Here is a 55,782-nt window from a genome sequence, read left to right on the forward strand (position 1 = left end):
GGCTCATCAACACGATGCGCGAAACCTTGCCGCTGGCCAGCAGCCGCTGGTAGGCCTCGTGGTAATCCTTGGGGTGCAGGCCCGCCCGGTGCATGCCGCTGTCGAGTTTCAGCCAGGTGGTCAGGGGCTTGTGCACCTGAGTCCTTTCGATCGCCTCCAGTTGCCACAGCGAGTGCACGACACACCACAGGTCATGCTCGGCGATCAGCGCCAACTCGCTGGCTTCGAAAAAGCCTTCGAGCAACAACACGGGTGCCTTGATACCCGCTGCACGCAGCTCCAGCGCCTCCTCGATGCAGGCCACGGCAAAGCCATCGGCTTCCGGCTCCAGCGCCAGGGCGCAGCGCACGGCACCGTGACCATAGGCGTCGGCCTTGATCACGGCGAGGGCCTTGGCACCGGACAGTTCACGGGCCAGGCGGTAATTGTGGCGGAGGGCTTGCAGGTCGATCAGGGCGCGGGCGGGTCGCATGGCGGCTGCCTTATGGTGTTCGGGTTGTCATCGGTGTTGGATTGATCGCCGGCAGGCCGGTTCTCCTCAGGACCAGAACTTCAGGCTGATCCTGCAGGAGCCGGCTTGCCGCCGATGAGGCCGGGTCAGTCGACCTTACTGCTGATGGGCTGGCGCGGTCTGACCCTGCTTGGCAACCTCACGGCGGTTGCCATAACGAGAGATATCCAGGCCTTCGGCGCTGATCTGCGGCTTCTTGCGCGCGATCAGGTCAGCCAGCAGGCGACCGGAGCCGCACGCCATCGTCCAGCCCAGTGTGCCGTGACCGGTATTGAGGAACAGGTTACGGAACGAGGTCGCACCCACGATCGGCGTACCGTCCGGGGTAGCCGGGCGCAGGCCGGTCCAGAAACTGGCCTGGCTCAGGTCGCCGCCGCGAGGATAAAGGTCGTTGACGATCATCTCCAGCGTTTCGCGACGACGCGGGTTCAGCGACAGGTCAAAACCAGCGATTTCAGCCATGCCGCCGACACGAATACGGTTGTCGAAGCGGGTGATGGCGACCTTGTAGGTCTCATCGAGGATGGTCGAAGTCGGCGCCATGTCAGCGTTGGTGATCGGCACGGTCAGCGAGTAACCCTTCAGCGGGTACACCGGGGCCTTGATACCCAGCGGCTTGAGCATCTGCGGCGAGTAGCTGCCCAGGGCCAGCACATAGCGATCGGCGGTTTCCAGCTTGCCGTCGATCCACACGCCATTGATGCGATCACCCGCGAAGTCCAGGCGCTGGATGTCCTGGCCGAAGCGGAACTCCACGCCCAGCTTCACGGCCATCTCGGCCAGCTTGGTGGTGAACAGCTGGCAGTCGCCGGTCTGGTCGTTGGGCAGACGCAGGGCGCCAGCGAGAATGTCTTTCACGCCCGCCAGGGCCGGTTCGACGCGGGCGATGCCGTCGCGGTCGAGCAGCTCGTAAGGCACGCCGGACTGTTCGAGCACGGCGATATCCTTGGCCGCGGCATCCACCTGGGCCTGGGTACGGAACAGCTGGGTAGTTCCCAGGCTGCGGTTTTCGTAGGCGATGCCGGTTTCAGCGCGCAACTCGTCGAGGCAGTCGCGGCTGTACTCGGACAGCCGCACCATGCGCTCTTTGTTGACCGCGTAACGGCTGGCGGTGCAGTTGCGCAGCATCTGCGCCATCCACAGGTATTGGTCGACATCGCCGGTCAGCTTGATGGCGAGGGGCGCGTGGCGCTCAAGCAGCCACTTGATGGCCTTCAGCGGTACGCCAGGGGCAGCCCAGGGCGAGGCATAACCAGGCGAGATCTGACCTGCGTTGGCAAAACTGGTTTCCATGGCCACCGCGGGTTGGCGGTCGACCACCGTCACTTCGAAACCTTGACGGGCCAGGTAGTAGGCGCTGGCGGTTCCGATCACACCGCTACCAAGTACCAGAACTCGCATCGTTTATTCCTCGCACGCGGCGCACCGCTGTCTTTTGTTGAAATGGCATGGATGCGCGCAGTATAAAAAGGTAGGCCCAGTGCAATTCACTATATAAAAGCCTATTATTGGCGAGAATTCTCGGCAAAATCGCCTTTCACGGAGGGGCATCCCCTATGAGAACCCAGCACCAGAGTAAGCGTGAGCTGGACAAGATCGACCGCAACATCCTGCGCATCCTGCAGAATGACGGGCGTATTTCCTTCACCGAACTGGGCGAGAAAGTTGGGCTTTCCACCACCCCTTGCACCGAGCGGGTCCGCCGCCTCGAGCGCGAGGGCATCATCATGGGCTACAACGCCCGGCTCAACCCCCAGCACCTCAAAGGTAGCCTGCTGGTGTTCGTCGAGATCAGCCTGGACTACAAGTCCGGCGACACCTTCGAGGAGTTCCGCCGCGCCGTGCTGAAACTGCCGCATGTGCTGGAATGCCACCTGGTTTCTGGCGACTTCGACTACCTGGTGAAAGCCCGTATTTCGGAGATGGCTTCATACCGCAAGCTGCTGGGCGACATCCTGCTCAAGCTGCCGCACGTCCGTGAGTCGAAGAGCTACATCGTGATGGAAGAGGTCAAAGAGAGCCTCTGCCTACCGATTCCGGACTAAGGCTAGACCAGCACCTGACGTGTGGTGGCGATGAACTGGTGAACGAGCTGCTCGGCCTGCGGCTCGATCATCTGTTCAGGCCCACGACCACGGGGGCAGGCCATGCGTGGAGTTGTGCCAAAGAGGCGGCAGATCATCGGGCGCTCTTCATACACCGTGCAGCCATCGGGGCCCAGGTGTACGCAGTCCAGGCGCTCCAACGCCGCATCCTGCTCGGCCTGGGACTTGCGCGGCAAGCGCGCCATCTCCTCAGCCGAGGTGGTGACCGGACCACAACAGTCGTGGCACCCGGGCTCGCACTCGAAAGAGGGAATGAGTTCGCGCAGGAAGTGAATCTTGTGGCGGTTGCAGGACATGGCCGGATACAGGATTGACGATCGAATATCGATTATAGGACCAATTGCCCGCCAGCCGGCTGCCCAAGTCACACGCGCCCCTGAGCGGCAGTCGGCTTGCCGGCGAGGAGGCCAGTTGCCCCACCGCAAAACCCCAGCTTATCCTCCCCCTTTCGCCCAACGCCCAGGAACCGCCCGATGATCCACAGCGCGCAGCACGCCGCCTCTTACTACGCCGCCAGCAGCGCGCCTCATCCCGATCATCCCTACCTGCAGGGCGAACATTCTGCCGACGTGTGCATCGTTGGTGGCGGCTACTCAGGCTTGAACACTGCCATCGAACTGGCCGAACGCGGCCTGTCGGTAATCCTGCTGGAGGCACGCAAGCTTGGCTGGGGCGCCAGCGGCCGCAACGGCGGTCAGTTGATTCGTGGCGTTGGCCATGGCCTTGAGCAGTTCTTGCCGGTGATTGGCCAGGAAGGTGTGCGCAGCATGAAGCTGATGGGACTGGAGGCCGTGGACATCGTCCGCGAGCGCGTCGAACGACACGCCATCGACTGCGACTTGACCTGGGGTTACTGCGACCTGGCCAACAAACCCGGCGAGCTGCAAGGCTTTGCCGAGGATGCCGAAGAACTGCGCAGCCTTGGCTACCGCCATGAAATGCGCCTGGTGCAACAAGAAGATATCCACAGCGTGGTCGGTTCCGACCGCTACGTCGGCGGCCTGATCGACATGGGTTCAGGCCACCTGCACCCGCTCAACCTGGCATTGGGCGAAGCAGCCGTGGCCAGCCGTCTAGGCGTCAAGCTGTTCGAGCAGTCCGAGGTCACACGCATCGACTACGGCCCCCTGGTTCAGGTACACACTCCCCAAGGAAGAGTGCGCGCCAGGACCTTGGTGCTGTGCTGCAACGCCTACCACAACGACCTCAACCGCGAACTGGGTGGCAAGGTATTGCCCGCCGGCAGCTACATCATCGCCACTGAACCGCTCGGCGAAGAACGAGCGCGCCAGCTACTGCCGCAGAATATGGCGGTGTGCGACCAGCGCGTGGCGCTGGATTACTATCGTTTGTCTGCCGACCACCGCCTGCTGTTCGGTGGCGCCTGCCATTACTCGGGCCGTGATCCAAAAGACATCGCCGCCTACATGCAGCCGAAGATGCTCAAGGTGTTCCCACAGTTGGCCGACGTGCGCATCGAATATCAATGGGGCGGCATGATCGGCATCGGCGCCAATCGCCTGCCGCAGATCGGCCGCCTGGCCAGCCAACCGAACGTGTATTACGCCCAGGCCTATTCGGGCCACGGGGTCAACGCCACCCACCTCGCTGCGCGCCTGCTGGGTGAAGCCATCAGCGGTCAGGAAAGCGGGCGCTTCGACCTGTTCGCCAACGTGCCGCACGTCACTTTCCCCGGTGGCAAGCACCTGCGCTCGCCGCTGCTGGCGTTGGGAATGTTGTGGCACAGGCTCAAAGAGCTGATCTGACCGCTGACGTACCTTTCAGGAGCGTGCTTGCCCGCGAACCAAGCACTGCGATGTACGACACTGACTTGGCCGATGCTCGCGGGTGAACCGCTCCTACACGGTGATGCGCTGCCGTTCCCAGCGCTTTGCGTCAGTCCTTCCAGCAGGGCTTTCGCCCTTCGGTCCGGGCCTGCTCCCAGCTCAGCCCTACATCACGCAACTCCTCATCGCTCAGTTGCAACAGCGCCCTGCGGGTGTGCCAACGGTGCAGTAGCAGGCCCCAGCGGCTCAAGCCGGCCGGTGCATTGAACACCTTGGGCCGCTGCTCGTCCTCGAGCTCCTTGGCCAACAGTTGCAAGCGCACATCGCTCAAGCCACCCATTGCTGCATCCTCCCGATCAGTTCATACCGTGGAGACAGCATGCGCGCTGGCAGGCGTGACGATACAGATCCAATAATGGCTTATTATTCCCATACAGAATTGGCGAACCGGCCGCTGAATGCTGTATTTTCCCCACAACTGTACTGGTCGCTGCCAGCCTTGAACGCGGGAGTATGCCGTGACGCTCTATCTCAACCTCGCCGAATTGCTGGGCGCCCGCATCGAGCAGGGCCTGTATCGCCCTGGTCAGCGGCTGCCATCGGTGCGAGCCCTCAGCGAGGAACATGGCGTCAGCCTCAGCACCGTACAGCAGGCTTATCGCATGCTCGAGGACAGCGGCCTGGTCTCGCCACGCCCAAAGTCCGGGTACTTCGTCAGCGAAGGACGCCACCTCCCCGCCCTGCCCGCCGTCAGCCGGCCGGCGCAGCGCCCTGTGGATATCTCCCAGTGGGAACAGGTGCTGGAGCTGGTGCGTAGCACGCCCCGCAAGGATGTGATCCAGCTCGGCCGCGGCATGCCCGACATCGACAGCCCCACCCTCAAGCCGCTGTTGCGCAGCCTCGCCCAGTTGAGCCGGCGCCAGGACATGCCCGGCCTTTACTACGACAACATCCACGGCAACCTGGCCCTGCGCGAGCAGATCGCCCGGTTGATGCTCGATTCCGGCTGCCGCCTGGGGCCGGCTGACCTGGTGGTGACGACCGGCTGCCATGAAGCGCTGTCCTGCAGCATCCGCGCGGTGTGCGACCCGGGGGACATCGTCGCGGTTGACTCGCCGAGCTTCCACGGCGCCATGCAAACCCTCAAAGGTTTGGGCATGAAAGCCCTGGAGATCCCCACTGACCCCGTCACCGGAATCAGTCTGGAGGCGCTGGAACTGGCCTTGGAACAATGGCCGATCAAGCTCATCCAGATCACCCCGAACTGCAACAACCCGCTCGGCTACATAATGCCCGAGGCCCGCAAGAAGGCGCTGCTGAGCCTGGCCCAGCGCTATGACGTGGCGATTCTCGAAGACGATGTGTATGGCGACCTGGCATATACCTACCCTCGCCCGCGCACCCTCAAGTCGTTCGACGACGACGGCCGCGTGCTGCTGTGCAGCTCCTTCTCCAAGACCCTGGCCCCGGGCTTGCGCATAGGCTGGGTCGCGCCGGGGCGTTATCTGGAGCGGGTGCTGCACATGAAGTACATCAGCACCGGCAGCACGGCCACCCAACCGCAACTGGCCATCGCCGACTTCATCGCCGCCGGGCACTACCAACCCCATGTGCGCCGCATGCGCAGCCAGTATCAGCGCGGTCGCGACCTGATGAGCGACTGGGTCACCCAGTACTTCCCGAGAGGGACGCGTGTGAGCCGGCCACAAGGGGGCTTCATGCTGTGGGTCGAATTGCCTGAAGATTTCGACACGCTGCGGCTGAACCGAGCTTTACTGGAGCAGGGAGTGCAAATCGCGGTAGGCAGCATCTTCTCGGCCTCGGGCAAGTTTCGTCACTGCCTGCGCATGAACTTCGCCTCGCGCCCCACACCACAGATCGAGGATGCCGTGCGCAAGGTCGGTGAAACCGCCCTTCGTCTACTGGATCAGGACATCACCTGAGCGTAACTTTGCGCCGCCCTCCACAGTCCAACCTTCAGGCCCTTGCTGCACAGGACGATCCACCCTTGAGATTCACGCCTGCCCTGCCTCTGTTGCTAGCGCTGCTGCTCGGCCTCGCGGGCTGCGCCAGCGTCGGTACGACCCGCGAAGTCAGCCAGGCGCTGCCAGCGAACGAGTCGGCCTTCGGCCGCTCCGTACTTCGCCAGGCCGCACCCTATGACGGCCGCTCCGGATTCCGGCTGCTGCCTAACAGCAACGAGGCCTTCCGCGCCCGGGCCGAGCTGATCCGTAACGCACAGGCCAGCATCGACCTGCAGTACTACATCGTCCATGACGGCTTGAGCACGCGGGCGCTGGTCCACGAACTGCTGCGCGCGGCCGACCGTGGCGTTCGGGTGCGCATTCTCCTCGATGACACCACCAGCGATGGCCTCGACACCATCATGGGCACCCTCGACGCCCACCCCAACATCCAGATTCGCGTGTTCAACCCGCTGCACCTCGGCCGCAGCACAGGCGTGACACGCGCCGCAGGACGTCTGTTCAACCTCTCCCGACAACACCGGCGCATGCACAACAAATTGTTCGTGGTGGACAACGCCATGGCCATCGTCGGCGGACGTAACCTGGGTGACGAGTATTTCGATGCCGAGCCCAACCTCAACTTCACCGACATCGACCTGTTGGGAGTCGGCCCCGTGGCCGAGCAGCTCAGTCATGGTTTCGACCAGTACTGGAACAGCGCGCTGAGCCGTCCCATTGGAGACTTCCTATGGCGCCAGCCAGATGCCAGCGACCTGCATGCCAGCCGTCGACGCCTTGAGGTGTCCTTGGCCGAAGCGCGGGTCAGGCACAAGGCCCTGTACGACAGGTTGATGGCCTACCAGACGCAGCCGCGCCTGGATATCTGGCGCAACGAACTGATCTGGGCACATAGCCAGGCCTTGTGGGATGCGCCGAGCAAAGTCCTGGCCGACGACGAGCCAGACCCGCACCTGCTGCTTAGCCAGCAACTGGCGCCGGACCTGGACAACGTGCATCACGAGCTGATTCTGGTTTCGGCCTACTTCGTGCCGGGCAAGTCAGGCCTGCTGTACCTGACCGGCGCTGCCGATGCGGGCGTTTCGATCAAGCTGTTGACCAACTCCCTGGAAGCCACCGACGTGCCGGCTGTGCATGGCGGGTATGCGCCCTACCGCCGCGCCCTGCTGGAGCACGGCGTGCAGTTGTACGAACTGCGCCGCCAACCTGGTGACACCAACGCCAGATACCGTTTGAGCTTCCATGGCAGTTCGGATTCGAGCCTTCACAGCAAGGCAATCGTCTTCGACCGGCGCAAGACCTTCATCGGCTCGTTCAACTTCGACCCGCGATCATTGCTGTGGAACACCGAGGTTGGAGTGCTGGTCGATAGCCCGGAACTGGCTGAATACACCCGTTTTCTGGCGGTACAAGGCATGGCACCCGCACTGAGTTACCAGCCCAGGCTGGTGGACGACAAGCTGGTCTGGGTAACCGAGGAAAATGGCAAGCGCCGCATGCTGACCTCCGAGCCTGGCGGCCTGTGGCGGCGTTTCAATGCCTGGATCAGCAAGGCGGTGGGGCTGGAGAAGATGCTCTAGCCCCATGCCTCAGGCGGAGGCTGGCTCGAACGCCCCGCGCCGCCGGGTCAACAGCACCAGAACAGCCGCCCCTGCAGCCATCAGCAACAGCAACGCGTGCCCGCTGATCCACTGGCTGCCTGCTCCGGCCAACAATGGCCCGAGCAGGCAGCCGATACCCCAGAGCTGCGCCACATGGGCATTGGCCCGCACCAGCTCATCGTCGCGATAACGCTCGCCAATCAGCACCAGCGACAAGGTGAACAGCCCCCCGGCGCTAGCCCCGAACAGCACCCATAACGGCCAGATCACAGGTGTGTGCAACAGCAATGGGATCGCCAGGCTTGAGACCAGCAAGGTTACCGCACAGCCCGTGAACAGAGCCCGTCGCGACATATGGTCGGCGAGCGCACCGATCGGCAACTGCAGCACAGCATCGCCCACCACCACGGTACTGACCATGAACAAGGCGATTTCGGTACTGAAGCCTTGCTGCAGGCAATACACCGGCAGCAAGGTGAGGATCATCGCCTCAAAGGACGCGAACAGGGCAATCGCCCAGGCAATCACTGGCAAACGCCGGCAGAACGCGAGCAGGTCGCCGAAGGTCACGCTGCAGGCTTCGGTGCTCGGCGCACCGCCACGGCCTAGCAGGACCAGCGGCGCGGCTAGCAGCAGGCCAGTCGCCGCCCAGAAGCCGAAGTCATCATCCGAGCCGAGAAAGCCCAGTACCAACGGCCCGGCCAGCTGGCTCAGCGCGTAGCTGCTGCCGTACAGCGCCACCAGCCGTCCCCGCCATTGCTCGACCACCAGTTGGTTGATCCAGCTCTCGCCCAGGATGAACACCACAGTCAGCGACATACCGATCATCAGCCGCAGCAGCAACCACAACGGGTAGCTGGGCAGCAATGCAAGCAGGCCGATCGACAGCGCCCCGCCCCACAGGCAAAGGCGCATGGCCGAGGGCACGCCGACCCACCCGGCCAGACGGCTGGCCACACTGGCACCTGCCAGTACACCCAGCGCCGGCATCGCCGCCATGACGCCGATGGCGAAGCTGCCGTAGCCCCAGGCTTCCAGGCGCAGGGACACCAGCGGCATGCTCACGCCGAGCGCCAGCCCGACACTGAGCACCGATGCCAGTACGGCGAAATAGGTTCCCCAACGCATTGCAGCCTCCCAGGCAGTCTTCATGAATTGCAAAGACGACAAAGCCGGGGCGGTGTGAACCGTCCCGGCTGTGGTTCGTCGCCACGACAAGCTGGCGATTGGGCCGCTAAGCGGCCCCCTGGACTTACAACTTGATCCAGGTCGCCTTCAGCTCGGTGTACTTCTCCAGCGCATGCAGCGACTTGTCACGGCCGTTGCCCGACTGCTTGAAGCCACCGAACGGCGCGGTCATGTCGCCGCCGTCGTACTGGTTGACCCAGACACTGCCCGCGCGCACGGCACGAGCGGTCTTGTGGGCCTTGGAGACGTCCGAGGTCCAGATGCCCGCAGCCAGGCCGTACGGGGTGTCGTTGGCGATGGCGATGGCTTCCTCGGCGGTGTCGAAGGCGATCACCGACAGCACTGGGCCGAAGATCTCTTCCTGGGCGATCTTCATGGCGTTGGTCACGCCGTCGAAGATGGTCGGCTCGACGTAGGTACCGCCGGTCTCTTCCAGGGTGCGCTTGCCGCCGGCCAGCAGTTTGGCGCCGTCCTTGTGGCCGGCGTCGATGTACGACAGCACGGTGTTCATCTGCTGGGTATCGACCAGAGCGCCGACAGTCGTGGCAGGGTCCAGCGGGTTGCCTGGCTTCCAGCCCTTGAGGGCTTCGACCACCATGGGCAGGAACTTGTCCTTGATCGAGCGCTCGACCAGCAGGCGAGAACCGGCGGTGCAGACCTCGCCCTGGTTGAAGGCGATGGCGCTGGCAGCAGCCTCGGCGGCGGCTTTCAGGTCCGGAGCGTCGGCGAAGACGATGTTCGGGCTCTTGCCACCGGCTTCCAGCCAGATACGCTTCATGTTCGACTCGCCCGCATAGACCATCAACTGCTTGGCGATCTTGGTCGAACCGGTGAACACCAGGGTGTCGACGTCCATGTGCAGGGCCAGGGCCTTACCCACGGTGTGGCCGTAGCCTGGCAGCACGTTCAGCACACCTGCCGGGATGCCAGCTTCAATGGCCAGCTGGGCGATACGGATGGCGGTCAGTGGCGACTTTTCGGACGGTTTGAGCACGACCGAGTTACCGGTGGCCAAGGCCGGGCCGAGCTTCCAGCATGCCATCAGCAGCGGGAAGTTCCACGGCACGATGGCACCGACCACACCAACAGGTTCGCGGGTGACCAGGCCGAGTTGGTCGTGCGGCGTCGGCGCGACTTCGTCGTACACTTTGTCGATGGCTTCGGCAGTCCAGTGGATGGCGTTGGCCGCGCCCGGAATGTCGATGGTGGAGGAGTCGCCGATTGGCTTACCCATGTCCAGGGTTTCGAGCAGTGCCAGCTCTTCGACGTTCTTTCGCAGCAAGTCGGCGAAGCGAATCAGTTTGGCCTTGCGCTTGGCCGGGGCCAGTTGCGACCAGACGCCGGAGTCGAAGGTAGCGCGGGCGTTATCCACGGCACGGTTGGCGTCAGCCAGGTCACAGCTGGCGACCTTGGCCAGGAAGCGTCCGTCGACCGGGCTCAGGCAGTCGAAGGTTTCACCGGATGCGGCGTCGGTGTATTCGCCGTTGATGAAGGCGCGTCCTTCGATCTTCAGTTGCTGGGCACGCTGTTCCCAGTCCGCACGAGTCAGGGTGGTCATACGAAACTCCTCCTCTTGTTAAGGTGCAACGCCGCACTGAGGACTCACTGGCGTTGTCAGAAATCTGGCCGGGCGACAAGCGCACACTGGCACGCGATACCCTAAACCAGCCGATGCAAACTATCAATATATTTGACACGAAAGGCCTAAAAGCCTACTGATGTGCATTTTATTAAACAACAACAGGAGCCGCACCATGAGCATCGCCAGCATCATCGACTTCGCCCAGGCCCTCACCGAGGCCGAACGCTACCGCCCGGCTGCGGAAAAAATCATCAAAGGCGAGCCGGACCAGACCGTCTACAACCACTACTCCAGCCCCTGCGGGCAGTTCGCTGCGGGCGTGTGGGAAGGTGAAGTGGGGCAATGGAGCGTGAACTACACCGAGCACGAATACTGTGAAATCGTGCAAGGCGTTTCGGTACTGCGCGACCAGGAAGGCAACGCCAAGACCCTGCGTACCGGTGATCGGTTCGTTATCCCGGCCGGCTTCAAAGGTACCTGGGAGGTGCTGGAGCCCTGCCGCAAGATCTATGTGATGTTCGAGCAAAAGTAACTATGTAGCGCAGGCGCCTTGCACCTCTGGAGGAGGATGCCCCTGCCCATGTCGGGCTGTCCTCCTACCAAAGGAAATACATCATGAACAACGAAGAAGTCCTGCAAGCCCTGGCTCACCTGATCGGCACCCCGTACGAGCCATCGATCAAGGACGCCATCACAGCGATCACCGGCCGCCCTCGGGTCGTCGGCCCCAATGAAATCACCACTCGCGAGTACGACATCAACCGTGTTCACATCAAGACCGATGCACACGCCGTGATTCAGGGCTTCCGCTTCCAATGACCGGCATCCGGGCATAAAAAAACCCGCGTCCTTTCGGATGCGGGTTTTTCTTGGTCGCCGATCAATTACTTGATCTTGGCTTCCTTGTACACCACGTGCTTGCGAACAACGGGATCGTACTTCTTGATCTCGATTTTGTCCGGAGTGGTGCGCTTGTTCTTGTCGGTGGTGTAGAAGTGGCCAGTGCCAGCACTCGAAACCAGACGGATCAATTCACGCATGACGTTCTCCTTAGAACTTTTCGCCGCGAGCACGCAGCTCGGCCAGCACTACGTCGATACCACGCTTGTCAATGACGCGCATGCCTTTGGCAGAAACGCGCAGACGCACGAAACGCTTCTCGGACTCAACCCAGAAACGGTGGTGCTGCAGGTTCGGCAGGAAACGACGACGGGTTTTGTTGTTTGCGTGGGAAATGTTGTTCCCGGTTACTGGACCCTTACCAGTAACTTGACAGACTCTCGACATGACTCAGCCCTCTAAAACCTCATGCCCAACCCGGCATGGGTTGGCCGCTTAATCTCTCAGTCTTTGGCGCCAGGCGCCGTGATTCTGGAGGTCTTATCGACCGGATCCGCTGATGCGACAGGCCGAGCCCCTAGAAAAGAGCGCTGCTTTATACCAGAAAGACTACGCCGCAACAACAGAAGATGAGCATCTGATTGCTGCCGATGGCGCGCGGGCAGCATAGCGACTCGCGCGCCGGCCTGTCGACCGCTCGTCGCAGACTGGCATAAAAAGGGGGTGGCCATTTCCCGACGCGCGCACTAGGGTAGGACATTTCCAGACTGCACTGGCAGATGGGCCACTGACTCGCCAAGGAGCTTTGATGCGTGCCGCCGCCCTTTCCTTAATGTTCACCTCCCTGCTTGCAACCGGACTCGCCCAGGCGGCCCCGCTGAGCGTATGTAGCGAAGCCAGCCCCGAGGGCTTCGACGTGGTCCAGTACAACTCGCTGACCACCACCAATGCCTCGGCTGACATGCTGATGAACCGCTTGGTGGAATTCGATGCGACCCAGGGCAAGGTGGTGCCGGGACTTGCGCAAAGCTGGACGGTGTCGGCCGATGGCCTGGTCTATGACTTCACGCTGCGCAACGGTGTGAAATTCCACACCACGCCCTATTTCAAGCCCAGCCGTGATCTGGATGCAGACGATGTGCTGTTCAGCTTCCAGCGAATGCTCTACCCCGCCCATGCTTGGCACAAGACCGCTCCGGGTGGTTATCCACACGCTCAGTCGCTGCAACTGGGCAACCTGATCAAGTCGATCGAGGCGCCCGAGCCACGCACCGTGCGCTTCACCCTCACTCATCCGGATGCCACCTTCCTGGCCACCCTGAGCATGGGCTTCGCCTCGATCTACTCCGCCGAGTACGCCGACAAGCTGCTCAAGGCAGGAACTCCCGAGAAACTCAACAGCCAGCCGATCGGCACCGGTCCGTTCGTCTTCCAGCGCTTCCAGAAAGACTCCGTGGTTCGCTACCGCGCGAACCCCGACTATTTCGACGGCAAGCCCACGGTCGACCCACTGATCTTCGCCATCACGCCTGACGCCAACGTCCGCCTGCAGAAACTCAAGCGCGGAGAATGCCAGGTAGCCCTGTCGCCCAAGCCGCTGGACATCGCAGAAGCAGGCAAGGACGGCAACCTCAAGGTGGCGACCACTCCGGCCTTCATGACCGCATTCGTGGCTATCAACAGCGAGCACCCACCGCTGGACAAGCCTGAGGTACGCCAGGCGATCAACCTGGCGTTCGATAAACAGGCCTACCTCAAAGCCGTGTTCGAAGACACCGCCACCGCCGCCAACGGCCCCTACCCGCCGAACACCTGGAGCTATGCCAAGGATCTGCCGGGCTATGCACTGGACCCCACCAAGGCCAAGGCCCTGCTTGCCAAGGCTGGCTTGCCGGATGGCTTCACCACGACGATCTGGACCCGTCCGTCGGGCAGCCTGCTCAACCCCAACCCCAGCCTGGGCGCGCAGATGCTCCAGGCAGACCTCGCCAAGGTGGGCATCAAGGCCGAGATCAAGGTCATCGAATGGGGCGAGCTGATTCGCCGCGCCAAAGCGGGCGAACATGACCTGCTGTTCATGGGCTGGGCCGGTGATAACGGCGACCCGGACAACTTCCTGAGCCCTCAGTTTGCCTGTGCTGCGGTGAAGTCGGGGACCAACTTCGCACGGTTCTGCGACAGCCGGCTGGACCAGTTGATCAGCGCTGGACGCACCACCAACGACCAGAGCGTGCGCAGCCGGCTTTACCAGCAGGCGCAGACGCTGATTCAGCAGCAGGCGCTGTGGGTACCGCTGGCGCACCCGACGGCGACGACACTGCTGCGCCAGGGCGTCGAGGGGTATCAGGTCAGCCCGTTCGGGCGACTTGATTTCAGCAAGGTTTCGGTGAACCGCTGATTCCGCGGCTGACTTGAGGGGGAGAGCCTGTGAGATCGAGCGCCGCCCGTGCGGCGCATCGCGAGCAAGGCTCGCTCCTACGCCTGTTTCGGGCCAATTATTTCTGTAGGATTTGCGCGCGACCGCTTGGGTGACTTGGCGCAATCCACGTCGTACAAACAAGGCGGTCGTGCGTTTGCCCTTGGCGTTACTGGCCAAAAACAATCGTAGGAGCGAGCCTTGCTCGCGATGCGCCGCACGGGCGGCGCTCGATCTCACAGGCTCCCCCTCCAGCAAGACAAGCACTTCCCCCCTAAGCCACGATCCACCCATGCTCGACCATCGACAGCGGCTCCCCGTCGCCGATGATGATGTGGTCCAGCACCCGCACATCGATCAACGCCAACCCCCGCTTCAGCGATAGCGTCAGGTGCACATCGTCCTGGCTCGGTTCGCAGTTACCCGAAGGATGGTTGTGGCACAGAATCAAGGCCGCGGCGTTATGCAGCAACGCCCGCCGGACCACTTCACGCGGGTAGACGCTGGCCCGGTCTATCGTGCCCCTGAACAAGATCTCGAAGGCCAGTGGCCGATGCTTGGTATCCAAGAACAGGCAACCGAACACTTCACTGGCCTCATGGCGCAACATGGCCTTCAGATAACGCCGAACCGCCGATGGGCTCTCCATGGCCGACTCGCGCTCGATAGCCGTAGCCAGATGCCTTCGCCCGATTTCCAGAAGCGCCTGCAACTGACTGTACTTCACTGGCCCAAGCCCAAGTTCAGCCATGAATGCCTCTCTATCGGCCTCAAGCAACTGGCGCAGACTTCCGAATTTCACCAACAGCCCTCGCGCCAGCTCCACAACATTCCGACCGCGAACACCAGAGCCAAGGAACACCGCCAATAGCTCAGCATCCGATAAGCTACCCACTCCCCGTTGCAGCAACTTCTCCCTCGGCCGCTCTTCAGTCGGCCACTCCCTCATGTTCATGCCCCCTCCTGGCAACCTACTGCGGCGCGTTTCGGCCCTGTGTTAATCTATTTCGCCTCGTACATGCGACGTTCTGCCGCAGGCAGTCTTCGTCGCCGCCCGCTTTCACTGGAAAAAGGCAAGCCTATGCAGCGGCTGTATCGCAAGCGCATCGTTCTCGGCGTGGGAGGCGGCATCGCCGCCTACAAGAGTGCCGAACTGATTCGCCGACTCCTGGAGCACGGCGCGCAGGTGCGCGTCGTCATGACCCGTGGTGGTGCCGAGTTCATCACCCCGCTGACCTTGCAAGCGCTCTCCGGGCACCCCGTGCACATGGATTTGCTCGACCCTGCCGCTGAAGCGGCCATGGGCCATATCGAACTGGCCAAGTGGGCCGACCTCGTGCTCATCGCCCCCGCCACCGCCGACCTCATGGCGCGCATGGCCCAGGGCATGGCCGATGACCTGCTGACTACCCTGGTGCTGGCGACCGACGCCACCGTGGCCGTAGCCCCCGCAATGAACCAGGCCATGTGGCGCGACCCTGCCACCCAGGCCAACCTCGACCTGCTCAAGAGCCGCGGCATCCAGGTGTTCGGCCCGGCCTCCGGCAGCCAGGCCTGTGGCGATGTCGGCCTCGGCCGCATGCTCGAACCCACCGACCTGGCCTGGTGCGCCGCCGAGAGCTTCAAGCGCGAGGCCCTGACCGGCAAGCACGTACTGATTACCGCCGGCCCGACCCAGGAAAACATCGACCCGGTGCGCTACATCACCAATCATAGCTCCGGGAAGATGGGCTTTGCCCTGGCCGAGGCGGCTGCAGAAGCCGGGGCTCGGGTGACCCTCGTCACCGGCCCTGTCCACCTGCCAACACCCGACCGGGTGACCCGTATCGACGTGGTGAGCGCACGGGACATGCTTGCGGCCTGCGAAGCGGCCATGCCGTGCGACCTGTTCATCGCTTCGGCAGCGGTTGCGGACTACCGCCCGGAAGTCGTCGCCACACAGAAACTCAAGAAAGATCCTACGACTGGCGACGGCATGCTGCTGCAGATGGTGCGCAATCCGGATATCCTCGCCACCATTGCTGGCCGTGACGACCGCCCGTTCAGCGTCGGCTTCGCCGCCGAGACCGAGCACTTGCTCGATTACGCCACGCGCAAGCTCAAGGACAAGAACCTCGACCTGATCGTCGCCAATGATGTGGCCAACCCCAGCATTGGCTTCAACAGCGAAGAGAATGCCTTGACCGTGATCGACCGCCAGCAGCACCAGACCCTCTTCGCGCAGACCAGCAAGGGCAAGATTGCCCGCCAGTTGGTCGCCTTCATCGCCGAACGGCTCAACCAGGTTCAATAAGTTACATGCACGCTCTTCAAGCCAAGATTCTCGACCCACGCCTGGGCACTGAATTCCCCCTGCCGCAGTACGCCACCCCCGGCTCCGCCGGCCTGGACCTGCGCGCACTGCTCAAGGAGGACACTGTCCTCGAACCCGGCCAGACCCTGCTGATTCCCACTGGCCTGTCGATCTACATCGGCGACCCAGGCCTGGCCGCCATGATCCTGCCGCGCTCGGGCCTGGGTCATAAACACGGCATCGTGCTCGGCAACCTGGTTGGGCTGATCGACTCGGACTACCAGGGTGAGCTGATGGTGTCGTGCTGGAACCGTGGCAATACCCCCTTCACCATCGCCGTCGGCGAGCGCATCGCGCAGTTGGTGCTGGTGCCGGTGGTGCAGGCTCACTTCGACATCGTCGAGGCCTTCGATGAGACCCAGCGTGGCGCGGGCGGCTTCGGTCACTCCGGCAGCCACTGAGCCGACCGACAACCGTTCAGGCCAAGGATGGCGAACTCTCTGGCAATTCCACCGTCCAAGCGTTCAGTTTGTGCCTGCCCAGAAAGCCTTTGACTAATGGAGCTTCCCGAGATGAATGACATGGCCCACCTGGTACCCGCACTGCCCGAGAGCATCTTCCGCGCCTATGACATTCGCGGCGTGGTCGGCAAAACCCTGCATGCTGAAACGGCTTATTGGATTGGCCGCGCCATCGGTGCCCAAAGCATTGCCCAGGGCGAGCCAAAGGTTTCGGTCGGCCGCGACGGCCGTTTGTCCGGCCCGATGCTGGTCGAACAACTGATCAAGGGGCTGGCCGATGCTGGTTGCCATGTCAGCGATGTCGGTCTGGTGCCGACCCCCGCGCTGTACTACGCCGCCAATGTACTGGCCGGCAAATCAGGCGTGATGCTGACGGGTAGCCATAACCCATCGGACTACAACGGTTTCAAGATCGTCATCGCCGGCGACACCCTGGCCAACGAGCAAATCCAGGCCCTGTTGACCCGCCTGCAGACCAACGACGTGCCGCGCGCCCAGGGCAGTGTGGAAAAGGTCGAGATTCTGGACCGCTACTTCCAGCAGATCGTCAGTGACGTGAAGCTGGCCAAGAAACTCAAGGTGGTGGTGGACTGCGGCAACGGCGCCGCAGGCGTCATCGCACCGCGACTGATCGAAGCGCTGGGCTGCGAAGTCATCCCGCTGTTCTGCGAGGTGGATGGCAACTTCCCCAACCACCACCCGGACCCAGGCAAACCCGAGAACCTCAATGACCTGATCGCCAAGGTGAAGGAAACCGGTGCCGACATCGGCCTGGCCTTCGACGGTGACGGCGACCGCGTCGGCGTAGTGACCAACACCGGCAGCATCGTCTACCCAGACCGCCTGCTGATGCTGTTCGCCCAGGACGTACTGGCCCGCAACCCTGGCGCCGAAATCATCTTCGACGTCAAATGCACCCGCCGCCTGACCCCGCTGATCGAACAGCACGGTGGCCGCGCGCTAATGTGGAAGACCGGTCACTCGTTGATCAAGAAGAAGATGAAGCAGACCGGCTCCTTGCTCGCGGGCGAGATGAGCGGCCATATCTTCATCAAGGAACGCTGGTATGGTTTCGACGACGGCATCTACAGCGCCGCGCGCCTGCTGGAGATCCTCAGCAAGGCCGACCAGGATGCCGAAAGCCTGTTCGCCGCGTTCCCGAACGATATTTCCACGCCGGAAATCAATATTGATGTGACCGACGAGGGTAAATTCAGCATCATTGATGCACTGCAACGCGACGCCGACTGGGGCGAAGCCAGCCTGACCACCATCGACGGTGTCCGGGTGGACTATGCCCGCGGCTGGGGCCTGGTTCGCGCCTCCAACACCACGCCGGTGCTGGTGCTGCGCTTCGAGGCCGAAAGCGACGCCGAGTTGCAACGTATCAAGGATGTTTTCCGCACTCAGTTGCTGCGGGTTGCCCCTGAGCTGCAACTGCCGTTCTGACCGACTATCTGTTCCTTACTGGAGCCCTGCATGACCCTCGATCGCGATGCCGCTTCCCATGTAGCCGAGGTTTTGTCCGAAGCGCTGCCCTATATCCGCCGCTTTGTCGGCAAGACCCTGGTGATCAAGTACGGCGGCAACGCGATGGAGAGCGAAGAGCTCAAGACCGGCTTTGCGCGTGACATCGTGCTGATGAAGGCCGTCGGCATCAACCCGGTGGTGGTTCACGGCGGCGGCCCGCAGATTGGCGACCTGCTAAAGCGCCTGTCGATCGAAAGCCACTTCATCGACGGCATGCGCGTTACCGACGCGGCAACCATGGACGTCGTGGAAATGGTGCTGGGCGGCCAGGTCAACAAGGACATCGTCAACCTGATCAACCGTCATGGCGGTAGTGCCATTGGCCTGACCGGCAAGGACGCGGAGCTAATCCGCGCCAAGAAGCTCACCGTCACCCGTCAGACCCCGGAGATGACCACGCCGGAAATCATCGACATCGGCCACGTCGGCGAAGTCGTGGGCGTGAACACCGACCTGCTGAACATGCTGGTCAAGGGCGACTTCATCCCGGTGATCGCGCCAATCGGCGTGGGCGCCAATGGCGAGTCGTACAACATCAACGCCGACCTGGTGGCTGGCAAAGTGGCCGAGGCGCTCAAAGCCGAGAAGCTTATGCTGCTGACCAACATCGCCGGCCTGATGGACAAGCAAGGCCAGGTCCTGACCGGCCTGACCACCGAGCAGGTCAACGAACTGATCGCCGACGGGACCATCTACGGCGGCATGCTGCCGAAGATCAAGTGCGCCCTGGAAGCGGTCCAGGGTGGCGTGAACAGCTCGCACATCATCGACGGCCGCGTGCCGAATGCGGTGCTGCTTGAGATCTTCACCGACAGCGGTGTCGGCACCCTGATCACCAACCGCAAGCGTCACGGCTAACCGGCGAAAGGGCCGGAACAGGCGACACAAAAAAGGCGACCGTCTCACGAAGGTCGCCTTTTTCATTACCGGGCCAGGATCAGATCCCGTACTGCGCCCGATACGCCTCGACAGCCGGCAGATGCTGCTTGAGCTGCGGGTCATCGGCCAGGAACTCCAGCACCTGGGTCAGCGAAACGATGCTGACCACCGGAATACCGAAGTCGCGTTCCACTTCCTGGATGGCCGACAGCTCGCCATTGCCACGTTCTTCACGGTTTAGCGCGATCAGCACGCCCGCGGCCTTGGCCTGCTGGGCATTGATGATCTGCATGACTTCACGAATGGCGGTACCGGCAGTGATCACATCGTCGATGATCAGCACGTCGCCGGCCAGCGGCGCGCCAACCAGGCTGCCGCCTTCGCCGTGGTCCTTGGCTTCCTTGCGGTTGAAGCACCATGGCACATCGAGCTGATGCTGCTCGGCCAGGGCCACGGCAGTGGCCGCTGCGAGGGGAATACCCTTGTAGGCTGGGCCAAACAGTACGTCGAACGGGATCTTGCTGTCGACGATGGCCGCCGCGTAGCAACGACCCAGCTGCGCCAGGGCGGAGCCTGTATTGAACAGGCCTGCATTGAAGAAGTACGGGCTGGTACGCCCCGATTTCAGGGTGAATTCACCGAAACGCAGAACCCCGCGATCGATGGCAAAACGAATGAAGTCGCGCTGATACGGCTGCATAAATGTCCCGGGCACCACGGATTTAGCTAAATGAGTTGAGCTCGGGTATCATACACGCACGAGATTTTTGGGGCCATTTATGCGGATCATCAGTGTGAACGTGAATGGCATTCAGGCTGCGGCCGAGCGAGGATTGCTCAGCTGGCTGCAAGCCCAGAATGCCGACGTCATCTGCCTTCAGGATACCCGCGCCTCGGCCTTTGAACTCGATGACCCAGCTTTCCAGCTCGATGGCTATTTCCTTTATGCCTGCGACGCGGAAGTGCCTGCCCAAGGTGGCGTGGCACTGTATTCGCGGATGCAGCCCAAGGCAGTCATCACGGGCCTGGGCTTCGAGACAGCCGACCGCTACGGGCGTTACCTGCAGGCCGACTTCGACAAGGTAAGCATCGCTACCCTGCTGCTACCTTCGGGAATGAACGGCGACGAAGATTTGAACCAGAAGTTCAAGTTGATGGACGACTTCGCCAAGTACCTGGACAAGCAGCGGCGCAAGCGTCGTGAATACATCTATTGCGGCTCGTTCTACGTGGCGCAGCAGAAGCTCGACATCAAGAACTGGCGTGATAGCCAGCAGTCGCCAGGCTTCCTGGCGCCGGAGCGTGCCTGGATGGACGCCATCACCGGCGACATGGGTTACGTGGATGCGCTGCGCGAGGTCAGTCGTGAAGGTGACCAGTACAGCTGGTGGCCGGACAACGAGCAGGCTGAGATGCTCAACCTGGGTTACCGGTTCGACTACCAGATCCTCACTCCAGGCCTGCGCCGCTTCGTGCGCAATGCCCGCCTGCCACGCCAGCCGCGCTTCTCGCAGCATGCGCCGCTGATTGTGGATTACGACTGGACGCTGACCATCTAAACGAAATGGGGCCGCTTTTGCGGCCCCATTTTCGTCTGGATCGACTGGAATCAGTCAGCCAACGAAGCCTGCTGCAGCTCGAAGATTTCGTTCATGCCCTTCTGCGCGAGCGCCAGCATGGCGTTGAAGTCTTCCGACTGGAATGGCGCGCCCTCGGCAGTGCCCTGCACTTCGATGAAGCCGCCGGCACTGGTCATGACCACGTTCAGGTCGGTCTCGGCAGCGGAGTCTTCCAGGTAGTCCAGGTCCAGCACGGCCTCACCCTGGTACATACCCACCGACACGGCGGCGATCATGTGCTTGAGCGGGTTGCCAGCCTTCAGGCCACCACGCTTCTTGATCACCGCCAGGGCGTCGCACAGGGCGACCATGGCACCGGTAATCGAAGCGGTGCGCGTACCACCGTCGGCCTGGATCACGTCGCAGTCGATGTACAGCGTGATGTCGCCCAGCTTGCTCATGTCCAGGGCGGCGCGTAGCGAACGGCCGATCAAGCGCTGGATTTCCAGGGTGCGACCACCCTGCTTGCCACGGCTGGCCTCGCGCTGGTTTCGCTCACCGGTGGAGCGCGGCAGCATGCCGTACTCTGCCGTCAGCCAGCCTTGGCCCTGGCCTTTGAGGAAGCGGGGAACACCATTCTCGACGCTGACCGTGCAGACGACCTTGGTGTCGCCGAACTCGACCAGTACCGACCCCTCGGCGTGCTTGGTGTAGTTGCGGGTGAGGCGGATCGAGCGAAGCTGATCGGCGGCGCGACCACTTGGACGTTTCATCTGGGATACCTGTACCGGGACTTTGAATCTGCCCTGCATTATAGGGCCCGACGCCTTGCGAGGACATGCCTATTGTCGTGCGCCTGGCAGCCTGTCGACTTTTCCCACTGCCCAGCGGCCACTCTGTAACATGGGTGGATTGGGCGCCAAGGTCCCACTGCGCTACAATCCTGCGCCTTGCAGCCGAAAGGCTTTTCCGTTCACTCCATCAACGCGAGGTACTCCCCATGGTGCACAGCATGACCGCTTTTGCTCGAGTCGAGCGCGCCGGCAGCCAAGGCACCCTGGTCTGGGAGCTGCGTTCGGTCAACCACCGTTACCTGGAACCCCATCTGCGCCTGCCCGAAGCGCTGCGCGACCTTGAGGGCGCCGTCCGCGAAGGTCTGCGCCAGGGCGTGTCCCGGGGCAAGGTGGAATGCACCCTGCGTCTCAATGAAGACAACGCCGGCAAGCCGCTCAAGGTCGACCGTGAGCGCGCCTCGCAACTGGTTGCCGCAGCCGAAGAGGTCGCCGGCCTGATCAAGCAGCCAGCCCCGCTCAACCCGCTGGAAGTGCTGTCGTGGCCGGGGGTACTGGTGGCTGACGCCAGTGACCCGCAGGCCCTGAACGCCGAGGCCATGGCGCTGTTCGACGAAGCCCTGGCCGAGCTCAAGGCCGGTCGTCTGCGCGAAGGCCAGGAGCTGGCGCGTCTGATCAACGAGCGCCTGGACAGTATGGCCAGCGAGGTCACCACCCTACGCGCCCTGGTGCCACAAATGCTGGCAGCCCAACGGCAGAAGATCCTTGATCGCTTCGGCGACCTGCAGGCCGAGCTCGACCCGCAGCGCCTGGAGCAGGAGATGGTCCTGCTGGCCCAGAAGAGCGACGTCGCCGAAGAACTGGACCGCCTGAGCACCCACGTCAACGAAGTGCGCCGGGTACTCAAGTCCGGTGGCGCAGCGGGACGGCGCCTGGATTTCCTGATGCAGGAACTCAACCGTGAGGCCAACACCCTGGGCTCCAAGGCCTTCGACCCGCGCAGCACGCAAGCGGCGGTCAACCTGAAGGTGCTGATCGAACAGATGCGTGAACAAGTACAGAACATCGAGTAAGGCCACCCCTACCATGAATCACAGCAGCGGCACCCTCTATATCGTCTCGGCCCCTTCGGGCGCCGGCAAGACCAGCCTGGTCACCGCCCTGACCAATGACGACCAGCAGATCCGCGTCTCGGTCTCGCACACCACGCGCGCCATGCGCCCAGGCGAAACGCACGGCGTGAACTACCACTTCGTCATCCACGAAGAGTTCAAGGCGCTGATCGAGCAAGGCGACTTCCTGGAACATGCCGAAGTCTTCGGCAACTTCTACGGCACCTCGCGCAGCGCACTGCAGCAGACCCTCGACCAGGGCTACGACCTGATCCTGGAGATCGACTGGCAAGGTGCGCAGCAAGTGCGCAAGCTGATGCCGGACGCACTGTCGATTTTCATTCTGCCGCCAAGCCAGCAGGCGCTGCGCGAGCGCCTGGATGGCCGTGGACAGGACAGCGAAGAGATCATCGCCGGGCGCATGAAGGAAGCGGTCAGCGAGATGGTGCACTACGACGAGTACGACTATGTGATCATCAACGATGATTTCGATGTCGCGCTGCAGGAGTTGAAGGCGGTGTTCGTCGCCAACCGGCTGCTGCTGAAGAAACAACAGCAGCGGCATGGGGCGTTGTTGAAGCAGCTGGTCGGCTGAAGGTTCACAGGGGCCGCTTTGCGGCCCCAACATCACTCCGGCAGAGGCAGGGTAGCCTGCTGACGCAGGGTAGCCCCCAGGAAGTAGGCCGGCGCGCGCATCCGCGACAGCATCATCAGTACGATCCCCAGTGCCGAGATGATCGCTGCAATCACGAACACCAACCCCAGCCCCCCCACATGCGAGCCGCTACCGAAGTCTGGCGAAGCGCTGTCGATCGCGGTGCGCACGAAGATCACCGACAGAATCACCCCACCCACCAACGGGCACAGGCCACGCATGAAGAAGTGGCGCAGACTGTCGAACAGGCTGTCACGGAAGTACCAGACACAGGCGAAAGCCGTCAGCGAGTAGTAGAAGCAGATCATCATCCCCAGCGCGGTGATGGTGTCGGCCAGCACGTTCTCACTGAGGGTACGCATGGTTACGTAGAACAGCCCCGCGGCAACGCCTGCGCAGATGGTGGCGTAACGCGGCGTCTGCGAACGCGGGCAGACGCTGGCGAACTTCTGCGGAACGGCACCATAGTACCCCATGGCAAGCAAGGTGCGCGCGGGCGAAACGAAGGTCGACTGCAACGAAGCGGCGGTGCTGGCCAGCACGGCAATGGACATCAGGATCGCCAACGGCCCCATCACCGGACCGGCCAGGTGGGCAAAGACGTTTTCCTGAATGCGCGGATTGTTCAGGCCCAGGCCTTCCTCACTGATGCCAGCGAACTGCAGGGTGGCGATGGCCGTGAGCAGGTACAGCCCGAGAATCAGCAGCACGGTCCAGGTCGCTGCCTTGCCCGGCACCTCGTCACTGCCAATCGACTCCTCGCTGACGGTCAGGCATACGTCCCAACCCCAGAAGATGAAGATCGACAGCGACAGCCCGGCAGCGAACGCCGAGAACGACTCGACGCCAAACGGGTTGAACCAGGCAAAATCGAATTCCAGCGGGGGCGGCGCCGTGGTCTCGCCGAACGCTGCAAAGGCAAAGCCGATCAATACCAACAGCTGCAAGGCTACCAGGCCATATTGCACCGTCATGGTCGTGGTCATGCCGCGACAGCAGATCCACACCGCCAAGGCGATGAACACGCAACAGGTCGTGATGTTGATCAACAGGTTGTCCGCCAGGGCCGCCAGTTCGTGCTGACCGGTGATCTGGGCAAGGAACAGGTAGAAGAAGTCGACCGCCACGCCCGCCAGGTTGGATAACACGATGGTGGTGGCAACTACCAACCCCCAGCCGCCGATCCAGCCGATCATTGGGCCGAAGGCACGGGCCGACCATGTGAATGAAGTACCGCTGTCAGGCTCCGCCGAGTTGAGCTCGCGATAGCCGAGGGCCACCAGCAGCATTGGCAGGAAACCGACGATGAACACCGCCGGCAGGTGAGCGCCGACTTCGCGGACGGTTGGCCCGAGGGCGCCGGTCAAGGTGTAGACCGGCGCGATGGTGGAAATGCCCAGCACCACGCTGGCCAGCAAGCCCAAACGGCCCTTGGCCAGGCCTTTGCCGCGCGAGGTATTGCCCGAGTCGGTCGCCACGTCAGGTGGGCGGCCGGCTTCTGTGTAATTGCTCATGAGAAAACGCCGTAACTATTGGAATTGTTGTCACAGGCCTTGCAAGCAAGGCGCTTTCACTCATTGAAAGCTTGCGAATCGGTTTAGGTCATCCAAGACCTTCGGGTCATGACCCTACCGTGCAGCATGGGCAATGCAGGCCTCACGAAACGCCTGGAACAGGCGCAAGGAGACCGGGTTTTCGGCGAAACGCCACTCAGGGTGCCACTGAACACCCAGCACAAAGCCAGGTGCATCAACCATCGACACCGCTTCGATCAGGCCATCCGGGGCCCGTGCCTCGACACGCAGCCCTGGGGCCAGGCGGTCGATACCCTGGCTGTGCAACGAATTGACTTCGAACTGCGCAGCCAGGCCCAGGCGCTCGAACAACCCGCCCGGCTCGATGCTGACGGGGTGACGAAGGCCGTATTGCACCTCCAGGGGTGCATCCTCAGGTTCACGGTGGTCCAGGAAGCCAGGCAGCTCCTGCACGCGCTGGTGCAGAGTGCCGCCCAAGGCCACATTCAATTCCTGGAAACCACGACAAATGCAGAACACCGGTACACCGGCGGCAATGGCCGCCTGCAGCAGCGGCAAGGTCAGGCGGTCACGAGCAGGGTCGTGCCGGGTCCCTTCCGCGCTGGGGGCGCCATTGTAATGATGCGGCTCGATATTTGAAGGCGAACCGGTAAAAACAATGCCGTCGAGCTGCGCCAACAGCGCCTGCGTGTCACTGCCGGCATCGCGAGCCGGCAACAGCAGTGGCAGCCCGGCAAAGCCCGCCGCCTCGACATACTTGTCGCCCACCGTGTGCGACGAGTTCTTCCCCACCTGCTGACGGCAGGCGCTGACACCGATCAAGGGGACCGCAATTGCGCTCATGGGCTTACACCGTGTGCAGGTACCAGTTGTACTCGAGGTCGGAAATCGATACTTCGAACTCGGCCAGTTCGCTTTCCTTGCAGGCCACGAAGATATCGATGTAGTCCGGGCTGATGTATTGATTGAGCACTTCGCTGTCGTCCAGCGCGCGCAAGGCATCGCGCAGGTTGTTCGGCAGGCTCTGCTCCAACTGTTCGTACGAGTTGCCTTCGATCGGTTCACCTGGCTCGACTTTGTGGGTCAGGCCGTGATGGATACCGGCGAGAATCGCCGCGAGCATCAGGTACGGGTTGGCGTCCGCACCGGCCACGCGGTGCTCGATACGCACGTTTTCGCGGCTGTCGGTGGGTACGCGTACAGCCACTGTGCGGTTGTCCAGGCCCCAGCTCGGGGCGTTGGGTACATAGAACTGCGCACCGAAACGGCGGTAGGAATTGATGTTCGGGCACAGGAACGCCATGGAGGCAGGCATGGTTTCCAGGACGCCACCGATGGCATGGCGCAGGGTTTCACTTTCCTGCGGATCATCGCTGGCGAAGATGTTCTTGCCGGTCTTCTTGTCCAGCAACGAGATATGCACATGCAAGCCGTTGCCCGCCTGACCCGGATAGGGCTTGGCCATGAAGGTGGTATCCATCTCATGGTCGTAGGCGATGTTCTTGATCAAGCGCTTGAGCAGAATCGCGTAGTCGCAGGCCTTCAGCGGGTCAGCGACATGGTGCAGATTGACTTCGAACTGCGCCGGGGCGCTTTCCTTGACGATGGCGTCAGCCGGCAGGCCCTGCTCCTTGGCAGCTTCGAGCATGTCCTGGAGGCAGTCGGCGTATTCGTCGAGGTCGTCGATCAGGTACACCTGGGTGGACTGCGGGCGCTTGCCCGAAATGGGCGAACGCGGCGGTTGCGGACGACCGTTGAGGTTGTCCTGGTCGATCAGGTAGAACTCCAGCTCGAACGCGGCGCAGATGTCCAGGCCAAGATCGTCGAACTTGCTGACCACCTGACGCAGCACCTCGCGCGGGTCGGCGAAGAACGGCTGCCCATCCAGTTCGTGCATGGTCATCAGCAACTGGGCGGTAGGACGTTTCTGCCACGGCTCATCGGAAAGCGTCCCAGGGATCGGGTAGCAGATGCGGTCGGCATCGCCGATATCCAGGCCAAGCCCGGTGCTCTCGACGGTCGAGCCGTTGATATCCAGGGCGAACAGCGAGGCAGGCAGGTTGATGCCCTTCTCGTACACCTTGTGCAGGCTGGCGCGCTCGATACGCTTGCCACGTACCACTCCATTCATGTCGGAGATCAGCAGATCGACGTACTGAGTGTCCGGATGGGCCTTGAGGAATTCATTCATCTCGCTGGAAGAACTGGCGCACGGGGTTACCGACGTCATGGCTGTACATCCTTTGATTTGCTGCGGCGATGTGAGGGGATACGGCTGGCGCCTCGGCGGCGGCGATGGTTGCTACTGTTGTTCTTTTCACTTTCCCATCGGGGGATAGGTTGCCCGACCGGCTGCATTGATTACCGGGGGCCGTTTCACTATAAAATGGCCTCAACGCAACAGACATTGGCAATTCGGCAAGCAGAGCGTGCACCAATGCAATATCAGATTACCCATGCCGACCTTTCTCTGGTCCTGGCCCTGGAACGTGGCCGCTCGCTGGCCAAGGCTGCCGAATTGCTCAAGGTCGACGTCTCGACCGTGTTCCGCTCCATACGTCGCCTTGAGTCGGCGCTGGGCACCGCCTTGTTCGTCAAAAGCCGCAAGGGCTACCTGCCCACCGACACCGCACAGGCCCTGGCAGAACAGGCCGAACGTGCAGAACAAGCGCTGGACGCTGCGCGCATCGCCATGACCAGCGGCGAGCAGGTAGTCAGCGGCACGGTTCGACTGACCTGCACCGAGGCGGTGATGCACACCTTGCTGCTGCCCGCGCTGGCTGCGTTCATGCCGAACTACCCAGCGCTGTCGCTGGAGATGGGTACGTCCAACACCTTCGCCAACCTGAGCCGACGCGATGCCGACATCGCCCTGCGCTTGACCAACACGCCACCGGAACATCTGGTCGGACGCTGCCTGGGGTCCACCTCCTACGTGATCTGCGGCCAAGCGCAGTGGCGCGAACGCCTGGCCGAGTCTGCCAGCAGCGTGCCGTGGATCGCCCCGGACGACTCGATGCAGGATCACCCCACGGTGGTTTGGCGCAACCAGCAGTACCCAGGGCTTAGCCCGCGCTACCAGTGCAGCGGCATGTCGACCATCGCCCAGCTGGTGAGCACTGGCCTTGGTGTAGCGGCGCTGCCTGACTACATGGTGCACGCATTGCCTGGAGTGGAGGCGCTGAGCGGCCCGCTACCGGGTTGCGACACCCAGTTGTGGCTGTTGACGCGGCCGGACTGCCGGGCGTTGCGCTCGGTACAGACACTCTTCGAAGAACTGACACCCCGGTTGCGCGACGCAATGTTGTAAGGGATGTTGTGTTCCTGGGGCCTGGGACGTTATCGTCGGAATCATGCATCGAGGGTGTCTGTAACGGCCCTTTCGCGGCTGCCGCGGTTCATGACCCGCGCATTCCCAGCAGACGCGGATGTACCCGCGCAGAAGCCGACACCGAGCCACCGGACAAAACAGCGCTTCCCTATTGGCTGGTGATTTTTTAAACTATCGAGTCCGCCCGCCCATATTGGGCTGCACGCCTACCGCATTTGCTACTGAGGAAGACCATGGCCCGCGTTACTGTTGAAGACTGCCTGGAACACGTGGATAACCGTTTTGAGCTGGTCATGCTCTCGACCAAGCGCGCACGTCAGCTGGCTACCGGCGGCAAAGAACCGCGCGTAGCTTGGGAAAACGACAAGCCGACCGTGGTCGCCCTGCGCGAAATCGCCGAAGGTATCGTTACCCCTGAGTTCATCGCCGCAGAAGAGATCGTCACCGAGGATCCGGTCTTCGCCGCGTTCGAGGACGAGTCCAACGAGGCGGTCTGATCCATGCCTGGTCGACATCGTGCGGCACAAGGCCCTCTTCCTCGGCAAGAGGTGAATCCATGCCGGGTATAGAAGCCTTAGCCGAACGGCTGTCGACCTATCTGGGCCCGGAGCAGGTCAACCTGGTTCGTCGCGCCTACTTTTACGCCGAACAGGCCCACGACGGGCAGCGCCGCCGCAGCGGTGAGCCCTACGTGACCCATCCGCTGGCCGTGGCCAGCATCCTTGCCGACATGCACATGGACCATCAAAGCCTGATGGCCGCCATGCTGCACGACGTGATCGAAGACACCGGCATCGCCAAGGAAGCCCTCTGCCAGCAGTTCGGCGAAACCGTCGCCGAGCTGGTCGACGGGGTCAGCAAGCTGACCCAGATGAACTTCGAAACCAAGGCCGAGGCGCAAGCCGAGAACTTCCAGAAAATGGCCATGGCCATGGCTCGCGATATCCGCGTGATCCTGGTCAAGCTGGCTGACCGCCTGCACAACATGCGCACCCTGGAAGTGCTGTCGGGCGAAAAACGCCGGCGCATCGCCAAGGAAACCCTCGAAATCTACGCCCCCATCGCCAATCGTCTGGGGATGCACACCGTGCGCGTGGAGTTCGAAGACCTCGGCTTCAAGGCCATGCACCCGATGCGCTCGTCGCTCATCCACCGGGCAGTCAAGAGCGCTCGCGGCAACCGCAAGGAAATCGTCGCCAAGATCGAGCAGTCACTGGCCAACTGCCTGGCTGCAGACGGTATCGAGGGCGAAGTCAGCGGCCGGCAGAAACACCTCTATGGCATCTACAAGAAGATGCGCGGCAAGCGTCGCGCCTTCAACGAGATCATGGACGTGTATGCCTTCCGCATCATCGTCGACAAGGTCGACACTTGCTACCGCGTGCTCGGTGCCGTGCACAACCTGTACAAGCCGCTGCCGGGCCGGTTCAAGGATTACATCGCGATCCCCAAGGCCAACGGCTACCAATCGTTGCACACCACCTTGTTCGGCATGCACGGCGTGCCCATCGAAATCCAGATCCGCACCCGCGAGATGGAAGAGATGGCCAACAACGGCATCGCCGCGCACTGGCTCTACAAGTCCAACGAGGACGAGCAGCCCAAAGGCAGCCATGCCCGCGCCCGCCAGTGGGTCAAGGGCATCCTCGAACTGCAGCAACGCGCCGGCAACTCGCTGGAATTCATCGAGAGCGTGAAGATCGACCTGTTCCCCGACGAGGTCTACGTCTTCACGCCCAAAGGGCGAATCATGGAGCTGCCCAAAGGCTCCACCGCTGTCGACTTTGCCTATGCCGTGCACACTGACGTTGGCAACAGCTGTATCGCCTGCCGCATCAATCGCCGCCTGGCACCGCTCTCCGAACCCCTGCAAAGCGGCTCGACCGTGGAAATCGTCAGTGCGCCAGGTGCCCGGCCCAACCCGGCCTGGCTCAACTTCGTCGTCACCGGCAAGGCGCGCACGCACATCCGCCACGCGCTCAAGCAGCAACGCCGCTCCGAATCCATCAGCCTGGGCGAACGCCTGCTGAACAAAGTGCTGACCGGGTTCGACAGCAGTCTGGAGCAGATACCGCAGGACCGTATCCTGGCGATTCTTGCCGAGTACCGTCTGGAACTGATCGAAGACCTGCTCGAAGACATCGGCTTGGGCAATCGCATGGCCTATGTCGTCGCCCGCCGCCTGCTTTCGGCCGAAGGCGAACCATTGCCGGCTCCGGAAGGCCCGCTGGCCATTCGTGGCACCGAAGGCCTGGTGCTCAGTTACGCCAAGTGCTGCACACCGATTCCGGGCGACCCCATCGTCGGCCACCTGTCCGCAGGCAAAGGCATGGTCGTGCACCTTGAGAACTGCCGGAACATCAGCGAAATCCGACACAACCCAGAGAAGTGCGTGCAGCTCTCCTGGGCCAAGGACATCACTGGCGAATTCAATGTCGAGCTGCGCGTCGAGCTGGAGCACCAGCGCGGTCTGATCGCCCTGCTCGCCAGCAGTGTCAATGCCGCCGATGGCAACATCGAGAAGATCAGCATGGACGAACGCGACGGTCGAATCAGCGTGGTCCAGTTGGTGGTCAGCGTGCACGACCGCGTGCACCTGGCGCGAGTGATCAAGAAGCTGCGTACGCTGACCGGCGTGGTCCGCATCACCCGCATGCGTGCGTAGTCCGTCAACAGCAAGGAGTCATCATGAGCAAGACTGTTATCAACAGCGACAAGGCCCCTGCCGCTATCGGCACCTACTCCCAGGCGATCAAGGCCGGTAACACCGTGTACATGTCGGGCCAGATCCCGCTGGACCCAAAAACCATGGAACTGGTCGAAGGTTTCGAAGCCCAGACCGTACAGGTATTCGAAAACCTCAAGGCCGTGGCTGAAGCTGCTGGTGGTTCCTTCAAGGACATCGTCAAGCTCAACATCTTCCTCACTGACCTGAGCCACTTCGCCAAAGTCAACGAAGTCATGGGCCGTTACTTCGAGCAGCCGTACCCGGCCCGCGCCGCCATCGGCGTTGCCGCACTGCCGAAAGGCGCCCAGGTTGAAATGGACGCCATTCTGGTCATCGAATGATGCCCTGGTGACGGGCGCCCTGCCCGTCACCTTCCTGCCAAGGTTATACAGCCATGCGTCAAGCACTCCCCTTCGCACTGGCCGCCCTGCTCATGAGCGGCTGTGCCAGCCACAAACCCGAAGATTTCAACGGCGTCTGGATCAACCAGGACGCCATCGAGGCCGCCAAGGGCGGTAGCCTGCGCCAGGCGCTGGACAAGCATGGGCCGGTCCTTGAGTGGAAACTCGATGTCGCCAACCAGCAAGTCAGCTACAGCAACGGCTTCGAAGCTGCCGATGGCCAGTTGAGCGCCAATGACAAGCAATGGCAAGCCAGCTTCCCCGGTGGCCAGACCGAGCAGTTGAAACTGGATGGCGATGAACTGAAAGCCACCGACCAGCGCGGCGCTGAGCAGACCTTCGTCCGTGCCAAGCAACCGAATGCGGCTGACGCTCCGCTTGGCAGCAGCTTCGAAAAGGCGTTGTACCAGTCCTATCTGGGCGGCGAATGGAAGATCGTCGAAGGACAGGGTAAAGGCGGCGTGGTGCGTTTCGCCGATAACGGCAGCGTCACTGGCCTGCCCGGCCCGGACCGCTATGCCCTGTGCCTTGCCGGCGACTGCGCCGCCATGGGCGGCAGCAATGACAGCCTGTGGCTGGAGCGTGACCAGCGTGGCGCGCCATTCATCTTCAAACGCGATGGCGACAAGCTGGAGATCTTCCAGGCAATCAACAGCGCACAGCCCGATGAGGTGCCAACCCTGGCACCGGGCGCTCGCAAGTGGGTGCTCGAGCGCGGCTGATCGCGGCATAACGACCTGCACTGCCCTGGACGGCCCCCAAGGGTTGGATTTGTGTCCAGCTTCTTGGGGGCAGGCCAGCCCTGTGTGAGATTTGGGGATGCGGGCAAGTCGGCGACAAGGTCAACGCTGCGCAAGAATGGCTGCGTACCCTTCCTTGTAGCTCGGATACACCGGGGCCCACCCCAACGCGCGTGCCCGGGCGTTGCTGCAGCGCTTGCTACCGGTGCGCCGCACGCGTTGCTCATCCGACCACTCGGTGACACCCATGTACGCTCGCAGCCAGGCCACCACATCGGCCAAGGGCGCCGGGTCATTGTCGACACCGATATAGCAATCTTCCAACGTCACACCCTTAGCGTCGGCCTGCAACAGGAAGGCGAGCAGGCTTGCGGCATCTTCAGCGTGGATGCGGTTGCCATACAGCGGCGGCTCCTCGGCCACGCGGTAACCTTGACGCACCTGGCTGAGCAGCCATTCGCGACCTGGCCCGTAGATTCCCGTCAAGCGCACCAGGGTAGCTGGAATGCCACTGCCCAGGGCTAGCCGCTCTGCCTCCAGCATGATCCGCCCGGAGTAACCCTCGGGTTCGGTGGCGGCGGTCTCGTCGATCCATTCGCCATCTTTCTGCGCATAGACACTGCTGCTGGAGACGAACAGCAGGCGACGCGGGCGTTGTCCTCGCTCGTTCAACCAAGACAATACGTGCCGCAAACCCTCGACGTACGCAGCCTGGTAACCGGCTTCATCGTGCTGGCTGGCCGCTACGCAGTACACCAGGTAGTCCGGCGCACGCACTGGCCATGCCTGGGGAATCTCCGGGCTCAAGAGGTCTGCGGCGACCGGTATCACTCCGGCCGGCAGTTGGCCAACCGAACGTCGCAGGCCACTGACCTGCCAACCGCGAGCCAGCAGTTGCCGGGCCAGGCGGCCGCCTACATCACCGCATCCTACGATCATCGCGGATAGGTCTGACATCACAAAACTCCGAAGATCAAAGGGTCAGGCTAGCCGGATTACGCGATAGGCGGCTAGACCAAGGTGGAAAAAAGCAACGAGATTACTTTTGTTAACAAGAATTACTTGCAATAATGGCACCCCTATCTGTTCTCGGCCTGCTTCGAGGCTTTGAAGAACGCTGACTTTTCTTCTTCATCAGGTCCGGCCAGCATGACACGTACTCAACCTTCCGCTTCGCCAACCACCTCGCGCGCCTGGCGCGCCATTGCCGCGCTGATGTTCAGCCTGGTACTGGCCCCAGCTGCCATGGCTGATGAACCAAGCACCAATGCCTCCACCCCTGCAGCTGCCACTGCACCGGCTGCCGCGCCCGCTGGCGATGCTCAGGCCGCTGCCCCAGCTGCCAACGCCGCCGCCCCGGTAGATTCAGCGGCGCCAGCAGGCGAACAGACGCAAGCAATCGTCGAGGACAACTCCCTGGGCATGGCACATGACCTGTCTCCATGGGGCATGTACAAGAACGCCGACGTCGTGGTCAAAGCGGTGATGATCGGCCTGGCCATCGCCTCGATCATTACCTGGACCATCTGGATCGCCAAAGGCTTCGAACTGATGGGCGCCAAACGTCGTCTGCGCGGTGAGATCGCGGTCCTGAAGAAGTCCGCCAGCCTCAAGGAGGCCAGCGACGCCTCTAACAAGGAAGGCACGCTGGCCCACACGCTGGTCCACGATGCACTGGAGGAAATGCGCTTGTCGGCCAATGCCCGCGAGAAAGAAGGCATCAAGGAACGCGTCAGCTTCCGCCTGGAGCGCCTGGTAGCAGCCAGCGGCCGCAGCATGAGCAGCGGCACCGGGGTCCTCGCCACCATCGGCTCGACCGCACCGTTCGTCGGCCTGTTTGGTACCGTCTGGGGCATCATGAACAGCTTCATCGGAATCGCCAAGACCCAGACCACCAACCTCGCCGTGGTTGCCCCTGGTATCGCTGAAGCCCTGCTGGCCACCGCACTGGGCCTGGTTGCGGCTATCCCGGCCGTGGTGATCTACAACGTCTTCGCCCGCTCCATCGCAGGCTACAAGGCTCAAGTCTCCGACGCGTCGGCGCAGGTACTGCTGCTGGTAAGCCGTGACCTCGACCACCAGGGTAGCGAGCGCGCCACCCCGCACATGGTGAAAGTGGGGTAAACCATGGGCCTGCATCTGAACGAAGGTGGCGATGACCTCGCCGAAAACCACGAAATCAACGTCACGCCGTTCATCGACGTGATGCTGGTGCTGCTGATCATCTTCATGGTCGCCGCCCCCTTGGCCACGGTTGACATCAAGGTCGACCTGCCCGCCTCGACCGCCAAACCGGCGCCGAGGCCCGAGAAACCGGTGTTCGTCAGCGTCAAGGCCGACCAAAAGCTTTATGTCGGCGACGATCAGGTTCCGGCACCCGACCAGCTTGGCCCGATGCTCGACGCCAAGACCAAGGGCGACAAGGAAACCACCATCTTCTTCCAGGCCGATAAAGGCGTGGATTACGGTGACCTGATGGAAGTGATGAACAACATGCGCGCGGCCGGCTACCTGAAAGTCGGCCTGGTAGGTCTCGAGACGGCAGCCAAGAAATGACGAAGACGCGGCACAATCTGGCGCGTTACAGCGGCAGCCTGGCACTCGTGCTGGGTGTCCATGCCGTCGCTGTGCTGCTTACGCTCAACTGGTCGGTGCCCCAGGCCATCGAACTGCCCCCGGCAGCGATGATGGTCGAGTTGGCGCCGCTGCCCGAGCCCGCGCCACCACCACCTCCCAAAGCGGCTCCACAACCGCCGGCACCGGTTGAAGAACCGCCGTTACCCAAGCTGGCGGAGGCCCCCAAGCCCAAGATCGCCATCCCGAAACCCCCGAAGCCCAAGCCTAAGCCGCAGCCGCCCAAGCCAGAGAAAAAGCCTGAGCCGCCGAAGGATGAGCCACCGGCCAAGGAAGAAGTCGCGGACACGCCGCCAAGCAACACGCCACCGCAGAAGTCGGCGGCACCGGCGCCAAGCATCGCGTCCAACAGCAAAGCGTTGCCGACCTGGCAAAGCGACCTGCTGCGCCACTTGGCGAAGTACAAGCGCTACCCGGAAGACGCGCGACGCCGCGGTCTGCAAGGCATCAACCGCCTGCGGTTCGTGGTCGACGCCGAGGGCAAGGTGGTGTCGTACTCGTTGGCTGGCGGCTCCGGTAGCGCAGCACTGGACCGGGCGACTCTGGAGATGATCCGTCGTGCCGGTACGGTGCCTAAGCCACCGGCCGAGTTGCTGAACAATGGCACCATCGAAGTAGTGGCACCTTTCGTCTACTCGCTGGATCGCCGCTGATACGGTTGTTTCTGTCACAAATCAACAAGTCTGATAACGTGCGTCTATCGTTTGCAGCCGCTATGCTGGGCCCGCAACTTCATGGACGCACGTTATGACCCTCACAGAATTACGCTACATCGTCACACTCGCCCAAGAGCAGCACTTCGGCCATGCCGCCGAGCGCTGCCACGTCAGCCAACCGACCCTGTCGGTCGGCGTGAAGAAGCTTGAGGACGAGCTGGGTGTACTGATTTTCGAGCGCAGCAAAAGCGCGGTGCGCCTGACACCGGTCGGCGAAAGCATCGTGGCCCAGGCGCAGAAGGTGCTGGAGCAGGCACAGGGCATCCGCGAACTGGCCCAAGCCGGCAAGAACCAGCTGACCGCGCCGCTCAAGGTGGGCGCCATCTATACCGTCGGCCCTTACCTGTTCCCGCACCTGATCCCACAGCTGCACCGGGTTGCCCCACAGATGCCGCTGTACATCGAAGAGAACTTCACCCACGTCCTGCGCGAGAAGTTGCGCAATGGCGAGCTGGACGCAGTGATCATCGCCCTGCCGTTCAACGAGGCCGACGTGCTGACCCTGCCACTCTACGATGAGCCATTCTGCGCGCTGATGCCCGCCGATCACCCATGGACGGCCAAAAAGACCATCGACACCGCCATGCTCAACGACAAGAGCCTGCTCCTGCTCGGCGAAGGCCACTGCTTCCGCGACCAAGTGCTGGAAGCGTGCCCGACCTTGAATAAAGGCGAAGGTTCCAAGCACACCACCGTAGAATCCAGCTCCCTGGAAACCATCCGCCACATGGTTGCCTCAGGCCTCGGCGTATCGATCCTGCCGTTGTCGGCGGTGCACAGCCACCACTATGCGCCCGGCGTCATCGAAGTGCGTCCACTCACACCGCCCGCGCCGTTCCGCACCGTGGCCATTGCCTGGCGCGCCAGCTTCCCACGGCCCAAGGCGATCGAGATCCTCGCTGACTCGATCCGCCTCTGCTCGGTCGCCAAGCCGCCCGTGGAACAATCGGCCTGAACCATGACTGAGCTGTCTAAGGTGCCGGTCACGGCACTCAAGGGAGTGGGCGAAGCCATGGCGGAAAAACTCGCCAAGGTTGGACTCGAGAATCTGCAGGACCTGCTGTTCCACCTGCCGCTGCGCTACCAGGACCGCACGCGCGTCGTTCCCATCGGGGCCCTGCGCCCCGGCCAGGACGCGGTCATCGAAGGTGTGGTCAGCGGTGCCGATGTGACCATGGGCAAACGCCGCAGCCTGGTGGTACGCCTGGGTGACGGGAGCGGCGTGCTGAGCCTGCGCTTCTACCACTTCAGCAATGCTCAGAAAGAGGGCCTGAAGCGTGGCACGCACCTGCGCTGCTACGGCGAAGCCCGGCCAGGTGCATCAGGGCTGGAAATCTACCACCCAGAGTACCGTGCACTGAACGGAGACGAACCACCGCCTCCTGTCGAGCAGACACTGACGCCGATCTACCCGTCCACCGAAGGGCTCACCCAGCAGCGCTTGCGCCTGCTGTGCCAACAGAGCCTGGGCATGCTCGGCCCGCGCAGCCTGCCGGACTGGCTGCCGGAGCAATTGGCTCGCGATTACCACCTGGCACCGCTGGACGATGCCATCCGCTACCTGCACAACCCACCGGCTGACGCTGACCTCGACGAACTCGCCGAAGGCCAGCACTGGGCCCAGCATCGCCTGGCGTTCGAAGAGCTGCTGACCCACCAGCTTTCGCAGCAGCGCCTGCGCGAAAGCCTGCGCAGCCTACGTGCCCCCGTGCTGCCCAAGGCTGGCCGTCTGCAAGCGCAATACCTGGCCAACCTCGGCTTCAAGCCGACCGGCGCCCAGCAACGGGTTGCCAATGAAATTGCCTACGACCTCAGCCAGGCCGAGCCGATGATGCGCCTGGTGCAAGGCGATGTCGGCGCCGGCAAGACCGTGGTAGCTGCCCTGGCAGCGCTTCAGGCGCTGGAAGCCGGCTACCAGGTGGCACTGATGGCCCCGACCGAGATCTTGGCCGAGCAGCACTACATCACGTTCAAGCGCTGGTTGGAACCACTGGGCATAGAGGTGGCCTGGTTGGCCGGCAAACTCAAGGGCAAGGCCCGTACCAGTGCCCTGGAGCAGATCGCCAATGGCGCACCCATGGTGGTCGGTACCCACGCGCTGTTCCAGGACGAGGTCCGGTTCAAGCACCTGGCCCTGGCGATCATCGACGAGCAGCACCGATTCGGTGTCCAGCAACGCCTGGCCTTGCGCAAGAAAGGTGTGGCCGGCGAACTGTGCCCGCACCAACTGATCATGACGGCCACGCCGATCCCCCGCACCCTGGCCATGAGCGCCTACGCCGACCTCGACACCTCGATCCTTGACGAGCTGCCGCCTGGCCGCACACCGGTCAACACCGTTCTGGTCGCAGACAGCCGGCGTTTCGAAGTGGTCGAGCGGGTCCGCGCTGCCTGTGCCGAAGGGCGCCAGGCGTATTGGGTGTGCACGTTGATCGAGGAGTCCGAAGAGCTGACCTGCCAGGCGGCAGAAAGCACCTTCGAGGAGCTGGGCAGCGCCCTGGGCGAGCTGCGCGTGGGCTTGATCCACGGCCGCATGAAACCGGCCGAGAAGGCGGCGGTGATGGCCGAGTTCAAGGAAGGCAAGCTGCAACTGCTGGTGGCCACCACGGTGATCGAGGTCGGGGTGGATGTACCGAATGCCAGCCTGATGATCATCGAGAACCCCGAGCGCCTTGGCCTGGCCCAGTTGCACCAGCTGCGTGGCCGCGTCGGCCGTGGCAGCGCGGTCAGCCATTGCGTCCTGTTGTACCACCCGCCCCTGTCGCAGATCGGCCGCGAACGGCTGGGGATCATGCGGGAAACCAACGATGGCTTCATCATCGCCGAGAAAGACCTGGAGCTGCGTGGCCCTGGCGAGATGCTCGGAACCCGTCAGACTGGCCTGCTACAGTTCAAGGTTGCCGACTTGATGCGCGATGCCGATCTGCTGCCGGCCGTGCGTGACGCGGCCCAGGCCCTGCTAGCCCGCTGGCCCGACCATGTCAGCCCGCTGCTCGATCGCTGGCTGCGCCATGGCCAGCAATATGGCCAAGTGTGACGATTGTCCCAAATTGGATCCAGCTTGCGGGCCAGGCTGGTTATACTTCGCGTTTAAAAGAAATAGTGGATACGGACCATGACTGAAGTTGCCCTGGATACCGCAACCCCACATGCACCCTCGGTGATCAAGCTGCTGCTGGAAAAGCTTGGCGTCAGCTATCGCGAGGTGCCTGAGGATCCGGCCCTGCCGGCGGCTTCGCGGGTACAGGCGATTCTGCTCGACGATGAGGTCGGCGCCCTGATGGTGCTGTTCCCACAGAGCAAGCTGCTGGACCTCAATCGCCTTGAGGAATTGACCGGACGCAAGCTCCGTGCGGTCCCCGTTGCACGCCTCAAGCAGATGCTCGACAAGCACAGTCTCAAGGCGCTGCCTGGCATCCCGGCGCTGACCAGCTCGCCTTGCCTGTACGAACAGAAACTGCTCGACAGCCAGACGCTGCTCATCGAGTCCGGAGAAACCGGTCTTTTGCTGAGAATCGAGCGGGATGACTTCAAGCGCATGCTGAAGAAAGCCAGCGCGGGCAGCTTCGGACAGCCCGTCAGGGACATCCGCCCCAACCTGGACCGCCCCGACGACGACTCGAAGGAAATCACCCAGGCCGTGCAGGCCTTCACCGCCCGGCGCATCCAGCAACGACTGGAGCAGACCATCGAAATTCCGCCGCTGGCAGACACCGCACAGAAGATCATCAAGCTGCGGGTCGACCCCAATGCCAGCATCGATGACATCACCGGCGTAGTGGAAACCGATCCAGCGCTGGCTGCCCAAGTGGTCAGCTGGGCGGCGTCCCCTTACTACGCCTCACCCGGCAAGATCCGCTCGGTAGAGGACGCCATCGTGCGCGTGCTGGGCTTCGACCTGGTGATCAACCTGGCCTTGGGCCTGGCCCTGGGCAAGACCCTGAGCCTGCCGAAAGACCACCCCCAGCAAGCCACGCCTTACTGGCAGCAGTCGATCTACACCGCCGCGATCATCGAAGGCCTGACCCGCGCCATGCCACGGGCCGAGCGCCCTGAAGCCGGTCTGACCTACCTCGCGGGGCTGCTGCACAATTTCGGCTATCTACTGCTGGCCCACGTGTTCCCACCGCACTTCTCGCTGATCTGCCGTCATCTGGAGGTCAACCCGCACCTGTGCCACACCTATGTGGAACAGCACCTGCTGGGCATCAGCCGCGAACAGATCGGCACTTGGCTGATGAAGCTGTGGGACATGCCAGAAGAGCTGTCGGCCGCGCTGCGTTTCCAGCATGACCCGTCCTACGACGGCGAAAATTCAGCATTCCCCAATTTGGTGTGCCTGGCGACCCGGCTGCTGCGCTCGCGCGGAATCGGCTCAGGGCCACAGGCTGAAATCCCTGATGATTTACTGGACCGTCTGGGCATCACGCGGGAAAAGGCGGAGGATGTGGTGAACAAGGTGCTGGAGGCCGAAAGCCTGTTGCGCGAGCTGGCCTCGCAATTCCACGCACCGCATTGATCCCCAGGGTTGGATCCGTCCAATCTTTCGGGGTATTCGCCCCTGTGGCGCGGGCTTGGCGGATGAGCCCGCGCTCACAGGTTCAGCGCAACAGTTTCTGGGATCTCAACCCTTCTTTTTCGGCTTCAGGTACTTCATCAAACCCTGGAACCACATCACCAACGCTGGATTGCCCTTGATCTGGATGTTCTTGTCCTGGATACCCTGCATGAAGGCCAACTGCTTGTTACCCGCCTGCATCGTGGCAAAACCGTAAGCCGCATCCTTGAATGCAATGGCGAAAGCCGGTTGCGGGTGCAACCCACCCTTGCTGCTGACGCGCTCGCCGCTGACGATGAAGTGACGCGCAACCTTGCCGTCCAGTGTCTGCATCTGGAACACCAGGTCTTTGTCCTTGAGCTGCTGTTGGAAGGCCGGGTTGCTGCGGCTGGCCCTGGCCATCAATAGCCCCATGGCCCAAAGAAGAAAGCGAAACTTCATCAACGCGCCTCGAATAAAAAATGACTGAGACGCGGAGTTTATCCGTTTCCTGAACTTTTTATACAGCTCTGCCGAATGCATCGCTTGCAAAACACGACGGGCGCCCTGGGGCGCCCGTCTTACTGACACTGGGGATTGTCAGGTGTGCATCACTTGCCTTTTTTAGCCGGCTTGGCTGGGGCGTTGACGCTGTCACGAAGGTTCTTGCCAGGTTTGAAGGCAACGGTGTTGCTGGCCTTGATCTTCACCGGCTGGCCGGTTTGCGGGTTCTTGCCGGTGCGGGCACCACGATGGCGTTTTTCGAAGGTGCCGAAGCCGACCAAGGTGACGGTGTCCTTGTCCAGGGCACCTGTGATGCTGTCGAGAATCGCGTTCAGCACTTGGTTGGCTTTTTCCTTGGTCAGATCGGCCTTTTCGGCGATGACGGCGGCGAGTTCTGGTTTACGCATAGTGAAGCCTCTTTGACGGAATTCTTGTTGTTATGCCGTGCTGCCCGAAGAGGCAGCGCTCAAGGCACCGCAGGCTCTAATCTGCGGCAGACGGGAGTGAGAATGGCACGCCCACCGAGGCCGCGCCAGTATCTGGGCGGCCATTGTAGTGGCAACTAAAGGGTAAACCCGACAGAACGCCTGTCATTTACGCCATCAGGGGTGGTAACTGCCGATTCAGGGCCAGTTTCTCCATCACCCCGGCGCCCGTCAGGGCATAGCCCAACAACTGGCCGTCAGCATCGTGGCAGAGCACCTTGAGGTCACGACCCTCGCCGTGCACCCGCCAAATACCCTCCCGGCCCGGAGGTGGCGGCGAGACTACCAGTGGGCAGGCCGGGGTCTTCACTGTGACCGGCATCGGCCCATAACTGACTGTGGTGGGGTTGCCGGCCAGGGTCTGGGCCAAGGCACGGGCACAAGCCATCAGCGGCATCACATACAGCAGGTTGATACCGTCGACCTCGGCGCAGTCCCCCAGCGCGAAGATATTGCCGTGGGACGTACGCAACTGTCGGTCCACCACCACACCGCGATTGGTCTGCAGGCCCGCGGCAGCGGCCAGGTCGATGCGTGGGCGCAGGCCAATGGCGGACACCACCAGTTCGCAGGCGATCACGGTACCGTCCGACAGATGCGCCTCAAGCCCATCACCCGCCCGTTGCAGGCGCGTCAGCACGGGCCCCAGATGAAAGCGTACGCCCAACTCTTGCAGCCCGTCCTGTACCGCCGCGGCGGCAGCCGGATGCAGCAGGGTTGGCATCAATTGCTCGCACGGGGCCACGACATCGACCTGGTAACCACCCAAGGTCAGGTCGTTGGCGAACTCGCAGCCAATCAGCCCGGCACCCAGGATCAGTACGCGCTGCTTGCCCGCAGCGGCGGCGCGAAACCGGGCGTAGTCTTCCAGGTCATTGATCGGGAATACCCATTCACCAGCATCCCCTTCGATGGGCACTTGCACTGTCTGCGCGCCCCAGGCCAATACCAAGTCCCGATACTCGATGGCCTCCTCGCCAATCCACAGGCGCTTGTGGCCTGGGTCGATACCGCTGATGCGGGTATGGGTGCGGATTTCGGCATTGAGCTGGTCGGCCATGGCGCCAGGTTCGGCCATGCATAGGCCGTCGGCATCCTTGTGCTTGGCAAAGCCGGTGGAGAGCATTGGCTTGGAGTAGGAGCGGCCGTCGTCGGCGGTAATCAGCAGCAGCGGCGTCTGGGTATCGAGCTTGCGAAACTCACGGGCCAGGTTATAGCCCGCCAGACCAGTACCGATGATGACCACAGGGGATGACATGTCGTGCTTTCCTCGCTCTTGAACAGGTTCGATCAGCCGATGGCGATCATTTCGAAGTCACTCTTGCCGACGCCGCAGTCGGGGCACAGCCAATCTTCCGGTACATCTTCCCAACGGGTGCCCGGAGCGATGCCGTCGTCCGGCCAGCCTTCGGCTTCGTCGTAGATCAATCCGCAAACAATACACTGCCACTTTTTCATCAGGCTCGTTCCTCAGTCAGGTGGGGCTTTGTAATGGCCCAGCCAGCAGTATGCAAGCAGTCGGGGCAATCATGCTAAGCTCGCCGCCTCTCTGGTTGTAACAAGCATACCGACGTGTCGTACGAAACCCCGCAAGCAGCCGCTGCCGCGTGGCTGCCGTATTCGCAACTGGCAACCGGCCTGGGCCAGCCCATTGTTGACTGGCTGTTCGACGAAGGCTCGCTGACCCGCCGCCTGACCCATCTTTCCCAGAACCACTTCACCGTTACCCCGCTGTTCGAGGGCTGGCAAGCCCTGCGCGAGGACGAATGCCTGGCCCTGGGCATCCCCACGGGGGCCGAAGGCTGGGTGCGCGAAGTGTTCCTGCGCGGCCATGGCGAACCATGGGTCTTCGCCCGTAGCGTCTCGAGCCGCAGTGCACTGGCGCGTGGCGGCCTGGACCTGGAGTCGCTGGGCAGCCGCTCACTCGGCGAGCTACTGTTCTGCGACCAGGCATTCGTTCGCCACCCGATCGAGGCCTGCCAGTATCCACAGGCCTGGTTGCCCGCCGAAGCAGCCCAGGCAAATCTGTGGGGACGACGCTCACGCTTCGAACGCGATGGCCTCGACCTGCTGGTGGCGGAAGTCTTCCTGCCGGCGCTATGGCAAGCGGCCAAGGAGGAAATTCGCTGATGTACCTGCAAATGCTCAAGTCGCTCAATCGCGTCCATCCGCGTGCCTGGGATTTCATACAGCTCAGCCGTATGGATCGACCCATCGGTATCTACCTGCTGCTGTGGCCAACCTTGTCGGCAGTGTGGATCGCCGGCAATGGCTCGCCGACACTGGCCAACGTGCTGATCTTCGGCTTGGGGGTGGTACTGATGCGCGCCGCCGGCTGCTGCATCAACGACTTCGCCGATCGCAAAGTGGACGGCCACGTCAAGCGCACCGCCGATCGTCCCCTGGCCAGCGGCCGGGTCAGGCCACGCGAGGCCGTGGCGCTGTTCGCGATTCTGGTCGGGGTGAGTTTCCTGCTGGTGCTGTGCACCAACAGCAAGACGGTCTGGCTGTCGTTCGGGGCGGTGGCCCTGGCTTTCTGCTACCCGTTCATGAAGCGCTTCACCTACTACCCCCAAGTGGTGCTGGGCGCCGCGTATTCCTGGGGTATCCCCATGGCATTCACGGCGGCCGGTGGTGAACTGCCAGCCAGTGCCTGGCTGCTGTACATCGCCAACCTGCTATGGACGGTGGGCTACGACACCTACTACGCCATGGTCGACCGCGACGACGACTTGAAGATTGGGGTGAAATCCACCGCGATTCTGTTCGGCGAGGCCGACCGGGTCATCATCCTGAGCCTGCAGATGCTGTCGCTGGGCTGCCTGTTGCTGGCGGGAAACCGCTTCGAGCTGGGGGGCTGGTTCCACTTGGGGCTGCTGGGTGCGGCGCTGTGCTTCGCCTGGGAGTTCTGGTCGACGCGCAAGCTGGACCGCGAGTCGTGCTTCAAGGCCTTCCTGCACAATCACTGGGCGGGGATGCTGGTGTTCATTGGCGTGGTGCTGGATTACGCCTTGCGCTGAGTTCATCGCAGTCAAGCCGGCTCCTACAGGCAATGCGCGTGCCTTGTAGGAGCGGCCTTATGTCGAGAAAGGGCTGTGCAACAGCCGCAGCAGGTTCGTGATCGACGCGGCGTGTGGGCCCGCAGGACCTCAAGGCTTGGCGATGTGCCAGACGTCTTTCATGCCATCGCCGGTCTTGTCCCCGGCTTTCTTGTCCTTGATGAAGGTGTACAGCGGCTTGCCGTCATAGGCCCACTGCATTGAACCATCGTCGCGGGTGACGTGGGTCCACTTGTCCTTTGGTGCCTCATCGTCCTTCGAGACCATCAGCGGCGGCCAGTTCTTCGCACACTCACCATTGCACATCGACTTGCCACCGCTGTCCTTGTCGAAGGTGTAGAGCGTCATCCCGGCATCATCGACCCACATGCCATCTTTTTCCATGGCATGGTGGGCGGACGCCACCCCCGGGAGCGCCAGGGCAGCGAAAAGGGCCATCCAGCTCAGCGTATGTCGTGTCATTGGAATCACCATTGTTCGGGGGCTATGGGTTCGAAGAGCCGCCGCAGCGGCCCTTTGAAGCCTAGTCCAGTCATGGAATGTCGCCAGAACGGCCAACGCCCTGTCACACAGCTGCAATAATTCCGTTATCTAATGCGGGCCAAGACATCGTTCCTGGGAGAGGTTTTGAGCATGGTTGGCAGAAACATTCTGATCGTCGACGACGAGGCGCCTATCCGCGAGATGATCGCCGTTGCATTGGAAATGGCCGGCTATGACTGCCTGGAAGCGGAGAACTCGCAGCAGGCCCACGCGATCATCGTCGACCGCAAGCCCGACCTGATCCTGCTGGACTGGATGCTCCCCGGCACTTCCGGCATCGAGCTGGCTCGTCGCCTCAAGCGTGACGAGCTGACCGGGGACATCCCGATCATCATGCTCACCGCCAAAGGTGAAGAGGACAACAAGATCCAAGGCCTGGAAGTCGGCGCCGACGACTACATCACCAAGCCGTTCTCGCCGCGCGAGCTGGTGGCACGCCTGAAGGCCGTGCTGCGTCGCACCGGCCCCAGTGACAGTGAAGCCCCCATCGAAGTCGGCGGCCTGCTGCTCGACCCGATCAGCCACCGCGTGACCATCGATGGCAAGCCTGCGGAAATGGGGCCTACCGAGTACCGCCTGCTGCAGTTCTTCATGACCCACCAGGAACGCGCCTACACCCGTGGGCAACTGCTGGACCAGGTCTGGGGCGGCAACGTCTATGTCGAGGAACGCACCGTCGACGTGCATATCCGCCGCCTGCGCAAAGCCTTGGGTGAGGCCTATGAAAATCTGGTACAAACCGTCCGGGGCACGGGTTACCGCTTCTCGACCAAAAGCTGACTAACCCGCAAGCCAGCCGCACGCCGCTGTACAAGGACCGTCAATTGAACCAGAACTGGCACGCGACCCTGATTCGTCACCTGCTGCTACTGATCACCGTTTGCCTGATCGGTGGACTGATCAGTGGGTACTACGGCTGGAGCCTGGCCATTGGCCTGGCGCTTTACCTGGGTTGGACCCTCAAGCAACTGCTGCGCCTGCATGACTGGCTGCGCAACCATCAGCCCGACGAAGCTCCACCCGATGGCTACGGCCTGTGGGGCGAGGTCTTCGACAGCATCTACCACCTGCAGCGGCGCGACCAACGAGTGCGTGGCCGCCTGCAGGCAGTGATCGACCGGGTTCAGGAATCCACCGCCGCGCTGCGCGATGCAGTGATCATGCTCGACAGCGACGGCAACCTGGAATGGTGGAACCGCGCCGCTGAAACCCTGCTGGGCTTCAAGACCCCTCAGGATGGCGGACAACCCGTCACCAACCTGGTGCGTCATCCCCGTTTCAAGGAATACTTCGAGGCCGGGAACTACGCCGAGCCGCTGGAAATCCCGTCGCCGATCAACGACCGCATGCGGGTCCAGTTGCATATCACCCGTTACGGCAACAACGAGCATCTGATGCTGGTGCGCGATGTCACCCGCATTCATCAGCTCGAACAGATGCGCAAGGACTTCGTGGCCAACGTCTCGCATGAACTGCGCACCCCGCTGACGGTGATCACTGGCTATCTGGAAACGCTGCTGGACAACGTCGATGACGTGAACCCACGCTGGGGCCGGGCATTGCAGCAGATGAGCCAGCAGGGCTCACGCATGCAGACCCTGCTCAACGACCTGTTGCTGCTGGCCAAGCTGGAAGCCACGGACTACCCATCGGACAACCATCCGGTGGCTGTGGACGCCCTGCTGCAGTCGATCAAGAGCGATGCCCAGGCGCTGTCTGGCCCACGTAACCAGCGAATCAGCCTGGAAGCTGCGCCGGGCCTGCGCCTGAAGGGCAGCGAGGCGGAGCTGCGCAGCGCGTTCTCCAACCTGGTGTTCAATGCAGTCAAGTACACCCAGGACGAAGGCAGCATCCGCATCCGCTGGTGGGCCGATGAACAGGGCGCCCATCTGTCTGTGCAGGATTCAGGTGTGGGTATCGACGCCAAGCACCTGCCCCGCCTGACCGAACGTTTCTACCGGGTCGACTCCAGCCGCGCTTCCAACACCGGAGGTACCGGGCTTGGCCTGGCCATCGTCAAGCATGTGCTGATGCGCCATCGCGGCAAGCTGGAGATCAGCAGCGTTCCGGGGCATGGCAGCACCTTCACCTGTCACTTCGCACCGGCTCAATTGGCCAACGGCAAAGCTGACCAGGACTGACCTGTCGGCGAAGCGTTTGGGCGTGCAGTCGGCCCCAATAGGACCACCACCCTTTGCTTTTGCGCCCTCAGCCGCTACATTGGATCCCCTGTGCCAGCAAAAGCTGGCACTTTATTTTTTAATTTCCCAAAGACGGACCCCGTAAAAACTCCATCATGGACCCTTCCCCTGGTATCAGCCTCACCTCGTTATTCGCCGATTTCGGCATGATCATCTTCGCCCTGCTGCTGGTGCTGCTCAACGGCTTCTTCGTTGCCGCCGAGTTCGCCATGGTCAAGCTGCGCGCTACCCGCGTCGAATCCATTGCCGAACTGCACGGCTGGCGCGGCAGCATCCTGCGCAAGGTTCACAACCAGCTGGACGCCTACCTCTCGGCCTGCCAGTTGGGTATCACCCTCGCCTCCCTAGGCCTGGGCTGGGTCGGTGAGCCGGCCTTCGCCCACTTGCTCGAGCCATTGCTGGCATACATGGGTGTGGACACGCCTGAGCTGATCAAGGCGATTTCGTTCTTCGTCGCCTTCTTCGTGATCTCCTACCTGCACATCGTGGTCGGCGAGCTGGCGCCCAAGTCCTGGGCCATCCGCAAACCGGAACTGCTGTCGCTGTGGACAGCCGTGCCGCTGTACCTGTTCTACTGGCTGATGTACCCGGCCATCTATCTGCTCAACGCCAGCGCCAACACCATCCTGCGCATTGCCGGCCAGGGTGAGCCCGGCCCACACCACGAGCACCACTACAGCCGCGAGGAGCTCAAGCTCATCCTGCACTCCAGCCGAGGCCAGGACCCGAGTGACCAGGGCATGCGCGTACTCGCCTCGGCGGTCGAAATGGGCGAGCTGGAGGTGGTCGACTGGGCCAACTCGCGCGAAGACATGGTCAGCATCGACGCCCATGCGCCGCTGAGGGAGATCCTGGCCCTGGTACGCCGCCACAAGTTCAGCCGTTACCCGGTGTACGACGCCGAGCGCGAGGAGTTCACCGGACTGCTGCACATCAAGGACTTGCTGCTGGAGCTTGCCGAGCTGGAGCACCTGCCCGAGACCATCGACCTGGAAGACCTCTCCCGCCCGCTGGAGCGTGTTTCCCGGCACATGCCGCTGGCGCAACTGCTGGAGCAGTTCCGCAAGGGCGGCGCGCATTTCGTGCTGGTCGAGGAAGCCGATGGCAAGGTAATCGGCTACCTGACCATGGAAGACGTGCTGGAAGTGCTGGTCGGCGACATCCAGGACGAACACCGCAAGACCGAACGCGGCATCCTCGCCTACCAGCCGGGCAAACTGCTGGTGCGTGGCGATACACCGCTGTTCAAGGTCGAGCGCCTGTTGGGCATCGACCTGGACCATATCGAGGCAGAAACCCTGGCTGGCCTGGTGTACGAGACGCTCAAGCGGGTACCTGAGGAAGAAGAAGTGCTGGAGGTCGAGGGGCTGCGTATCATCATCAAGAAGATGAAAGGGCCAAAGATCGTGCTGGCCAAGGTGCTCAAGCTGGATTGACCGACCGTGGCGCCACCCGGCAAGCCGACTCCCGAACCTGCAGGAGCCGGCTTGCCGACGGTGAAGCCCACACCCTCCTCAAGGGTTGCCAGCGGTAAAATCCGGCAGCCCGCCAATCGGCCGGTCGAACTGAAAGGGTATCGACTCCAGCGCCAGCCCCACATTGCGTTGCACCACGAAATGCAGATGTGGCCCGGTGCTGTTGCCCGTGTTGCCCGACTTGGCCAAGGCCTGCCCTACTACCACCTGTTGCCCCTCAGCGACCACCACCGACCCGCGCATCAGGTGCAGGTAGACGCCCATGGTGCCGTCCGGGTGCAGAATACGCACGAAGTTGCCCGACGGGTTGGTGCCCCGCCCACTCTGGTTGTTCTCGATCCTGACCACCACCCCACCCCGCGCAGCGATGATCGGCGTGCCCTCTGGCATGGCGATGTCCATGGCATAGCGCCCCTTAGGGCCGAAGTGGCTGAAACGGCCATTGGGCCCCTGGGTCAAGCGGAACGGTCCGCCTTTCCAGGGGAAGGGATATCGGTAAGCCAGCGAGCGCTGAGTGGGGTCTCCCATGGCGTACTGGAACTGGCTGACATACTTGAGCGGCCCGCCCGGCGCCGCCAGCACCGAGCTCAACGTTTTGCTCGAACGCGGGCCGACGATGGCGCGCACGGTGCGGGGCGCGTTGCCGCCAAAGGCGTTGGCCAGCTTGTCGATACGCAGCTCGACCTGCATCGGTACGTACAGGTCATTTCGCACGACAAAGCGCACACCGCCAGGAAAGGTCTCGGTCTGCAAACGCACCTTGCCCTCGATCCGTTCGAGCATCGGCTCACGCAGCTCGAAGGTTTTCGCGCCGGGGCTGTAACGGTCGGAGTACGAGACCACGCCGAAATTGTCGACGGTCTTGTAGATGGTCATGCCCAGGCTCGACGCCGAAGCCGTGAGCAAGGCACAGAACAGCAGCAGGCGAGAGGCTGGCATGATAGTGGCTTTTTGACAGTTATTGTCTGTCGAAGCCTAGCAGGGGGATTTGGCCGATGGGCTGCAGTTGGTCGGGTGAACAGCCAGCACCCGACAAGCCGGCACCTGGTGGTCGTGCAACCCAAGGCGCCAGCTTATCGACGATGGGCTCAGGCCCCCGGAGTGAAATGCTTCTGCTGGGTGCCGCGCGCGATCAGGCGCGACAGGTAATCCAGCTTCTGTGCATCCTGATCGACGAACTTGAACGTCAATTGCAGCCAATCACTCTCTGGTTTCGGTTCCAGAGCCGCAATCGCATGCAAGTAGCCGTTCAAACGTGCCACCTCGGCGTTCTCGCCCTGCTCCAGGTCCAACACCGCACCTTCTAGCACTTGTGGCAGGACCGCACTACGCCGAACCACCAGCAAGGCTTCCTTTAGGCTCAAGGCCTTGATCACACAAGGCTGTGTACCGCTGGACAACCGCAGCTGCCCCTGACCACGGCCCGTCTGCGCAGCAGCAGCGGCGGTAGTGGGGGTTGGCGCGTTGATCAAGGGTTTGGCAGGGGCCGGGGCTGAGGCAGGCGCGGGCGCCGAGACCTTGGCCGCTTCAGGCTTGCCGCCAGTCAGGGCGCTCAACGAGTCGTTGGCGAATGCCGAGTTGACCCGTGCCTGCGCACCCGCCACCAGGCCTTCGAGTTTGCCGATCTTGGTCAGCGCCTTTTTTACCTTGGTCAGCAGCTGCTCGTTGGTGAACGGCTTGCCGACGAAGTCTGAGACGCCGGCCTGAATGGCCTGGATCACGTTCTCCTTGTCACCACGGCTGGTTACCATGATGAACTGCAGGTTCTTCATCTCGGGCTGCTGACGGCACCAGGTCAGCAGTTCCAAACCGGACATTTCCGGCATCTCCCAGTCGCACAGCACCAGGTCGAACGGTTCTTTGCTCAGCATGGTCATGGCCTTGCGGCCGTTGACCGCATCGTCGATGACCATGCCGGGGAAGGCATTGCGCAAGCATTTCCTCACCAGGTCACGAATGAACGGTGCGTCATCCACGACCAGCACATTGACTTTACTCATCGATACTCCTCTTGAATCCCGGCTAGCATAACGCTGACTGATGGCCATTTGCCAAAACATGGACCACGCCGGGAGTTCTTCACATCATTCGCGGGTGCCTGCTGGCTGCTCGACCGCAAACGAAAACGCCCGGCACAGGCCGGGCGTTGAGGCTCGGGAGCAATCCTATTTATCGTCCGCTCCGGCCGGAACATTAGCGCTATCGGCCGTTCCTTCGACTTCCTCTTTCATGCGCTTGAGGCCCAGGTGGCGCACATCAGTGCCGCGCACCAGATAGATCACCAGCTCCGAGATGTTGCGCGCGTGGTCGCCGATGCGTTCCAGCGAACGCAGGGCCCAGATAACACTCAGTACCCGCGAGATCGAGCGCGGGTCTTCCATCATGTAGGTCACCAGCTCGCGCAGCGCGGTCTTGTACTCGCGGTCGATGGTCTTGTCGTACTGAGCCACCGACAATGCCAGGTCGGCGTCGAAGCGGGCGAACGCATCCAGCGCGTCACGCACCATGTTGCGCACCTGGTCGCCGATATGGCGAACCTCGACATAGCCACGCGGCGATTCGCCCTCCTCGCACAGCTGGATGGCACGGCGGGCGATCTTGGTCGACTCGTCACCAATGCGCTCCAGGTCGATCACCGACTTGGAAATGCTGATGATCAGGCGCAGGTCGGACGCGGCAGGCTGACGGCGAGCGAGGATGCGCACGCACTCCTCGTCGATGTTGCGCTCCATCTGGTTGATCTGCTCGTCCACTTCGCGCACTTGCTGGGCCAGGCCCGAGTCGGCCTCGATCAGCGCGGTAACGGCGTCGTTGACCTGCTTCTCGACCAGGCCACCCATGGCCAGCAGGTGGCTGCGCACCTCTTCGAGCTCGGCGTTGAACTGCTGGGAAATGTGATGCGTAAGGCTTTCTTTGTTGATCATCGTCTCGCTCCGCGAAGAAGCTGCAAGCTTCAAGAAGTTCGTGTCGTTCCCTGGCTTCGGTTGTTAGCCGTAGCGACCGGTGATGTAGTCTTCGGTCTGCTTCTTCGCCGGGTTGGTGAACAGGGTGTCGGTATCCCCGAATTCGACCAGTTTGCCCATGTACATGAACGCGGTGTAGTCCGAGACACGGGCCGCCTGCTGCATGTTGTGGGTCACGATGACGATGGTGTACTTGGATTTCAGCTCGTAGATCAGCTCTTCGACCTTCAGGGTCGAGATCGGGTCCAGTGCCGAGCATGGCTCGTCGAGCAGCAGCACTTCCGGTTCTACCGCGATGGTGCGGGCGATGACCAGACGCTGCTGCTGACCGCCAGAGAGGCCCAGTGCCGATTCGTGCAGGCGGTCCTTCACCTCATCCCAGAGGGCAGCGCCCTTGAGTGCCCATTCGACAGCCTCATCGAGCACACGCTTCTTGTTGATGCCCTGGATGCGCAGGCCGTAGACCACGTTCTCGTAGATGGTCTTGGGGAACGGGTTGGGCTTCTGGAACACCATGCCCACACGGCGACGCAGCTCCGCCACGTCTTCGCCCTTGCGGTAAATGTTGTTGCCGTACAGGTTGATCGCGCCTTCCACGCGGCAACCGTCAACCAGGTCGTTCATGCGGTTGAAGGTACGCAGCAGGGTCGACTTGCCGCAACCGGACGGGCCGATGAAGGCGGTCACGCGCTGCTTGGGGATATTCATCTGCACATCGAACAGCGCTTGCTTCTCGCCATAGAACAGAGACAGGCCCGGTACTTCGATGGCCACGGTTTCTTCGGCCAGGCGCAGGCTCTGCTTGTCGCGGCCCAGGGCCGACATGTCGATGCCGTGGGCGTGGGATTCATGCTGCATGGTCAACTCCATACGCTATCAATGCGTTTCAAAGGGCCGCCCGACGGGCGGGCGGCACGCTTGCAATCAGGTTCAGCTGTCGAGAGCCTTGTACTTCTCGCGCAGGTGGTTACGGATCCACACCGCCGAGAGGTTTAGGGTGGCGATCACCAGCACCAGCAGCAGCGCGGTGGCGTACACCAACGGCCGCGCGGCCTCGACGTTAGGGCTCTGGAAGCCGACGTCGTAGATGTGGAAGCCCAGGTGCATGATCTTTTGATCCAGGTGCAGGTACGGGTAGTTGCCGTCAACCGGCAGCGACGGTGCCAGTTTCACCACACCCACCAGCATCAGCGGCGCGACCTCACCGGCAGCGCGGGCCACCGCGAGGATCATGCCGGTCATCATGGCCGGGCTGGCCATCGGCAGGACAATTTTCCACAGGGTCTCGGCCTTGGTCGCACCCAAGGCCAGGGAGCCTTCGCGCACGGTACGTGGAATGCGCGCCAGGCCTTCCTCGGTGGCCACGATCACCACGGGCACGGCCAGCAGTGCCAAGGTCAACGAGGCCCACAGCAGGCCCGGAGTACCCAGGGTCGGTGCCGGCAGCGCTTCGGGGAAGAACAGACGGTCGATCGAACCGCCCAGCACGTAGACGAAGAAGCCCAGTCCGAACACGCCGTAGACGATGGCCGGAACACCCGCCAGGTTGTTCACCGCAATACGAATCAGGCGGGTCACCGGTCCCTGCTTGGCGTACTCGCGCAGGTAAACGGCGGCCAGCACACCGAACGGGGTGACGATCACGGCCATGATCAGGGTCATCATCACGGTACCGAAGATGGCTGGGAAGATACCGCCTTCAGTGTTGGCTTCACGCGGGTCGTCGCTGAGGAACTCCCAGACCTTGGCGAAGTAGGTGCCCATCTTCGTCATGCCGGACATGGCGTTCGGCTGGATGGCATGTACCACTTTGCTCAGGTTGATCTCGACTTCGCGGCCATTACCGTCACGCGCCACCAGGCTGTCACGGGCAAAAGCCTGGTGCAGACTGGTCAGTCGGTCTTCGATGGCCTTGTAGCGGCTGTTCAGCTCGGCACGCTCGGCGTCCATGTCTGCTTGGGCAGCGGCGTCCAGTTTGCCGTCCAGCTCCAGTTTACGGGCATGCAGGCGCAGGCGTTCGAGGCCATGGTTGATGGCACCAATGTCTTTCTTCTCGAGGCTCTGCAGCTCGCTGTTGAGCTGGTTGGCGCGCTTGAGGCGAGTCTGTAGCTCGTTCCAGGCCGCAGGGCCTTCGGCGACGACCTTGCCCTCTTCCTTGACGCTGACCAGGTAGCCGTAGAAGTTGCCCCACTCGCGACGTTCCAGGGCGATCAGGTCGACCGGCTTCTGCTCGTCGACCAGCCATTCGCCGACCACCCAGGTGAAGTCGCTGCCATTGAGGTCGCGGTTACCGACCTTGATCAGCTCGCGGGTCATGAACTCCGGCCCCTCGTCCGGTACTGGCAAGCCAGCACCCTTGAGACGGGCACGCGGGACTTCTTCTTTCTGTACCACTTCACCGATGACGATATGGTCGGCCTGGCCCGGCACCTTGTAGGTGGCCTGGACCAGGTCGGCCGGCCAGAAGTGGCCCAGGCCGCGCACGGCGATCACCGCCAGCAGGCCGACGGTCATGATCACCGCCATGGCGACCGCGCCACCGCTGATCCAGACGCCTGGGGCGCCGCTCTTGAACCAGCTTTTGAGGGAATCCTTTTTCACGGATCTCTACCTTCCTATCAAAGCGACGAGTATTTCTTGCGCAGACGCTGGCGAATCAGCTCGGCCAAGGTGTTCATGATGAAGGTGAACATCAGCAGCACGAGGGCAGCGAGGAACAGCACACGGTAGTGGCTGCCGCCGACTTCGGATTCAGGCATTTCCACCGCCACGTTGGCGGCCAGGGTGCGCATGCCTTCGAACAGGTTCAGCTCCATCACCGGGGTGTTGCCGGTGGCCATGAGCACGATCATGGTCTCGCCAACCGCACGGCCCATGCCGATCATCAGCGCCGAGAAGATACCCGGGCTGGCGGTGAGGATGACCACGCGGGTCAGGGTCTGCCACGGTGTCGCACCCAGGGCCAGGGAGCCCAGGGTCAGGCTGCGCGGCACGCTGAACACGGCGTCTTCGGCGATGGAGTAGATGTTCGGAATGACCGCGAAGCCCATGGCGATACCAACTACCAGGGCGTTGCGCTGGTCGTAGGTGATGCCCAGGTCGTTGGTGATCCACAGGCGCATGTCGCCGCCGAAGAACCAGGTCTCCATGAACGGGCTCATGTACAGGGCGAACCAACCGATCACCAGGATCACCGGGATCAGGATCGCGGCTTCCCAGCCGTCTGGAATACGCAGGCGGATCGACTCAGGCAGACGGCTCCAGGTGAAGCCTGTGAGGAGAATACCAAGGGGCATGATCACGAACAGGCTGAACACACCTGGCAGGTGGCCTTCCAGGTACGGGGCCAGGAACAGACCGGCGAAGAAGCCCAGGATCACCGTCGGCATCGCTTCCATCAGTTCGATCACCGGCTTGACCTTGCGGCGCATGCCCGGGGCCATGAAGTAAGCGGTGTAGATGGCGGCGGCGATGGCCAGTGGAGCAGCCAGGATCATCGCGTAGAAGGCGGCCTTCAGAGTACCGAAGGTCAGCGGCGACAGGCTCAGCTTGGGTTCGAAATCGGTGTTCGATGCGGTCGACTGCCATACATACTTCGGCTCGTCGTAGTTTTCGTACCAGACCTTGCCCCACAGCGCGCTGAAGGAAATTTCAGGGTGCGGGTTCTTTAGGCTCAGTGGCAGCAGCTTGCCACCTTCCTCGATGATGATGCGGTTGGCGCGCGGCGACAGCGCCAGGATACCCGGGCCTTCAGCCGCTGGCTCGACCAACAGGGTTCGGTGCGCAGTGCTGTGGAACACGCCCAGTTTGCCTGCCGCATCCAGCGCAATGAAGCCCTTGCGGCGCTCCTCGGCGTCGATCTGGACGACAGGCGCGTTGCCCATCTGGAAGCTGCGGATCAGCTTGAAGCGCGATTCGCCATCGGGGTCACGCGCCATGAACCACTGGCTCAGCCCCCCCTTGGAGTCACCGAAGATCAGCGAGATGCCGCCGACCAGCTGGGCAGTGGCTGTGATTTCGGCCTGGCCGTCTTCAAGCAGCTTGTAGCGGCCATTGAGGCTTTTCTCACGCAGGCTGAAGACGTCGGCAGTGGCGCGACCGTTGATCACGTACAGCCACTGCTGACGCGGGTCGATGAAGATGTTCTTCACCACTTCGGTCATCTGCGGCAGTTCGATGCGGTTCTGCTCGGTGGTAACCTCGCCGGTCATCATGTTCTCGGTGCTCGTCAGCTCGACCACCTGCAGGTGCGAACCGGTGGAACCAGCCAGCAGCAAGGTCTCGCCATTGAGGTTCACGCTTACGTGCTCGAGCGGACGACCCTCGTCATCGAGCACGAACGGCGCCTGGCCGTACGGGAAGTCGATGTCGGGGGTAATGGTTTTCTTGTTGTCCGGGTAGGTGATCTTGTAGGTGTGGTGGAACACCAACGCCTGGCCGTTGGACAACCCCAACACCACCAGCGGGCTGCCCGGCTGGTCGGTACTGATCGAGCTGACCTGGGTGCCAGCTGGCAACGGCAGGTCGACGCGCTTCACTTCGGCACCGGTCTTGGAGTCAAAGAACAGCGCCTGC

General features: G+C 62.4%; 55 protein-coding genes and 1 pseudogene (2 of these 56 only partly in view). 30 read left to right on the top strand and 26 right to left on the bottom strand.

Annotated features, from left to right (window positions below; all coding sequences use genetic code 11):
* Window positions 1-472 carry the 5' end (the start) of an alanine racemase gene (gene alr / locus P3R38_RS24385; protein ID WP_023383016.1) on the bottom strand. 602 nt of this gene lie to the left of the window's left edge, so only the first 472 of its 1,074 coding nucleotides appear in the window; the start codon lies at window positions 470-472; the stop codon falls past the left edge of the window.
* Between the two features lie 135 nt (window positions 473-607).
* A complete protein-coding gene (gene dadA, locus P3R38_RS24390) occupies window positions 608-1,912 on the bottom strand; it encodes a D-amino acid dehydrogenase (protein WP_023383017.1) in 1,305 nt (434 codons plus the stop codon).
* A gap of 155 nt (window positions 1,913-2,067) precedes the next feature.
* Between dadA and dadR the strand changes: the two genes are divergently transcribed.
* Window positions 2,068-2,556, top strand: coding sequence for a transcriptional regulator DadR (gene dadR, locus P3R38_RS24395; protein ID WP_003258963.1), 489 nt, complete (start codon window positions 2,068-2,070; stop codon window positions 2,554-2,556).
* Between the two features lie 2 nt (window positions 2,557-2,558).
* Here the strand turns inward: dadR and P3R38_RS24400 are convergent, their stop codons facing one another.
* Window positions 2,559-2,912: a YkgJ family cysteine cluster protein gene (locus P3R38_RS24400; protein WP_027906671.1), complete on the bottom strand. Its 354-nt coding sequence runs from the start codon at window positions 2,910-2,912 to the stop codon at window positions 2,559-2,561.
* A gap of 177 nt (window positions 2,913-3,089) precedes the next feature.
* Between P3R38_RS24400 and P3R38_RS24405 the strand changes: the two genes are divergently transcribed.
* Window positions 3,090-4,382, top strand: a complete 1,293-nt coding sequence (locus P3R38_RS24405; protein WP_104883116.1) for an FAD-binding oxidoreductase — start codon at window positions 3,090-3,092, stop codon at window positions 4,380-4,382.
* 130 nt (window positions 4,383-4,512) lie between these two features.
* Here the strand turns inward: P3R38_RS24405 and P3R38_RS24410 are convergent, their stop codons facing one another.
* Complete coding sequence (locus P3R38_RS24410; protein WP_027906669.1) at window positions 4,513-4,743, bottom strand: DUF1127 domain-containing protein; 231 nt, start codon at window positions 4,741-4,743, stop codon at window positions 4,513-4,515.
* Window positions 4,744-4,921: 178 nt separating this feature from the next.
* On the opposite strand from P3R38_RS24410, the gene P3R38_RS24415 reads away from it, so the two are divergent.
* Window positions 4,922-6,346, top strand: coding sequence for a PLP-dependent aminotransferase family protein (locus tag P3R38_RS24415; protein ID WP_277686679.1), 1,425 nt, complete (start codon window positions 4,922-4,924; stop codon window positions 6,344-6,346).
* Window positions 6,347-6,411: 65 nt separating this feature from the next.
* Window positions 6,412-7,968: a phospholipase D family protein gene (locus P3R38_RS24420; RefSeq protein ID WP_023383022.1), complete on the top strand. Its 1,557-nt coding sequence runs from the start codon at window positions 6,412-6,414 to the stop codon at window positions 7,966-7,968.
* A gap of 9 nt (window positions 7,969-7,977) precedes the next feature.
* Here the strand turns inward: P3R38_RS24420 and P3R38_RS24425 are convergent, their stop codons facing one another.
* Window positions 7,978-9,117 carry an MFS transporter gene (locus tag P3R38_RS24425; protein ID WP_023383023.1) on the bottom strand — a complete coding sequence of 380 codons (1,140 nt, stop codon included), beginning with the start codon at window positions 9,115-9,117 and terminating at the stop codon, window positions 7,978-7,980.
* Between the two features lie 124 nt (window positions 9,118-9,241).
* Entirely contained in the window at window positions 9,242-10,735 is a 1,494-nt protein-coding gene (locus P3R38_RS24430) for an aldehyde dehydrogenase (protein ID WP_277686680.1), read from the bottom strand.
* Between the two features lie 196 nt (window positions 10,736-10,931).
* Between P3R38_RS24430 and P3R38_RS24435 the strand changes: the two genes are divergently transcribed.
* Both P3R38_RS24435 and P3R38_RS24440 read left to right on the top strand, forming a co-directional pair.
* A complete protein-coding gene (locus P3R38_RS24435) occupies window positions 10,932-11,291 on the top strand; it encodes a cupin domain-containing protein (RefSeq protein ID WP_023383025.1) in 360 nt (119 codons plus the stop codon).
* Window positions 11,292-11,374: 83 nt separating this feature from the next.
* On the top strand, window positions 11,375-11,578 hold the full coding sequence (locus tag P3R38_RS24440; protein ID WP_023383026.1) for a hypothetical protein: 204 nt from the start codon (window positions 11,375-11,377) through the stop codon (window positions 11,576-11,578).
* Between the two features lie 65 nt (window positions 11,579-11,643).
* Here P3R38_RS24440 and rpmG read toward each other — a convergent pair whose 3' ends face one another.
* Both rpmG and rpmB read right to left on the bottom strand, forming a co-directional pair.
* Window positions 11,644-11,799: a 50S ribosomal protein L33 gene (gene rpmG / locus P3R38_RS24445; protein ID WP_003253507.1), complete on the bottom strand. Its 156-nt coding sequence runs from the start codon at window positions 11,797-11,799 to the stop codon at window positions 11,644-11,646.
* A gap of 10 nt (window positions 11,800-11,809) precedes the next feature.
* A complete protein-coding gene (gene rpmB, locus P3R38_RS24450) occupies window positions 11,810-12,046 on the bottom strand; it encodes a 50S ribosomal protein L28 (protein WP_003258972.1) in 237 nt (78 codons plus the stop codon).
* A gap of 361 nt (window positions 12,047-12,407) precedes the next feature.
* Between rpmB and P3R38_RS24455 the strand changes: the two genes are divergently transcribed.
* The gene (locus P3R38_RS24455; protein ID WP_023383027.1) at window positions 12,408-13,997 is read left to right on the top strand and encodes an ABC transporter substrate-binding protein; all 1,590 of its coding nucleotides are present in this window, start codon (window positions 12,408-12,410) and stop codon (window positions 13,995-13,997) included.
* Between the two features lie 292 nt (window positions 13,998-14,289).
* Here P3R38_RS24455 and radC read toward each other — a convergent pair whose 3' ends face one another.
* Window positions 14,290-14,970, bottom strand: coding sequence for a DNA repair protein RadC (gene radC, locus P3R38_RS24460; protein WP_023383028.1), 681 nt, complete (start codon window positions 14,968-14,970; stop codon window positions 14,290-14,292).
* 126 nt (window positions 14,971-15,096) lie between these two features.
* Here radC and coaBC point away from each other — a divergent pair, with 126 nt between their 5' ends.
* The 4 genes and pseudogenes from coaBC (at window position 15,097) to argB (ending at window position 19,217) form a co-directional block, all read left to right on the top strand.
* Window positions 15,097-16,308, top strand: coding sequence for a bifunctional phosphopantothenoylcysteine decarboxylase/phosphopantothenate--cysteine ligase CoaBC (coaBC, locus tag P3R38_RS24465; RefSeq protein ID WP_023383029.1), 1,212 nt, complete (start codon window positions 15,097-15,099; stop codon window positions 16,306-16,308).
* Window positions 16,309-16,313: 5 nt separating this feature from the next.
* A complete protein-coding gene (gene dut, locus P3R38_RS24470) occupies window positions 16,314-16,769 on the top strand; it encodes a dUTP diphosphatase (RefSeq protein ID WP_023383030.1) in 456 nt (151 codons plus the stop codon).
* A 141-nt stretch (window positions 16,770-16,910) separates the two neighbouring features.
* Window positions 16,911-18,278: pseudogene (locus P3R38_RS24475) on the top strand (phosphomannomutase/phosphoglucomutase); the annotation flags it as partial.
* Window positions 18,279-18,308: 30 nt separating this feature from the next.
* Entirely contained in the window at window positions 18,309-19,217 is a 909-nt protein-coding gene (argB, locus tag P3R38_RS24480) for an acetylglutamate kinase (protein WP_023383032.1), read from the top strand.
* Between the two features lie 79 nt (window positions 19,218-19,296).
* Here the strand turns inward: argB and pyrE are convergent, their stop codons facing one another.
* On the bottom strand, window positions 19,297-19,938 hold the full coding sequence (gene pyrE / locus P3R38_RS24485) for an orotate phosphoribosyltransferase (RefSeq protein ID WP_011536401.1): 642 nt from the start codon (window positions 19,936-19,938) through the stop codon (window positions 19,297-19,299).
* A 79-nt stretch (window positions 19,939-20,017) separates the two neighbouring features.
* Here pyrE and P3R38_RS24490 point away from each other — a divergent pair, with 79 nt between their 5' ends.
* Window positions 20,018-20,797, top strand: coding sequence for an exodeoxyribonuclease III (locus P3R38_RS24490; protein WP_023383033.1), 780 nt, complete (start codon window positions 20,018-20,020; stop codon window positions 20,795-20,797).
* A gap of 50 nt (window positions 20,798-20,847) precedes the next feature.
* On the opposite strand, the gene rph is transcribed toward P3R38_RS24490, so the two are convergent.
* The gene (gene rph / locus P3R38_RS24495; RefSeq protein ID WP_023383034.1) at window positions 20,848-21,570 is read right to left on the bottom strand and encodes a ribonuclease PH; all 723 of its coding nucleotides are present in this window, start codon (window positions 21,568-21,570) and stop codon (window positions 20,848-20,850) included.
* Between the two features lie 227 nt (window positions 21,571-21,797).
* Between rph and P3R38_RS24500 the strand changes: the two genes are divergently transcribed.
* Window positions 21,798-22,661: a YicC/YloC family endoribonuclease gene (locus P3R38_RS24500; protein ID WP_023383035.1), complete on the top strand. Its 864-nt coding sequence runs from the start codon at window positions 21,798-21,800 to the stop codon at window positions 22,659-22,661.
* A 13-nt stretch (window positions 22,662-22,674) separates the two neighbouring features.
* Window positions 22,675-23,295, top strand: a complete 621-nt coding sequence (gene gmk, locus P3R38_RS24505; protein ID WP_023383036.1) for a guanylate kinase — start codon at window positions 22,675-22,677, stop codon at window positions 23,293-23,295.
* A gap of 32 nt (window positions 23,296-23,327) precedes the next feature.
* Here the strand turns inward: gmk and P3R38_RS24510 are convergent, their stop codons facing one another.
* The 3 genes from P3R38_RS24510 to P3R38_RS24520 all read right to left on the bottom strand — a co-directional run bounded on the left by P3R38_RS24510 (window position 23,328) and on the right by P3R38_RS24520 (window position 27,120).
* Window positions 23,328-24,869 (bottom strand): APC family permease, encoded by a 1,542-nt coding sequence (locus P3R38_RS24510; RefSeq protein ID WP_023383037.1) that lies wholly within the window; start codon window positions 24,867-24,869, stop codon window positions 23,328-23,330.
* 114 nt (window positions 24,870-24,983) lie between these two features.
* Window positions 24,984-25,733, bottom strand: coding sequence for a gamma-glutamyl-gamma-aminobutyrate hydrolase family protein (locus P3R38_RS24515; protein ID WP_104881062.1), 750 nt, complete (start codon window positions 25,731-25,733; stop codon window positions 24,984-24,986).
* A 4-nt stretch (window positions 25,734-25,737) separates the two neighbouring features.
* On the bottom strand, window positions 25,738-27,120 hold the full coding sequence (locus P3R38_RS24520; RefSeq protein WP_023383040.1) for a glutamine synthetase family protein: 1,383 nt from the start codon (window positions 27,118-27,120) through the stop codon (window positions 25,738-25,740).
* Between the two features lie 207 nt (window positions 27,121-27,327).
* On the opposite strand from P3R38_RS24520, the gene P3R38_RS24525 reads away from it, so the two are divergent.
* From P3R38_RS24525 to P3R38_RS24545, 5 genes are all read left to right on the top strand, one after another.
* Window positions 27,328-28,200 (top strand): LysR family transcriptional regulator, encoded by an 873-nt coding sequence (locus tag P3R38_RS24525; RefSeq protein ID WP_023383041.1) that lies wholly within the window; start codon window positions 27,328-27,330, stop codon window positions 28,198-28,200.
* A gap of 254 nt (window positions 28,201-28,454) precedes the next feature.
* Window positions 28,455-28,718: a DNA-directed RNA polymerase subunit omega gene (gene rpoZ, locus P3R38_RS24530; protein WP_016394025.1), complete on the top strand. Its 264-nt coding sequence runs from the start codon at window positions 28,455-28,457 to the stop codon at window positions 28,716-28,718.
* A 59-nt stretch (window positions 28,719-28,777) separates the two neighbouring features.
* Window positions 28,778-30,886: a bifunctional GTP diphosphokinase/guanosine-3',5'-bis pyrophosphate 3'-pyrophosphohydrolase gene (gene spoT, locus P3R38_RS24535; protein WP_023383042.1), complete on the top strand. Its 2,109-nt coding sequence runs from the start codon at window positions 28,778-28,780 to the stop codon at window positions 30,884-30,886.
* Between the two features lie 23 nt (window positions 30,887-30,909).
* Entirely contained in the window at window positions 30,910-31,290 is a 381-nt protein-coding gene (locus tag P3R38_RS24540; protein WP_009684531.1) for a RidA family protein, read from the top strand.
* 53 nt (window positions 31,291-31,343) lie between these two features.
* Window positions 31,344-32,072 carry a hypothetical protein gene (locus P3R38_RS24545; protein WP_023383043.1) on the top strand — a complete coding sequence of 243 codons (729 nt, stop codon included), beginning with the start codon at window positions 31,344-31,346 and terminating at the stop codon, window positions 32,070-32,072.
* Window positions 32,073-32,192: 120 nt separating this feature from the next.
* On the opposite strand, the gene P3R38_RS24550 is transcribed toward P3R38_RS24545, so the two are convergent.
* A complete protein-coding gene (locus P3R38_RS24550) occupies window positions 32,193-33,047 on the bottom strand; it encodes an NAD-dependent epimerase/dehydratase family protein (protein ID WP_277686681.1) in 855 nt (284 codons plus the stop codon).
* Window positions 33,048-33,239: 192 nt separating this feature from the next.
* Here P3R38_RS24550 and exbB point away from each other — a divergent pair, with 192 nt between their 5' ends.
* From exbB to P3R38_RS24580, 6 genes are all read left to right on the top strand, one after another.
* Window positions 33,240-34,214, top strand: a complete 975-nt coding sequence (gene exbB, locus P3R38_RS24555; protein ID WP_027906663.1) for a tonB-system energizer ExbB — start codon at window positions 33,240-33,242, stop codon at window positions 34,212-34,214.
* A gap of 3 nt (window positions 34,215-34,217) precedes the next feature.
* Window positions 34,218-34,646: a TonB system transport protein ExbD gene (gene exbD, locus P3R38_RS24560; protein ID WP_013974803.1), complete on the top strand. Its 429-nt coding sequence runs from the start codon at window positions 34,218-34,220 to the stop codon at window positions 34,644-34,646.
* Complete coding sequence (locus tag P3R38_RS24565; protein ID WP_023383046.1) at window positions 34,643-35,377, top strand: energy transducer TonB; 735 nt, start codon at window positions 34,643-34,645, stop codon at window positions 35,375-35,377. Before exbD ends, P3R38_RS24565 begins: the two co-directional genes overlap by 4 nt.
* 94 nt (window positions 35,378-35,471) lie before the next feature.
* Window positions 35,472-36,395 (top strand): hydrogen peroxide-inducible genes activator, encoded by a 924-nt coding sequence (locus P3R38_RS24570; RefSeq protein WP_023383047.1) that lies wholly within the window; start codon window positions 35,472-35,474, stop codon window positions 36,393-36,395.
* Window positions 36,396-36,398: 3 nt separating this feature from the next.
* Window positions 36,399-38,477 carry an ATP-dependent DNA helicase RecG gene (gene recG, locus P3R38_RS24575; protein WP_023383048.1) on the top strand — a complete coding sequence of 693 codons (2,079 nt, stop codon included), beginning with the start codon at window positions 36,399-36,401 and terminating at the stop codon, window positions 38,475-38,477.
* 78 nt (window positions 38,478-38,555) lie between these two features.
* A complete protein-coding gene (locus P3R38_RS24580) occupies window positions 38,556-39,959 on the top strand; it encodes an aminoacyl-tRNA deacylase and HDOD domain-containing protein (protein ID WP_027906661.1) in 1,404 nt (467 codons plus the stop codon).
* 105 nt (window positions 39,960-40,064) lie between these two features.
* Here the strand turns inward: P3R38_RS24580 and P3R38_RS24585 are convergent, their stop codons facing one another.
* From P3R38_RS24585 to P3R38_RS24600, 4 genes are all read right to left on the bottom strand, one after another.
* Complete coding sequence (locus P3R38_RS24585; protein WP_023383050.1) at window positions 40,065-40,439, bottom strand: hypothetical protein; 375 nt, start codon at window positions 40,437-40,439, stop codon at window positions 40,065-40,067.
* A gap of 149 nt (window positions 40,440-40,588) precedes the next feature.
* On the bottom strand, window positions 40,589-40,888 hold the full coding sequence (locus P3R38_RS24590) for an HU family DNA-binding protein (RefSeq protein WP_016394014.1): 300 nt from the start codon (window positions 40,886-40,888) through the stop codon (window positions 40,589-40,591).
* Between the two features lie 187 nt (window positions 40,889-41,075).
* On the bottom strand, window positions 41,076-42,224 hold the full coding sequence (locus tag P3R38_RS24595; RefSeq protein WP_027906660.1) for an FAD-dependent oxidoreductase: 1,149 nt from the start codon (window positions 42,222-42,224) through the stop codon (window positions 41,076-41,078).
* Between the two features lie 32 nt (window positions 42,225-42,256).
* On the bottom strand, window positions 42,257-42,424 hold the full coding sequence (locus P3R38_RS24600; protein WP_011536423.1) for a rubredoxin: 168 nt from the start codon (window positions 42,422-42,424) through the stop codon (window positions 42,257-42,259).
* A gap of 114 nt (window positions 42,425-42,538) precedes the next feature.
* Here P3R38_RS24600 and P3R38_RS24605 point away from each other — a divergent pair, with 114 nt between their 5' ends.
* Together P3R38_RS24605 and ubiA are read left to right on the top strand one after the other, a co-directional pair.
* A complete protein-coding gene (locus P3R38_RS24605; RefSeq protein WP_277686682.1) occupies window positions 42,539-43,096 on the top strand; it encodes a chorismate lyase in 558 nt (185 codons plus the stop codon).
* A complete protein-coding gene (ubiA, locus tag P3R38_RS24610; protein ID WP_023383053.1) occupies window positions 43,096-43,986 on the top strand; it encodes a 4-hydroxybenzoate octaprenyltransferase in 891 nt (296 codons plus the stop codon). The genes P3R38_RS24605 and ubiA overlap by 1 nt, the downstream gene beginning before the upstream one ends.
* Window positions 43,987-44,115: 129 nt before the next feature.
* Here ubiA and P3R38_RS24615 read toward each other — a convergent pair whose 3' ends face one another.
* On the bottom strand, window positions 44,116-44,487 hold the full coding sequence (locus tag P3R38_RS24615; protein WP_023383054.1) for a hypothetical protein: 372 nt from the start codon (window positions 44,485-44,487) through the stop codon (window positions 44,116-44,118).
* A gap of 171 nt (window positions 44,488-44,658) precedes the next feature.
* Between P3R38_RS24615 and phoB the strand changes: the two genes are divergently transcribed.
* The 3 genes from phoB to P3R38_RS24630 all read left to right on the top strand — a co-directional run bounded on the left by phoB (window position 44,659) and on the right by P3R38_RS24630 (window position 48,205).
* The gene (gene phoB / locus P3R38_RS24620) at window positions 44,659-45,348 is read left to right on the top strand and encodes a phosphate regulon transcriptional regulator PhoB (RefSeq protein ID WP_003253341.1); all 690 of its coding nucleotides are present in this window, start codon (window positions 44,659-44,661) and stop codon (window positions 45,346-45,348) included.
* 44 nt (window positions 45,349-45,392) lie between these two features.
* Window positions 45,393-46,709 carry a phosphate regulon sensor histidine kinase PhoR gene (phoR, locus tag P3R38_RS24625; protein ID WP_023383055.1) on the top strand — a complete coding sequence of 439 codons (1,317 nt, stop codon included), beginning with the start codon at window positions 45,393-45,395 and terminating at the stop codon, window positions 46,707-46,709.
* 155 nt (window positions 46,710-46,864) lie between these two features.
* A complete protein-coding gene (locus P3R38_RS24630) occupies window positions 46,865-48,205 on the top strand; it encodes a hemolysin family protein (RefSeq protein WP_023383056.1) in 1,341 nt (446 codons plus the stop codon).
* A 78-nt stretch (window positions 48,206-48,283) separates the two neighbouring features.
* On the opposite strand, the gene P3R38_RS24635 is transcribed toward P3R38_RS24630, so the two are convergent.
* The 6 genes from P3R38_RS24635 to P3R38_RS24660 all read right to left on the bottom strand — a co-directional run.
* Complete coding sequence (locus tag P3R38_RS24635; RefSeq protein ID WP_023383057.1) at window positions 48,284-49,183, bottom strand: peptidoglycan DD-metalloendopeptidase family protein; 900 nt, start codon at window positions 49,181-49,183, stop codon at window positions 48,284-48,286.
* Window positions 49,184-49,332: 149 nt separating this feature from the next.
* Window positions 49,333-50,244, bottom strand: coding sequence for a response regulator (locus P3R38_RS24640; RefSeq protein WP_023383058.1), 912 nt, complete (start codon window positions 50,242-50,244; stop codon window positions 49,333-49,335).
* Between the two features lie 165 nt (window positions 50,245-50,409).
* Window positions 50,410-51,168: a phosphate signaling complex protein PhoU gene (gene phoU, locus P3R38_RS24645; protein ID WP_023383059.1), complete on the bottom strand. Its 759-nt coding sequence runs from the start codon at window positions 51,166-51,168 to the stop codon at window positions 50,410-50,412.
* Between the two features lie 63 nt (window positions 51,169-51,231).
* A complete protein-coding gene (pstB, locus tag P3R38_RS24650; RefSeq protein WP_023383060.1) occupies window positions 51,232-52,065 on the bottom strand; it encodes a phosphate ABC transporter ATP-binding protein PstB in 834 nt (277 codons plus the stop codon).
* A 72-nt stretch (window positions 52,066-52,137) separates the two neighbouring features.
* Window positions 52,138-53,808 (bottom strand): phosphate ABC transporter permease PstA, encoded by a 1,671-nt coding sequence (gene pstA, locus P3R38_RS24655; RefSeq protein ID WP_023383061.1) that lies wholly within the window; start codon window positions 53,806-53,808, stop codon window positions 52,138-52,140.
* Window positions 53,809-53,825: 17 nt separating this feature from the next.
* Window positions 53,826-55,782 carry the 3' portion of an ABC transporter permease subunit gene (locus tag P3R38_RS24660; protein ID WP_023383062.1) on the bottom strand. 332 nt of this gene lie beyond the right edge of the window, so only the last 1,957 of its 2,289 coding nucleotides appear in the window; its start codon lies beyond the right edge, outside the window; it ends in the stop codon at window positions 53,826-53,828.

This window comes from Pseudomonas sp. NyZ480, from assembly GCF_029537255.1.
GTDB lineage: Bacteria > Pseudomonadota > Gammaproteobacteria > Pseudomonadales > Pseudomonadaceae > Aquipseudomonas > Aquipseudomonas taiwanensis.

What these genes read in the sequence shown, in the direction of transcription:
- dadA (WP_023383017.1), bottom strand. Translation starts at nt 1,912, where the DNA reads ATGCGAGTTCTGGTACTTGGTAGCGGTGTGATCGGAACCGCCAGCGCC.
- dadR (WP_003258963.1), top strand. Translation starts at nt 2,068, where the DNA reads ATGAGAACCCAGCACCAGAGTAAGCGTGAGCTGGACAAGATCGACCGC.
- P3R38_RS24400 (WP_027906671.1), bottom strand. Translation starts at nt 2,912, where the DNA reads ATGTCCTGCAACCGCCACAAGATTCACTTCCTGCGCGAACTCATTCCC.
- P3R38_RS24405 (WP_104883116.1), top strand. Translation starts at nt 3,090, where the DNA reads ATGATCCACAGCGCGCAGCACGCCGCCTCTTACTACGCCGCCAGCAGC.
- P3R38_RS24410 (WP_027906669.1), bottom strand. Translation starts at nt 4,743, where the DNA reads ATGGGTGGCTTGAGCGATGTGCGCTTGCAACTGTTGGCCAAGGAGCTC.
- P3R38_RS24425 (WP_023383023.1), bottom strand. Translation starts at nt 9,117, where the DNA reads ATGCGTTGGGGAACCTATTTCGCCGTACTGGCATCGGTGCTCAGTGTC.
- P3R38_RS24430 (WP_277686680.1), bottom strand. Translation starts at nt 10,735, where the DNA reads ATGACCACCCTGACTCGTGCGGACTGGGAACAGCGTGCCCAGCAACTG.
- P3R38_RS24435 (WP_023383025.1), top strand. Translation starts at nt 10,932, where the DNA reads ATGAGCATCGCCAGCATCATCGACTTCGCCCAGGCCCTCACCGAGGCC.
- P3R38_RS24440 (WP_023383026.1), top strand. Translation starts at nt 11,375, where the DNA reads ATGAACAACGAAGAAGTCCTGCAAGCCCTGGCTCACCTGATCGGCACC.
- rpmG (WP_003253507.1), bottom strand. Translation starts at nt 11,799, where the DNA reads ATGCGTGAATTGATCCGTCTGGTTTCGAGTGCTGGCACTGGCCACTTC.
- rpmB (WP_003258972.1), bottom strand. Translation starts at nt 12,046, where the DNA reads ATGTCGAGAGTCTGTCAAGTTACTGGTAAGGGTCCAGTAACCGGGAAC.
- P3R38_RS24455 (WP_023383027.1), top strand. Translation starts at nt 12,408, where the DNA reads ATGCGTGCCGCCGCCCTTTCCTTAATGTTCACCTCCCTGCTTGCAACC.
- radC (WP_023383028.1), bottom strand. Translation starts at nt 14,970, where the DNA reads ATGAACATGAGGGAGTGGCCGACTGAAGAGCGGCCGAGGGAGAAGTTG.
- coaBC (WP_023383029.1), top strand. Translation starts at nt 15,097, where the DNA reads ATGCAGCGGCTGTATCGCAAGCGCATCGTTCTCGGCGTGGGAGGCGGC.
- dut (WP_023383030.1), top strand. Translation starts at nt 16,314, where the DNA reads ATGCACGCTCTTCAAGCCAAGATTCTCGACCCACGCCTGGGCACTGAA.
- argB (WP_023383032.1), top strand. Translation starts at nt 18,309, where the DNA reads ATGACCCTCGATCGCGATGCCGCTTCCCATGTAGCCGAGGTTTTGTCC.
- pyrE (WP_011536401.1), bottom strand. Translation starts at nt 19,938, where the DNA reads ATGCAGCCGTATCAGCGCGACTTCATTCGTTTTGCCATCGATCGCGGG.
- P3R38_RS24490 (WP_023383033.1), top strand. Translation starts at nt 20,018, where the DNA reads ATGCGGATCATCAGTGTGAACGTGAATGGCATTCAGGCTGCGGCCGAG.
- rph (WP_023383034.1), bottom strand. Translation starts at nt 21,570, where the DNA reads ATGAAACGTCCAAGTGGTCGCGCCGCCGATCAGCTTCGCTCGATCCGC.
- P3R38_RS24500 (WP_023383035.1), top strand. Translation starts at nt 21,798, where the DNA reads ATGGTGCACAGCATGACCGCTTTTGCTCGAGTCGAGCGCGCCGGCAGC.
- gmk (WP_023383036.1), top strand. Translation starts at nt 22,675, where the DNA reads ATGAATCACAGCAGCGGCACCCTCTATATCGTCTCGGCCCCTTCGGGC.
- P3R38_RS24510 (WP_023383037.1), bottom strand. Translation starts at nt 24,869, where the DNA reads ATGAGCAATTACACAGAAGCCGGCCGCCCACCTGACGTGGCGACCGAC.
- P3R38_RS24515 (WP_104881062.1), bottom strand. Translation starts at nt 25,733, where the DNA reads ATGAGCGCAATTGCGGTCCCCTTGATCGGTGTCAGCGCCTGCCGTCAG.
- P3R38_RS24520 (WP_023383040.1), bottom strand. Translation starts at nt 27,120, where the DNA reads ATGACGTCGGTAACCCCGTGCGCCAGTTCTTCCAGCGAGATGAATGAA.
- P3R38_RS24525 (WP_023383041.1), top strand. Translation starts at nt 27,328, where the DNA reads ATGCAATATCAGATTACCCATGCCGACCTTTCTCTGGTCCTGGCCCTG.
- rpoZ (WP_016394025.1), top strand. Translation starts at nt 28,455, where the DNA reads ATGGCCCGCGTTACTGTTGAAGACTGCCTGGAACACGTGGATAACCGT.
- spoT (WP_023383042.1), top strand. Translation starts at nt 28,778, where the DNA reads ATGCCGGGTATAGAAGCCTTAGCCGAACGGCTGTCGACCTATCTGGGC.
- P3R38_RS24540 (WP_009684531.1), top strand. Translation starts at nt 30,910, where the DNA reads ATGAGCAAGACTGTTATCAACAGCGACAAGGCCCCTGCCGCTATCGGC.
- P3R38_RS24545 (WP_023383043.1), top strand. Translation starts at nt 31,344, where the DNA reads ATGCGTCAAGCACTCCCCTTCGCACTGGCCGCCCTGCTCATGAGCGGC.
- P3R38_RS24550 (WP_277686681.1), bottom strand. Translation starts at nt 33,047, where the DNA reads ATGTCAGACCTATCCGCGATGATCGTAGGATGCGGTGATGTAGGCGGC.
- exbB (WP_027906663.1), top strand. Translation starts at nt 33,240, where the DNA reads ATGACACGTACTCAACCTTCCGCTTCGCCAACCACCTCGCGCGCCTGG.
- exbD (WP_013974803.1), top strand. Translation starts at nt 34,218, where the DNA reads ATGGGCCTGCATCTGAACGAAGGTGGCGATGACCTCGCCGAAAACCAC.
- P3R38_RS24565 (WP_023383046.1), top strand. Translation starts at nt 34,643, where the DNA reads ATGACGAAGACGCGGCACAATCTGGCGCGTTACAGCGGCAGCCTGGCA.
- P3R38_RS24570 (WP_023383047.1), top strand. Translation starts at nt 35,472, where the DNA reads ATGACCCTCACAGAATTACGCTACATCGTCACACTCGCCCAAGAGCAG.
- recG (WP_023383048.1), top strand. Translation starts at nt 36,399, where the DNA reads ATGACTGAGCTGTCTAAGGTGCCGGTCACGGCACTCAAGGGAGTGGGC.
- P3R38_RS24580 (WP_027906661.1), top strand. Translation starts at nt 38,556, where the DNA reads ATGACTGAAGTTGCCCTGGATACCGCAACCCCACATGCACCCTCGGTG.
- P3R38_RS24585 (WP_023383050.1), bottom strand. Translation starts at nt 40,439, where the DNA reads ATGAAGTTTCGCTTTCTTCTTTGGGCCATGGGGCTATTGATGGCCAGG.
- P3R38_RS24590 (WP_016394014.1), bottom strand. Translation starts at nt 40,888, where the DNA reads ATGCGTAAACCAGAACTCGCCGCCGTCATCGCCGAAAAGGCCGATCTG.
- P3R38_RS24595 (WP_027906660.1), bottom strand. Translation starts at nt 42,224, where the DNA reads ATGTCATCCCCTGTGGTCATCATCGGTACTGGTCTGGCGGGCTATAAC.
- P3R38_RS24600 (WP_011536423.1), bottom strand. Translation starts at nt 42,424, where the DNA reads ATGAAAAAGTGGCAGTGTATTGTTTGCGGATTGATCTACGACGAAGCC.
- ubiA (WP_023383053.1), top strand. Translation starts at nt 43,096, where the DNA reads ATGTACCTGCAAATGCTCAAGTCGCTCAATCGCGTCCATCCGCGTGCC.
- P3R38_RS24615 (WP_023383054.1), bottom strand. Translation starts at nt 44,487, where the DNA reads ATGACACGACATACGCTGAGCTGGATGGCCCTTTTCGCTGCCCTGGCG.
- phoB (WP_003253341.1), top strand. Translation starts at nt 44,659, where the DNA reads ATGGTTGGCAGAAACATTCTGATCGTCGACGACGAGGCGCCTATCCGC.
- P3R38_RS24630 (WP_023383056.1), top strand. Translation starts at nt 46,865, where the DNA reads ATGGACCCTTCCCCTGGTATCAGCCTCACCTCGTTATTCGCCGATTTC.
- P3R38_RS24635 (WP_023383057.1), bottom strand. Translation starts at nt 49,183, where the DNA reads ATGCCAGCCTCTCGCCTGCTGCTGTTCTGTGCCTTGCTCACGGCTTCG.
- P3R38_RS24640 (WP_023383058.1), bottom strand. Translation starts at nt 50,244, where the DNA reads ATGAGTAAAGTCAATGTGCTGGTCGTGGATGACGCACCGTTCATTCGT.
- phoU (WP_023383059.1), bottom strand. Translation starts at nt 51,168, where the DNA reads ATGATCAACAAAGAAAGCCTTACGCATCACATTTCCCAGCAGTTCAAC.
- pstB (WP_023383060.1), bottom strand. Translation starts at nt 52,065, where the DNA reads ATGCAGCATGAATCCCACGCCCACGGCATCGACATGTCGGCCCTGGGC.